This window comes from Streptomyces sp. NBC_01233, from assembly GCF_035989305.1.
In the GTDB taxonomy this organism is placed as follows: domain Bacteria; phylum Actinomycetota; class Actinomycetes; order Streptomycetales; family Streptomycetaceae; genus Streptomyces.
Genome location: NZ_CP108514.1, coordinates 1,065,875 through 1,123,545, shown reverse-complemented (window position 1 = coordinate 1,123,545; position 57,671 = coordinate 1,065,875). Strand labels below are relative to the sequence as shown.

Here is a 57,671-nt window from a genome sequence, read left to right as displayed (position 1 = left end):
CCCCGATCAGCCACGGGTTCTCCGAATGGGGCAGCCGCAGCTACGTCGGCCAGGAGAGCTCCACGCGCGACGTCCAGCGGGCCCACGGCATGGGCAAGATCTGGATGCAGCCCGTGTCGGTCCAGGACGCCCGCCCCAACCAGGGCATCTACGACGAGGCCGGCAACACCGCGACCCTGCGCTCCACCTGGACGCACGCCATCGAGGACGGCGCCGACTGGGTGCAGCTCACCACCTGGAACGACTACTCGGAGGGCAGCCAGTTCGCACCCTCCCTGCACAACGGGCACGCCTACCTGGACCTGAGCTCGTACTACCTGACCCGGTTCAAGACGGGCAGCTGGCCGGAGATCGTCCGGGACACCCTCTACCTCACCGCGCGCACCCAGTTCGCGAACGCCGACCCGACGGGCGACCAGTCCCTGGTGATGTCGCTGCGCAAGGGGAGCGCCCCGCCCCGGGACACGGTGGAGGTCCTCAGCTTCCTCTCCGGGCCCGCGGTCGTTCGTACGACCGTCGGATCCGCCAAGGGCAGCCACGAGGCCCCGGCCGGGATCCACTCCCGGCTGCTGCCGCTGAAGCCGGGCACCAGCTCGGCGCAGATCGTCCGGGACGGCAAGGCCGCGGCGAAGGTCGACCTGCCGTACCGGGTGGACCACGCGGTGGACGTACAGGACCTCCAGTACTACGCGGCAACGAGCGGCCGCGAACCGTAGCCCGGCTCCGGGGGCCCTGCCCCCGGACCCCTCCCCGGACTTCGTCCGCGCCGGCGGGCAGAAATACAGCCTCGTCGGCGTTTGAGGCGTGGGGGTCCGGGGCGGAGCGCCAGGTGCCTGGGCGGAGCCCGGGACGCTTGCTCGGCAGCGGCCAGTCGGTGGCGGTCTTCCGGCTGGGGCGGGCGCCGGGAGATGATCCGGGCGACAGCCGCGCCGCACACCCGGAGGTCGCATGCCCGAGCCGACACGCCCCGCCCCTTTCCCCGCCGAGCCGCCCGCAGGGTTCCCCGGCGGGCCCGAGCTGTTCCGCCTGGACCCCCGCGTCGCCCACCTGAACCACGGCTCCTTCGGAGCCGTCCCGCTTCCCGTCCAGGAGGCCCAGGCCGCGCTCCGCGCGGAAGCGCACGCCGATCCCGACGCCTTCTTCATCGCCGTCCCGGACCGCCTCGCCGCGGCCCGCGCCCGGATCGCCGTGCACCTCGGCGCCGACCCAGACGGGCTCGCGTTCATCGCCAACGCCACCGAAGGCGCTAACCTCGCCCTCGACGCCGTCCCGCTCGCGGGCGGCGACGAGATCCTGGTGACCGACCACGGCTACGGCACCGTCGTCGCGGCCGCCGCCCGCCGCGCCCCGGTCACCACCGTCGCCCTGGATCCCCACCTGCCCGACGAGGACGCCGTACGCGAGACCGTGCTGGCCGCACTGACGCCCCGTACCCGGGTGGCCGTGCTCGACCACGTCAGCTCGCCCACCGCGCGGATCATCGCCTCGCCGCGGCTCCTCGCCGACCTGCGGGAACGCGGTGTCACCACCGTCGTCGACGGCGCCCACGCCCCCGGCATGCTCGCCGACCCCCTCGCCGGCGGCGCCGACTTCTGGTTCGGCAACCTCCACAAGTGGGGCTACGCCCCCTCCGGCAGCGCGATCCTCGCCGTCGCCCCGCAGCACCGCCACCGGATCCGCGCGCTCGTACCGTCCTGGGAGGAGCGGCACGGCTTCCCGCGGTCCGTGGAGAACCGCGCCACCGCCGACTACACCGGCTGGCTCGCCGCCCCCGACGGACTGGACCTCATCGAACGCCTCGACGCGGCCAAGGTCCGGGCCCACAACAGCGCCCTCGCCGCCCACGGCGCGGCGCTCCTCGCCGGGATCCCCGGGCTCACGCCCCTCCCGCACACGGACGGCCTCGCCATGCGCGCCCTGCGGCTGCCGCCCGAGGTCGCCGAGACCCCGGACGGCGCACGCGCCCTGCGCGAGGAACTCGCGGCACGGCTGCGCGTCCGTGTGCTGGTCTGGCCCTGGCCGGGCGGCGGCGGCATCCGCGTGTGCGGGCAGATCTACAACCGGCCCCGGGAGTACGCCCGGCTCGCCGCCGCCCTGCCCGAGTACCTGGCCCGGGCCGTCAGCCGCGCCTGAGCAGGTACGTGTCCATGATCCAGCCCTTGCGGGCGCGGGCCTCGGTGCGCAGCTCCTCGATCCGCCCCGCGACCTCCGCCAGCTTCCCCGAGACCAGGATCTCGTCCGGGGTGCCCACGTAGGCCCCCCAGTAGATGTAGAGGTCCTGGTCCAGGTGGGCGGTGAAGGCGTGCCGCGCGTCGAGCATCACGACCACGTCGTCCACGTCCTGCGGCCAGCCTTCGGCGAGCCGGCGCCCGGTGGTGATCTGGACCGGGCGCCCGACCCGGTTCAGATTGGTCCGGTGGCGCGCCAGCAGCGCGGAGATGCTGCTGATGCCCGGCACGACCTCGTGCTCGAAGGCCACCCGGCCGGCCTCCAGCACCTCGTCGAGGATCGCGAGCGTGGAGTCGTACAGGGAGGGATCGCCCCACACCAGGAACGCCCCGGTCTCCCCCTCCGCGAGGTCCTCCGCGATGAACCGCTCGAAGATCTCGGCCCGCGCGCTGCGCCAGCCGTCCACCGTCGGTGCGTAGTCGGCGGGGGTCCGGTCCCGGTCCGGGTCGCGGCCCTCCACCAGCCGGTGGCCGGGCCGGGCGTGCGCGTCGAGCATCGCGCGCCGCAGCCCGGTCAGATCCGCCTTCTCCTCGCCCTTCTCCAGGATGAGGAATGCGTCCGCCGCGCCGATCGCCCTGACCGCCTGGAGGGTCAGATGGTCCGGGTCGCCCGCGCCTATGCCGATCACTGAGAACTTCTTCACCCGGCTATTCTGCCCGTCATGCGCGTCGCCCTGTTCGTCACCTGCGTCAACGACGCGCTGTACCCGCGGACCGGCATCGCCGTCGTCCGTCTGCTGGAGCGGCTCGGCGTAGAGGTGGACTTCCCGGCGGGCCAGAGCTGCTGCGGGCAGCCGCAGTACAACACCGGCTACCGGCACGAGACGGAACCACTCGTCCGGCGTACCGCGGAGGCCTTCGCCGGCTACGCGTACGTGGTCACTCCCTCCGGGTCCTGCGCCGCGATGATCCGCGAGCACTACCCGCGCATCGGCCGGAAGGCGGCGGCCGAGGGGCGCGGCACCGCGCTGGCGGAGGCGGCGCGCTCCCTGGCGCCGCGCGTGTACGAGCTGACCGAGTTCCTCGTCGACGTGCTCGGGGTGACCGACGTGGGCGCGTACTTCCCGCACAGCGTCACCTACCACCCCTCTTGTCACGGTCTGCGCGGCCTCGGCCTCGGGGACCGGCCCCGGCGGCTGCTGGCCGCAGTCAAGGGCCTGGAGCTGGTCGAGCTGCCGGGCGCCGAGGAGTGCTGCGGATTCGGCGGCACCTTCGCCGTCAAGAACCCGGACGTGTCCACCGCGATGGGCACCGACAAGATCACGGCTGCCGCGGCCACCGGCGCGCAGGTGCTGTGCGGGGCGGACAACTCCTGCCTGGCCCACCTCGACGGCCTGCTGCGCCGCGCGGACGCCCCGCTGCGGGCCGTGCACCTCGCGGAGATCCTGGCCGCCACCGAGGAGGAGCCGCTGTCGTGACCGGCGTCCATCTGGGCATGCCCGCCTTCCCCGCCTTTCCCGGGGCGGCCCGTGAGGCCGTACGGGACGAGGTGCTGCGCGCCAACCTCCGGCACGCCACGCACACCATCCGCGACAAGCGGGCCCGGGCCGTCGCCGAACTGGCGGACTGGGACCGGCTGCGCGCCGCGGGCAAGGCCGTCAAGGACCACACGCTGCGCCATCTCGACCACTACCTGCTCAAGTTGGAAGAGGCGGTGACGGCCGCCGGCGGCACCGTCCACTGGGCCGTCGACGCGGACGAGGCCAACCGGATCGTCACGGACCTCGTGCGGGCCACCGGGGAGCGGGAGGTCGTCAAGGTCAAGTCGATGGCCACCCAGGAGATCGGGCTCAACGAGGCCTTGGAGGCCGCCGGGATCGCCGCGTACGAGACCGACCTCGCCGAGCTCATCGTGCAGCTCGGCCACGACCGCCCCTCCCACATCCTGGTCCCGGCCATCCACCGCAACCGGGCCGAGATCCGCGACATCTTCCGCACGGAGATGGGGAAGTGGGGCCGCCCGGCGCCCGAACCGCTCGGCGACGACCCGCGGGAACTCGCCGAGGCGGCGCGCCTGCACCTGCGCGAGAATCTCCTGCGCGCCAAGGTGGCCGTGTCCGGCGCCAACTTCATGGTCGCCGAGACGGGCACGATGGTCGTCCTCGAGTCCGAGGGCAACGGGCGGATGTGCCTCACCCTGCCCGAGACCCTGATCTCGGTCGTGGGCGTGGAAAAGGTCGTACCGACCTTCCGGGACCTGGAGATCTTCCTCCAGACGCTGCCGCGTTCCTCGACGGCCGAGCGGATGAACCCGTACACGACCATGTGGACCGGGCTGGGCCCTTCGAGAGGGGCGGACGGCGACGGGCCCTCCGCCTTCCACCTCGTCCTCCTCGACAACGGCCGCACCGACACCCTCGCCGACGAGACCGGCCGGCAGGCCCTGCGCTGCATCCGCTGCTCCGCCTGCCTCAACGTCTGCCCGGTCTACGAGCGCGCCGGCGGGCACGCCTACGGCTCCGTCTACCCCGGCCCCATCGGCGCCATCCTCAGCCCCCAACTCCGCGGCACCGGCAGCGAGATCGACGCCTCGCTGCCCTACGCCTCCACCCTGTGCGGGGCCTGCTACGAGGTCTGCCCGGTCGCCATCGACATCCCCGAGGTCCTCGTCCACCTGCGCGAACGGGTGGCCCAGGGCGGCCCGGTGACCCGGGACGGCGTGCGCGTACGGATCCGCCCCGCCCACGGCCACACCGCCGAACGGGCCGCCATGCGCGCCGCCCGGCTGCTCCTCGACCGTCCGGGGGCCCTGCGCGCGGGGGAGCGGCTGCTGGCCCGGGCCCGCCGGCTCGCGCCGCGCCGGCTGCCCGGTCCCGGCCGGGCCTGGACCGACACCCGCGAGCTGCCCGCCGTACCCGCCGAATCCTTCCGCGACTGGTGGACCCGAGAACGGGGGAACCCGCAGTGACCAGCAAGGACCGCATCCTGTCCCGCATCCGCCGAGCGCTGCCACAGCCGGAACCCGGGGCGGGGCTTGGGGCGGGACCTGAGGCGGGTCCCCGGCCGGCAACCGAGCCCGGCCGCCGCCCCGGCGTCGGCCCCGGCCCCGGACCGGCGGCTGCACCCGTCGCGGACATCCCCCGCGACTACCTCCGCGTGCACGGCGACCGCACCCCCGCCGAGAGCGCCGACCTGCTGGCCGCCCACCTGTCCGAGTACCGTGCGAAGGTCCACCGCACCGACGGGGCCGGCCTCCCCGGGCTCCTTGCCCGGCTCCTCGCCGCGCGCGGCGCCCGGACGGTCCTCGTCCCGCCCGCCCTGCCCGCGCACTGGCTCGAGGCCGCCGAAGCGGCCCTGGTCCAGGACCGCGCCGAGTCCACCCCGTACGAACTGGACGCCGTCGACAGCGTGGTGACCGGCTGCGCCCTGGCCGTCGCCGAGACCGGCACGATCGTCCTGGACGGAGGCCCGGACCAGGGCAGGCGCCGCATCACCCTGATCCCCGACCACCACGTCTGCGTGGTCCGCGTCCCCGACCAGCTGGTCGACTCCGTTCCGCAGGCCCTCGAGCGCCTCGACCCCACCCGCCCGCTGACCTGGATCTCCGGCCCCTCGGCGACCAGCGACATCGAACTGGACCGGGTGGAGGGCGTCCACGGCCCCCGCACCCTGGAGGTCGTCCTCCTCGGCGCACAATAAACTCATGTCCTCCCACATCGCCCTCACCGCCCTGGTCGTCAACGACTACGACGAGGCCATCGACTTCTACACCCGCGCCCTCGGGTTCGACCTCGCCGAGGACACCGCGCGCCCGGACGGCTCCCGCTGGGTCGTGGTCCGCCCGCCCGGCGCCACCGAAACCGCCCTGCTGCTGGCCCGCGCCAAGGACGACGCCCAGCGCTCCCGGGTCGGCGACCAGACCGGCGGCCGCGTCGGCTTCTTCCTCTACACCGACGACTTCACGCGCGACCACGCCCGGATGACCGCCGAGGGCGTCCGCTTCCTGGAGGAGCCGCGCCACGAGGCGTACGGCTCCGTCGCGGTCTTCGAGGACCTGTACGGAAACCGCTGGGACCTACTCCAGCCCGCCGCCGGCTAGCCGCGGCGCCTCCCGCACGGGATCGACCGCCGGGCCGCCGGCCTCCACCCGGCCGGCCAGCTCCCGGGCCCACCGCACCAGCCCCGGCACGTCGATCCCGTACGGCCCTCCGTCCAACCCTTCGATCCCTGAGGCCCCGCGCCGCAGCAGCCGCGCCCCGCCGACCGTGTTGCCGCGCGCCGCGTGCGTCAGCCCGACCGCGAGCTGCGCCAGCCCCCGCCAGAGCAGGGCACCGCCCCCGGGCCCCGACTTCCAGGCGTCCTCGAACACCTCGTGCGCGTGGAACGGCATCCCGGCGTCCAGCAGCCGCTGCGCCTCCCGCACGGTCTCCGCGGGCGAGCGCACCACCCCCTCGGGCTGCCGCTCCACCCCGGCCTCCCCGTAGGGCAGCGGCCGTCCCAGCCCATCCCTGGGCCGCGCGCCCCGCGCCCGCCCTTCACCATCCCGATCCCGTGTGTTCACCGCCCCATCCTCCCCCTCGCCGATCACCGGTGCATGGACACCCCTCGGCGTGCGGTAATGTTCTGCATGTGCCGCCGAGCACGGGGAAACCCGCAGGTCGAGGGCACAACGGGACGTGGCGCAGCTTGGTAGCGCACTTGACTGGGGGTCAAGGGGTCGCAGGTTCAAATCCTGTCGTCCCGACTGTGCGGAAACGCAGGTCGGAGGCCGTTCTCTCATCCGTGAGAGGACGGCCTTTCGTGCGTCCGGAGCCATTGTGGTCGCAATGTGGTCGGACGCACGCGCTGCGGCCGGTCGGCCGTGGCGGGCGGCCGCGGTGAGCATCGCGTGGGTGACGCCCACCCCGAGCACCGTGCGCTCGGCGCCCACCTGGGCGCGAACGGCGGGCATGGCCCGTCCGGTGCCGCAGCCCAGATCGATCGGGGCAGCGTGACGACAACCGGCTTCACCAAGGCCGGCTCGGGCGGATCCCACCTCAACGGCAGCTTCCCCAGCGGCTCCGTCGGCAACCCGGTCACCGACGCAACCACCACTCCCACGCACTGGAGGGTTCGGGGGACGGGCCCAGCCGGGCGGAGGCCAGGGGCGGGTACGGCTGGATCTTCTCGATCACCGTGAGTCTCCGTTCTCGTCGCAATGATCGGAAAGAGGGGGTGGGGTCACGCGAAGACCTCGGCCCCCGGGTAGGGGGCGGCGTCGTGCCGGGGCGGGACGAGGTAGGTTCCGCCCGCGCGTACGGTCAGCAGTCGGCCGGCGGGACCGTCCGGGCCGGGCTGCCCGCCGAAGTTGATCCCGCCCAGCCAGGAGCGCTGGGTGAGGATGCGCAGCACCCGGTCGGGGTTGTCCTGGAAGCTGATGAAGTTCAGCCCGACCCGGAAGCCGGGTGCGTCCGGGATCGGCTCGAAGAACTCGTGGCCCTGACGGAACACCCTGAGCGAACCGCCGAGTTCAGGGTCGGCGGTGCCGGCCAGGTTTGCTCTGCGCACATGGGCGGCCAGCAGCACGGGGTCGTCGGTGGGCCCGGGCTGGTGGAAGTCCTCGTTGCCGGCCTGGGTCACCTCGGTGGTGCCGGGGACAGGGCAGCCGGCCGCCGGAACGGGCCGTCCCTCGGGATCGGTGCCGGTGAGCGGGGCTCCGGTGAGCTTGTCGCGGCCGACGAGCAACTCCTGTTGGGCGCGCGGCAGGAGGTGCCAGCTGCCGAGGTCGACTGCGAGGCGGAGGAAGACGAGGTAGGTGCCGCCGACGGTCCAGGTGTCCTGGCCCGCCTCGGCGGCCCCGATGGTGATGACCCCTTCGCGTTCGTTGCTCTCCAGATTGGACACGCCGTCGTGGAAGCCGATCCAGCTCCGCAGGTCGTCGCGCTGGAAGCCGGTGTGGACGCCGGCGATCTCCAGCGCTGGCTTCCGCGTGCCGCCGTCCCGGCCGGCGTCGAACAGCTTCCACAGCTCCACCACGGCGCGGGAGACCGCGAGCTGGGTCTCCGCGGTGAGCTGGAGGCAGAACTCCTCCGTGGAGTCGTTGCAGAAGACGTCCGAGGCGTACGGGAGGCCCCCGCCGACGAGCAGCGGCCCGCCCCCCTTCTCGCGGTCGGGCGAGCGGAAACGGAAGCCCGGGCCGAGTGAGGTGGGGCATTTCAGGCGGCCACCGGGGATCTCGAAGGCCTTGGGGCCGAACCCGAGGAGGAACTTCAGCTCTCCGGTGGGTACGGGGTGGCCGGGAAGTTCGGCGACGCGCCCCTCGGCGAGGCCGCGCAGCAGCGCGGTCACCTCGCGCAGCGCCCCGTCGACGGCCGGGGCGTCCGCCCCGGGGTTGGCACGCAGGAACACGAGCGCGAGATGGCCGGGCGGGCGGCAGCCCTTGGCGTGGTAGATGCCGTCCTGGAGCGTGGTCATCGCCGACCCCGCGGGCCGATCGCGGGCCCTGGCCCCCCGGTCGCGGTGTCGAAGTCCTGCTTCAGGGCTCCCACGGAAAGGCACACGCTCGCTTCCCGGCAGAGGATCGGCCCCGGCGGGTCGGGCAGTACCACGAAGTCCTGCGCCGGTACGGCCGTCGGTGCGCCGAGCGTGACCACCGGGCCGACCTCCACCCGCCGTACGACCTGGTAGCCGCCGGTCACGGACTCCTCCGAATCGCCCTCGACCACGGTGATCTCGTCGAGGAAGTGCGGATCGTCGTCCGCCGGGCCGAATTCCAGGCGCTGCTGCAGTCCCGGCCGGCCCCGCCCGGTGCGGATCCACTCGGCCGGGACGGGGCCGCCCTCGAACTGGAAGACGTCGGACGTGAATCCGTGGATGTAGACCCCGAGCGGGTCGGCGAAGGAGACCGTTCGCCCTTCGAAGGCCGCGCCGGCGGCGGCCAGGGCGGCGGCGGGGTCGGCGTTGCGGCAGGCCAGCTGTTCTTGCTCGGGCTCCTGGCGGAAGATCTGGTCGCGTCCGGCGGCCTTCAGCTCACCCGTCGCGGTGCGGCGCGCGTAGGGCTTGGCGCCGAACATCACGATGTAGATCAGGTCGTCGAGCCCGTTGATGGGGTGGGTCATGAACAGGGCGTTGACAGTGTTGAGGGAACCGTCCGGGTCCCTCCGGACGCCGGCCTTGGCCAGGTCGGCGTGATTCCCGTGGCCGGTCAGCTGGCGGGCGAACGCCACTCGCCGCTGGGCGGGGGTGAGCAGTTTCGGGTTGGCGACCGCGGGCCCGTACAGCTCCTGCCAGCGAGGGGGCTCGGTGCCGAGGGTCTCCGTGAGCGTCTCGCGCAGGAGGTCCGGGTCGTCCTCGGCGAGTACCTGGTAGTACTCGGACAGTTCGGTGGTCACCTGAACCCGTTTGGGCCGCATCCGGCCCTGGCTGTCCGGGGCGGTGACGACTGCGTACTCGCAGTACTCGTTGTGCAGGCCGCGTCGTCCGCGGACACCCCAGTCGGAGAGTTTGCGGGCGGTGGCCTGGTCGAAGCAGAACTCGGGCTCGGCCGGGTTGCCGAACCAGGACACGGCGTGCCGGGGGGCGGCGGGATCGGCGGATCGTAGGGTGAAGTACCTGCTCGCCCCTTGTTCCTCCTCGATGCGGTGGAACTCCGCATCGATCACCGCGTTCCAGCGGTCGAGGAGGCCAGGGTTCAGATCGTCGGCGAATCCGGGTGCGGAGAACGATGAAGGCATGACGGCACCTCCCGGCGGGTCGCACGACCCGCAGGTGAATGGGGCACGAACGTGATCGTCACGCAGAGTATCGGATCCGATACTCCAAGTCGTCGAGCCCACGCCAAGGGGCGAGCGGGGCGGGCCGGTGGGGTGGCGCCGGTCCCCGCATACCGGTCCTGGTCCGCTCCACGCGCGGGGCAACGACGAGCTGACCAGCACGGACTGAGCTCGGCACGGAGCCCTCCGGCGGCGGGCGGACGTTGCTTCGGGACGGGTGGCGCCGGCGCGGCCGGCATGACGGTACGAGAGTTCGAACGGCCCTACGGGACCAGCGGGTCGATTTCGGTGCGCGCCCGCAAGGTGCCCTGACGGCCGGTGGATCGGTGGGGGAGTCGAGTTGGAGCCACTGCGGGAGGACGATCCCGAGACGATCGGTCCGTACCGGCTGTTCGCCCTGTTGGGCCGGGGCGGCTGGGGGAACGTCTACTTCGCCCGCAGCGAGTTCGGTCGCGGGGTGGCGCTCAAGACGATCAGGCCAGAGCACCTTGCGGGGAACCCGGAGCGCTTCCGCCGCCGCTTCGCCCGCGAGGTCGAGGCGGCCCGCGCGGTCGACAGCACGTACACCGCCCAGGTGGTGGACGCCGACACGCATGCCGCCGAACCCTGGCTCGCCGCCCGCTACATCCGCGGGGTCGACCTGGCGGAGGCGCTCGACCACTGCGGGGCCCCGCTGCCCCAGCGGACGTGGCGGGTCCTGGCGGCAGGTCTGGCCGACGCCCTGCGGAGCATCCACGCCGCGGACCTGGTGCACCGCGACCTCAAGCTCGCGAACATCCTGCTGGCCGGAGACGGACCATACGTCATCGACTTCGGGATCGCCCGGAACCTCTCCCCGGCCGGCGGCGCCACGCTGACCGGCTCCGGGGCGGCCCCGCGCACCGTCACCTTCTCCTCGCCCGAACAGCTCCGGGACGAGCGGGTGGGGCCGGCCAGCGACGTCTTCGCCCTCGGTGTGGTGCTGGCCTACGCGGCGCTGAACCGGCACCCGTTCGGGCCCGGCTCCGAAGCCCAGATCCAGGCGAACATCCTGCACGGGCACCGCCGGCTGGGCGGGCTGCCGTCCGCCGTGGAGGAGATCGTCCTCCCCTGCCTGGAACCGGGGCCGCAGGACAGGCCGACGCCGGTGGAGCTCGCCGGGCTGCTGCCGTCGAGCGTGTCACCGAAGGAGCACGAGTGGCTGCCGCCGGGGCTGCGCAGTGCGCTCGCCGGGCTGTCGGACCTCGCCGTGGACCTTGCGGCACCGATGCGCTACCCACGCCTCCAGCACGAACCGCCGGTCCTCCCCGGCCCCGGACGCCCCCTTGCCGCCACCCCCACCTCGTCAGCCGTCCGCGCGGTCCGTGAGCGCGATTTCCCACCCGCGCCGCCCAGGGCGTCGTTCCACGAGGCGACCACCCGCCCCCCGACCGGCGCCGGCCCGACCGCGCGACAGGTCTCCCCACCGGCCGCGCCCAAGGCGGCGCCGCCGGTGAATCCGCCGGTGGCACCCGCCCGGAAGGCCGCGGCCGGCAAGGCGTACGCGGGTGAGCCCGGCGGCCCGGTACCGGGCCGCCGCCGAGGCCGGGAACTCAGAGGCCATGCGTCAAGTGGCCTCCGCCTGCCGCTCTGCCCGCGACTGGCGGCAAGCGCTGTCCTGGTTCCGGCGAGCGGCCGAGGCCGGCAACGCGACCGGAGCCAGGGAGGCGGCTCAACTGATCGAGCAGCACTTCCCAGAACTGCGGGACCAGGCCGCAACCCTCTACCGGAGGGCGGCCGAGGGTGGGGACCTCCACTCGGCGATGCGGCTGGGCGGCCTGCTGGAGCAGGAGCCGGGCGGGCTGGCGGAGGCCCTCGCGTGGTACGAGAGGGCTGCTGGGCGCAACCATGAGAAGGCTCCCGAAGGGGTGGCCCGCGTCCGCGCCGCGCTGGCCCGCGCCGCGGCCTCCGATGCGAAGGCCGCGGATGCCGCGAAGGACGCGGAGGCGGCGCTGATGCGCGACCATGCGGCAGCCGCCCGCGATGGCCAGGTGAAGTCAATGCTGGCGCTGGCGAGTTGGCACCTGGGGGCGAAGCGCGTGCAGGAAGCCCTCACCTGGTACCGGCACGCCGCCAAGGCCGGCCATGTTCACGCCATGGTGATTTCCGCCCAGCTGCTGGCCCTGGACCCCAAGAAGCAGGCCGAGTCCCTCGACTGGTACCGCAAGGCCGCAGCCGCGGGCAACACCGACGCCATGCACTGCGTGGGGCGTTCGCTGAAGCAGCAGGGCAACCTTCCGGACGCGCTGGCCCACTTCCGCGTGGCCGCCGCCAAGGGCCACCAGGCCGCCATGATCGACGCGGCGGAGATCCTGGAGCAGACGGCACGGGCACCCGAAGCGCTGAAGTGGTACCAACGCGCCGCTGAGAAGGGGCACCCCAAGGCCACCCTCGAAGCGGAACGCCTCCGCTCGGCGCTGGCCGGCACCGGGCCGGCCGGTTCCACCACGGCGAAGCCTGCGCCGGCCAAGCCCAAGCCGAAGAAGGCCGCAGCGGAGCCCGCGCCGGCCAAGCCCGCGCCGGCCAAGCCCGCGCCGGCCAAGCCCGCGCCGGCCAAGCCCGCACCTAAGAAGACCGCAGCCGAGCCCGCCTCGAAGAGCGCCGCAGGGCGGACGCCGCCCAAGCCTCCCGCGCCGAACGAGGGGGCGCAGCCGGACCCCGCCTCGCTACGGGCCGCGGCCGTGAAGCACGAGCGGAGCGACCGGCCGGAGGCTGCCCTGCAGTGCCTTCTTCGGGCCGAACAACTCGGTGACCGCACCGCCAAGAGGGACATCGTCCGGCTGTACCTCGCGTTGCGCGACCGGAGCAACAGCTCGGTCGAGCGCAAACAGCACGTCAGGCAGGTGGTACGGTACCGCGACCTCGCCGAGGGCAGCGACGTCGAGACCATGCTGGCCCTGGTGGGACTGGACACGGCCAACTCGTTCGCATGGCGGCAGCGGGCCGCAGAGGCAGGCAACACCCGGGCCATGCGGCAGATCGCCCGGGCCCAACTGAAGGCGGGTAGCGACGAGCACGTCCAGGCTGCCCTGTCCTGGCTGCTGGAGGCCGGCAAGGCCGGGGACACCGCGGCCATCCTGGAGGGCGCCCGGGCCCACGAGAAGTGCGGCGCGTACGGGAACGCCATCGACTGGTACCGCTGGGCCGAGGACAACGGCGTGGCGGGCGCGGCCAAGGAGGTAGCCCGCGTGACGGCGGAACATCCGGGGGCGGTCGTCTGGCACCGGTGGTCGGAACGCCTGCGCCGCTTGCGAGGGTGAGTCGTGCCTGGGAGCGCCCGTGCATCGCCGACTCATGCAGTCGCCGCCGGGTGGCAGGGAGATGTTCCAGAAATCGGCGTAGCGGCCGCCGAGGCGCAGCAGTGCGTCGTGGCTGCCTTCCTCCACGATCCGGCCGCCGTCCAGGAAGGCGACGCGATCGGCGCGTCGGACGGTCCGCACCCGATGCGCGACCATCACCACCGTCCGGCCGGCCATCAGGCGTTCGATGCCCTCATGGACGGCTGCCTCGTTCACCGGGTCCAGTGCGGAGCTCACCTCGTCCAGGAGCACGATGGGCGCGTTCTTCAGCAGCGCCCGCGCGATCGAGACGCGCCGGCGTTCACCACCCGACAGCCTTGCGCCGCCCTCGCCGACAGGCGTCGACCATCCGTCGGGCAGTCGCTCGATCACCTCGTCCAACCGCGCCGCCGTCGCTGCCGCCCGCACCTCGGCCTCGTCGGCGTCGGGGCGGCCGAGACGCGCTGGCGGTGGATTCGGCCACCCACCCGGCAGGACGGTTCGCAGAGAAGTCGGACGACGCCTCGCGCGAGGCGTCGTAGGTCCCCCTCCTGCCGTGGAAGGGCCTTAGGGCCGTAGTGCGGCGAAGGCTGCGGTGAGGGCCGCGGCGAGGGTGAGAACCGTGGCGAAGGCAGTTGCAGCCCGGATCGCGGAGGCGGGGTAGGTGGCGCCGTCCAGGCGGGCGAGCTTGCCCGCTGCGGCGGCGACCAGCAGCGCGACCATGACGACAAGCGCCGTGGTGAGGAGGACAACGGCAAGATCGGGCACGACAAGCTCCCTTGTGACGTTGGGTCGTTGACGGTGTCGAGAGTGGTGGAAGGCATGTGCGCCGGGGTTCGCCGGACGAAGATGAACAGCAGCGAACACATCAAGTCCAGGGGAGAGATGTGCACGACGAGGAGACGGCGCGCGGGGCGGCGCTCGCTGAGCTGCGTACGGGGCTGGCAGACGGCCTGGCCCGTCGCGGGTTGACGGTGACGCAGCTCGCCGCACAGGCGAGGCTGGGCCGTACGACCGTGCATGAGGCGCTTCAGCCCGACGCGGACATTCCCTCGGCGAGGACGGTGGCGGCTCTGGCCCGCGTGCTGCGCTTGCCGGAGCACGAGCTCCTGGACCTGCGGCGGACCGCTGCCGGAGAGACCACATCCACCACCCCGGCGGATCGGCGGCCGGGTCGGCCCATCAGCGAATGCAACCCGTACGACCTGGAGGTCCACTCCGCCGGACTGATCACCCGCCGAGACGATCCCCGTGGACCATCGGAGCCGGTACTGCCCGGCTACGTGCCACGCGCCCACGACGACGTCCTCACCGATGCCGTGCGCGACGCCGGTGACGGCCACAGCAGGCTGGTTGTTCTGGTCGGCTCCTCCTCCACGGGCAAGACCCGGGCGTGTTGGGAAGCCATCCAGCCGCTCGCCGAACAAGGTTGGCGGCTGTGGCACCCCTTCGACCCCACCCGGGCCGAGGCAGCCCTCGGCGATCTCGAGCGGGTCGGGCCCCACACGGTGGTCTGGCTGAACGAGGCGCAGCACTACGTCGGCGACCTCCGCCACGGCGAGACCATCGCCGCAGCCCTGCGGACGCTGCTCACCGCCCCCACTCGCGGTCCGGTCCTGGTACTGGGCACTCTCTGGCCCGACTACGAGCGCACCTACAGCGCGCTCCCGCAGCCTGGGCAACCCGATGCGCACGCCCAGGTGCGTGAGCTGCTGGCCGGGCGGACCATTCCGGTGCCGGAGTCCTTCGACCAGGCCGCGCTGGAAGCCGCCCGCGTGCTGGCGGAGGGCGGAGACGCGGTCCTGGCCGCTGCCCTGACCCGTGCCGCCGATGGGCGTCTCACCCAGGATCTCGCCGGGGCGCCCGAGTTACTGCGCCGCTACCGCACTGCCACGCCGCCCGCCCGTGCCCTCCTGCACGCGGCCATGGACGCACGACGCCTCGGCGCCGGCCTTCACTTGGCGCTCGCCTTCCTCGCCGATGCCGCCACCGACTACCTCACCGACCACGAGTACGACACCCTCACCCCCGACTGGGCCGAACGAGCCCTCGCCGAACTCGCCCAACCTGTCCACGGCCGGCTCGCGCCCCTGCGCCGCACCCAGCCACGCCGTACGAGCCGAGCCCCCGGCAGTCCCACCGCGCTGGCCGACGCACCAGCACCGGGCGTCGTCTACCGGCTCGCGGACTACCTCGAGCAGCATGGCCGCGACGAACGCCGTCCGCTGTGTCCGCCCGCCTCCTTCTGGCACGCAGCACACGATCACCTCGCCGGCCCTGACGACCTCGAGCGTCTCGCGGCCGCCGCCCGCGACAGGCTTCGTCTCCGGTGGGCCCACCATCTGTACCAGCGCGCCAGCACTCCCTTCGCCCGCACACAGCTCGCACTCATCCGGGACGAGATCGGAGACCGCGAGGGCGCCGAGCAACTGGCCGCACAGGCAGCCGAAACCGGCGACGGCTATTCCCTCATCGAGCTGGCCTTCATGTTGGAAAGAGCCGGCGACCTGGAAGGTTCCGAACGACTCCTCACCCAGGTGGCAGACACCGGGGAACCGGGCACCGCCACCATGGTCGCCCTCACCGTCCTCGGCCGCCGGCGTGAGAAGGCTGGAGATCTCGACGGTGCCGAACAACTCCTCACACAGGCCGCCCGGACCGGGCACCCCGGTGCGTTCACCTCCCTCGCCCGTATCCGTGAGAGAGCCGGTGACTTCCAAGGCGCCGAACGACTCCTCACACAGGCCGCCCAGTCCGGGCACCCCTCCCTCACACTCACGGCCCTCGCCCGTATCCGTGAGAGAGCCGGAGACCTCGAAGGTGTGGAACAACTCCTCGTCCAGGCTGTTCAAACCGGCCACACCAGTGCCCTCACGACCGTCGCTGAGATCCGTGAGAGGGCTGGAGATCTCGGGGGTGCCGAACAACTCCTCACCCAAGCCGCCCAATCCGGCGACGCCTACGCCTTCGTACAGCTCGCTCGCATCCGTGAGAAGGCCGGCGACGTCGAAGGCGCCGAACAACTCCTCGCTGACGCCGTCCGAAGCGGCGATCCTCACGCTCTCATGGCTGTCGCCGAAATCCGCGAGCGGGCGGGAGACGTGGAGGAGGCCGAACAACTCATCACGCAGGTGGCTCACACCGGCCACTCCGGCGCTGTCATCCAGCTCGCCGGTATCCGTGAGAAGGCCGGCGACCTTGAAAGCGCAGCACGATTCCTGAGCCAAGCATCCGAAGCCGGTCACCCCTTCGCCTTCGACCAGCTCATCGACATGCTGGAGCGGTCAGGAGATCTCGCAAGCGCCGAACGGCTCCTCGCGCGCGCCGCGGACTCCGCCAGACTGCGGCCCGTCACCCCCCAGCCGGCCGTGTACCGCTTCTGGCCGTACGGGCTGGAGCCCGACGGCACGCCCACTCCGCCCTGGTGAGCGGCACGCCGCAGTCTCGGACCGCATGGCGGCCCGGAGCCGCGTTCCGGACGACTCGGCGCACATCCCCCCGGCCCGGCCCGTGCTCAAGGGCCACCCGTACCGCGACCCCGTGGCGCGGATGTACGGCGGCCGGCGGGCACCGCGTGGAGTGGGAGGCCGGTGGGTCCACATCGTGCCGAGGGCGGACGGCAAGAGTCGCGGAGAAGGGGCCGTTTCGGTGAGATCCGAAACGGCCCCTTGGCCACTCCCGGGAGCAAGGCACGCGGGGGAGGGGGTCAGACGATGCCCTCGGCGATCTCGGCCTGTTCGCGGGCGTTGCCGTATGCCGACGGGGTTCCGTACGAGCGGCGGGCGGCGTACCACCAGGCGCTGGCCAGGACCAGGACCACGGCCAGGGCGATGACCGCGTAGTTCATCGAGTCGATGGTGACCGGCGACTTCTGGGGCAGGCAGAACAGGACGGTGACCACGGCCACCCAGACGACTGCGGTCCAGCCGATCGGCTTGCTCCAGCGGCCCAGGTGCCACGGGCCGGGCTGGAAGCGGTTGCCGGCGCGCAGGCGCAGGTAGATCGGGATGGCGTAGGCCGGGGTGATGCCGATGACGTTGATGGCGGTCACGGCCCCGTAGGCGGTGGCGGAGTAGAGGGAGGGGAGCGCCAGGACGCCCGCGACGACGACCGAGAGCCAGACGGCAGGGACCGGGGTCTGCGTACGGCTGCTGACCTTGCGCCACAGGGCGGAGCCGGGAAGGGCGTTGTCGCGGCTGAAGGCGAAGACCATCCGGCTCGCGGCGGCGACCTCGGCGTTGCCGCAGAAGAGCTGCGCGACGATGACCACGAGGAGCAGGGCGGTGGCGCCGCCGGAGCCCAGGGCGTCGAGGAAGATCTGGGCGGGCGGGACGCCGGTGGCGCTGCCCTGGACGGCCGCGTAGTCCTGGATGGCGAAGGTGAGGCCCGCGAGCAGCGCGAACCCGGCGATCCAGGAGACCCAGATGGCCCGGACGATGCCCTTGGCGGCGGAGACGGAGGCGTTGGAGGTCTCCTCCGAGAGGTGCGCGGAGGCGTCGTACCCGGAGAACGTGTACTGGGCGAGCAGCAGGCCGACCGCGGCCACGTAGAACGGGTTGGCCCAGCCGGTGTCGTTGACGAACTCGGTGAAGACGAACGAGGCCGACTGGTGGTGGTCGGGGACGAAGGCCAGGGCGCCGACGATCACGGCCACGCCGGCGAGGTGCCACCAGACGCTGATGGAGTTGAGCACGCTGACGAGGCGGACGCCGAAGAGGTTGAGCACGGCGTGCAGCAGCAGGATGCAGAGGAAGATCAGGAACGTCGAGCCCGCGGTGGGCACGAAACCGAACTGGAGGTTGAGGAAGGCGCCGGTGAACAGGGCGGCGCCGTAGTCGATCCCTGCGATGGCGCCGAGCAGGCCGAGCAGGTTGAGCCAGCCCGTGTACCAGCCCCAGCGGCGTCCGCCGAGCCGGTCGGCCATGTAGTAGAGCGCCCCCGAGGTGGGATAGGCGCTGGTCACCTCGGCCAGGGCGAGGCCCACGCAGAGTACGAAGAGGCCGACGCCGACCCAGCCCCACATCATCACGGCCGGACCGCCGGTGCCCAGGCCGAAGCCGTACAGGGTCATGCAGCCGGACAGGACGGATATGACCGAGAAGCTGATGGCGAAGTTGCCGAAGCCGCCCATCCGGCGGGCGAGGACGGGCTGGTAGCCGAGTTCCCTCAGTCGTTCCTCCTCGTCCTGCCGGGGCGGGGCCTTGTGGTCCTGGCGGACGGTCGGCGCGGTTCGGGACATGGGGAGGTACCTCCGGGGGTTCGTGGAGCGCGGGGACGGGGAGCGGGGGTGGGGCGGTGAGGCGGTGGGGCCGCGGGGAGCGGAGGTCAGTCCCGGCCGGCGAGGCTGCGGGACCGGGCCTGCAGGAAGACCTCCACGGCCAGTTCCTGGTCGGCGGGGTCGCGGGTCCGGTAGGCCCAGGGCAGGGTGGTCCAGTACCGGTCGATCGTGTCGAAGACCTGGGCCGCCTCGCCGAACCGGTTGGCTCCCCACAGGGCGTGGGCGAGGTGGTTCAGGTCGAGCGGCGAGGCGCGGCGCAGGTCGGCGTACCGGAACCAGGTGTCCAGGGCGTGGCCGGCGTCACGGACGGAGTCCTCGGCGACCCAGTGCAGGTCGAGTGCCCTCTCCTGGCCGCGCTCGCGGCGGTAGCGCTCGATGCTCAGGTACAGCGGCAGGAGGTGGACGGCGGACCCGGCCGCGGCCGAACCGGCGGCCCAGTGCACGAAGTTGGCCGCCTCGGTGAGCGGCCCGGGGGTACCCGCGCACACGAACTGGAGCATCCGGTGGTACGCCTCGCGGTTGTGCGGATCGCGCTTGTCGGCCTGCGCGAGGATGCCCCAGGGGCCGGGGGGCAGCATCACGGCGGGTGCCCGGAGCCGGTGCTCGTCCATCGAGCGGTGTTCGTCGAGGGAGGCGAGGGCGAGCAGGCAGACCCACGGCACGGGGTCGGCGGGGCTGGCCTCGGCGGTGTCACGGCAGGCCTCCCACGCCTCCCGCCACAGCTCGCGCGTGCGCGGGTGCCGTGCGCGGTGGGCACGGACGGCCCGTTCGACGAGGACACGGGTGTGCATGACGGACGCGGCGACGCTGCGCGGTTCCTCGGCGCGCCAGGCCTGGACCACGTCCGAGCCGGCGGCGACCGCGGCGAGCACCTGGGTGCGCTGGGTCCACAGCCCCCAGCCGTCCGTCCGGTCCAGTAACTGCGCCATCGACACCCAGCGGCCGGTGCGCAGGTCCTGCACGGCGACGCGCAGCTCGTTGTCGTGACCGGCGGGATGGTAGACGGGCCGGAAGTCGCTGCCCGCCATCACCTCGTCCCGGTCGACGGGTGGCCGGGACGGGCGCGTCTTGCGGTGGTCGTGGTCATCGGCCCTCGCATCGCATGGCCTTCGCGCCTGGTGAACGGCGATCACTATAGATCGAGTGTGAGCGTTCGGGTCATGGAACATTTCAAATGCAACTATCAAGCCACATACAAGATATGAATTCACGTCAGCTGTATCGGCGTGCGATCGCCGGCTGCGCGGACGGATCTTGACGGGCGACGTCCGCTGGTGAAGGCTTCCGAGCGACGATCACACGCATGCCGATACCAGGGACGGAGTGGTGATGACGGGCCCGGTGCTCGCTGTGGACCAGGGCACGTCGGGAACCAAGGCCCTCGTCGTCTGTCCCGTACGCGGGGTCATCGGCTCCGCCTCCGCCCCCGTGCGGCCCCGGTACCTGCCGGGCGGCCGCGTGGAGGTCGACCCCCGTGACCTGCTGGACTCGGTCGTCGACGCGGGGCGCGCCGCACTGGCGGCGGCCGGCGAGCCGGTGGTGGCGGTGGGCCTGGCCAACCAGGGCGAGACCGTGCTCGCCTGGGACCCGGCGAGCGGTGAGCCGCTGACCGACGCGATCGTCTGGCAGGACCGCCGCGCAGAGCAGCTCTGTACGGAACTGGCCCCGCACGCCGCGTCGTTACAGGAGCTGACGGGCCTGCCGCTCGACCCGTACTTCGCCGCGCCCAAGATGGCCTGGATACGCCGTAGCCTGACCCGGCAGGGAGTCGTGACGACCAGCGACGTGTGGCTGGTGCACCGGCTCACCGGCGCCTTCGTCACCGATGCGGCGACCGCGGGCCGCACCCAGCTCCTCGACCTCGACACCGTCGACTGGTCCCCGGCGGCACTCGACGCCTTCGGCCTCACCGGCGAACGGCTGCCGGAAGTCGTCGACGCGGACACCCGCGTGGGCACCACCACCGCCTTCGGGCCCCCGCTGCCGCTGACGGGCCTGCTCGTCGACCAGCAGGCCGCACTGTTCGCACAGCGCGTCACCGAGCCGGGCACCGCCAAGTGCACCTACGGCACGGGGGCGTTCCTCCTCGCACAGACCGGCCCGCGCCCCCGCCGCAGCACCTCCGGACTGGTCGGCTGTGTCGCCTGGCGGCTCGGCGGGGCGACCAGCTACTGCCTGGACGGGCAGGTCTACACGGCCGCCTCCGCCGTGCGGTGGCTCACCGACGTCGGCGTGATCTCCGGCGCCGAGGACATCGACACCGTGGGCGGCAGCGCCCCGGACGCCGGCGGCGTCACGTTCGTCCCCGCGCTCGCCGGGCTCGCCGCCCCGTGGTGGCGGGGCGACCTGCGGGGTTCGGTCACCGGCCTCGGCCTCGACACCACCGCCGGGCACCTCGTGCACGCGCTGTGCGACGGCATAGCCGCGCAGGTGGCGGAGCTCGCGGACGCGGTCGCCGCCGACCTGGGCGCGCCGCTGGCCACCCTGCGCGTGGACGGCGGACTCACCCGGTCCGCGCTGCTCATGCAGGCACAGGCCGATCTGCTCCAGATCCCCGTCGAGGTCTCGGCACTGCCGGACGCCACCGCACTCGGCGTCGGCGCGGTCGCCCGGCTCGGGCTCGACCCCTCGCTCACCGCCCACGAGGCCGTCCCGGAGTGGAAGCCGTCCGCCGTGTACGAGCCGAGGGCCGGCTCCGCGCACGCGGCGGAGCGCCGCGCACGGTTCCGGACGGCGGTCTCGGCCCTGCTCGACGGCCCGGCATGACGGTCACCACCAGCGGCCCGCTGCCCGGCGCAGACGCGTACGACGAGCACGGCGAGCGAGACGCGTACGACGTGACGGTCGTCGGCGCCGGCGTCGTCGGCTCGGCCATCGCCCGCGAACTGGCCCGGCTCCCCCTGCGGATCGCCCTCCTCGACGCGTCCGACGACGTCGGCAACGGCACTTCCAAGGCCAACACCGCCATCCTGCACACCGGTTTCGACGCCGTGCCCGGCTCCCTGGAGTCCCGGCTCGTCCGGGAGGGGCAGCGGCTGCTCGCCTCCTACGCCGCCGACACCGGCATCCCGGTGGAACCGCTCGGGGCGCTCCTCGTTGCCTGGAACGAGGAGCAGCTCGCGGCGCTGCCGGGGCTCGCCGAGAAGGCCGTACGCAACGGCTACCGCGCGGCCAGGATCCTCCCCGCCGAGGAGGTGCGGGCCCGCGAGCCGGAGCTCGGGCCCGGCGCCCTGGGGGCGCTCCACGTGCCGGACGAGTCGATCATCTGCCCGTGGACGACCACCCTCGCCTACGCGACGCAGGCGGTCCGCGCCGGCGTCGACCTGCACCTCAACTGCCCGGTGCGCTCGCTCACTCCGGGCGAACCGCACACACTGGCCACCGGCCGGGGCCCGCTGCGCACCCGGTACCTGGTCAACGCGGCGGGCCTGTACGCCGACGAGATCGACCGGCTGCTCGGCCACGCGGACTTCACCGTGACGCCCCGGCGCGGCCAGCTGATCGTCTTCGACGAACTCGCCCGCGGCCTCGTACGCCACATCCTCCTGCCGGTGCCGGACACGCGCGGCAAGGGGGTGCTGGTGACGCCGACCGTGTACGGGAACGTGATGCTCGGGCCGACCGCGGAGGACCTGGACGACAAGACGGCCACCGGGTCCACCGCCGAAGGGCTCGCGCTGCTGCGGGAGAAGGGCCGGCGGATCCTGCCGGCGCTCCTGGAGGAGGAGGTCACCGCCGTGTACGCCGGGCTGCGGGCGGCCACCGGGCAGGAGGACTACGCGATCCGGGCGCATCCCGCACAGCGGTACGTGAGCGTGGGCGGGATCCGCTCCACGGGGCTGACCGCCTCCCTGGCGATCGCCGCACATGTGGTGGAGCTGCTCGCGGACGGCGGTCTGCCGGTGTCCGGCGCACGGGAGTTGGAACCGGTGCGGATGCCGAACCTCGGCGAGGCGTTCCCCCGGCCGTACCGGGACGCGGCCATGATCGCGGCGGACCCGGAGTACGGCCGGATCGTCTGCCACTGCGAGCGCGTGACCCGCGGTGAGATACGCGACGCGCTCGCCGGGACCGTCCCGCCCGGTTCGCCCGACGGCCTGCGGCGGCGTACGCGCGCCCGGGGCGGCCGCTGCTAGGGCTTCCACTGCGGGGCCGCGGTCCGGGCCCTGTTCGAGGAGGCCCGCCGGTGAACCGTGCGGACGTGCCGGTCGACGTCCTGATCGTCGGCGCCGGCCCTGCCGGACTGGCCCTCGCCGCCCGGCTGGCGGCCGCCGGCGCCGGGCGGGTCGAGGTACTGGAACGAGAGGAGGAGGCGGGTGGAATGCCGCGTCACCTCCACCACGGCGGCTTCGGCCGGCCGCCGCGCCCCTGGCTCCACGGTCCCGAGTCCGCACGGCGATCGGCGCGGGCGGCGCTCGCCGCCGGGGCCGCGGTCCGCACCGGGGTCACCGCCACCGGCTGGGCCGGCCCGCTGACCCTGGAGACCACCGGCCCGGCGGGCCTCGAGCGGATCACGGCCCGGGCCGTGGTCCTCGCCACGGGCGCCCGGGAGCGCCCCCGCAGCGCCCGGCTGGTGCCGGGCTCCCGCCCGCAGGGCGTGCTGACCACCGGCGAGCTGTTCCAGTCGGTCCACCGGTACGGCCTGCCCGTCGGGCGGCGGGCCGTGGTCGTGGGCGACGAGGCGGTGGCCCGGCACGCGGTGGGCACGCTGCGGCGGGCGGGTGCGGAGGTGGTGGCGATGGTCACCGAGCGCCCGCGGGCCGCCGCCGTGCCGGGGGTCCCGCTCCTCACGGCTACCACGGTGGGCGAACTGATCGGCCGTGGCCGGCTGACCGGCGTGGCCGTCCGCCACCGGGACGGCCGGTCGGGGGTACTGGCCTGCGACACGGTGGTCTTCACCGGCGACTGGATCCCCGATCACGAACTGGCCCGCCGCGGTGGCGTCCCGCTGGACCCCGGCACCCGGGGCCCCGGCGTGGACGCGTCGTTCCGTACCCCGACGCCGGGCGTCTTCGCGGTCGGCAACGCCCTCCACGGCATCGAACGCGCGGCCACCGCGGCCGGGGAGGGCGCCGCCGCGGCGGCCCCGGTCCTGGCCCACCTGGCCGGCGCCACCTGGCCGGAGGCCGGCCCGCGGCTGGAGGTCCGGGCCCCGCTCCTGTGGGTGACGCCGAACCGGGTCACGGGCACCGCCGGGCGGCCGCTGCTCCTGCGGTCCGGGGAGCGGTTGACCGGCCCGGTGGTGACGGTCCACCAGGACGGCCGGCCGCTGTGGCGGCGGCGGTTCGCGGGCCCGGTCTCCCCGTCCCGGTCGCTGCGGCTGCCCCCGGGGTGGACGGCCCGCGTCGACCGGACCGGCGGCCCGGTCGTGGTGGCCGTCGGCTGACGCGGGCCCGCTGCCGCCCCCGCGTCAGGAGGACTGGTTCGTGAGGATCCCCGGGTCCGACAGGCCGGCCGCGCCCGTCTCGACCTTGCCCGCGAAGCGGCGCCCGAAGTCCGGGGTCTCGGAGGCGGTGACCGTCACGTCGTACCAGCGCCGCGTGTTCTTCAGCGAGACGGTGTAAGTGACGGTGGCGCCCTTGGCGACGGTGAGGCGCTTGGGCCCGCCGGCGTAGGCGTTGGTGACCGTCAGGGTGGCGGTCGACGCCCCGGCATTGGTGACGGTGAGGTCCAGGTTCCCGGTGGCGGCGTTGTGGCGGGCGGTGACCTCGGGGCCGGGGGTGGTGCCGGGGTTGCGGAAGCCGCGCAGGAAGCCGTTGGGGCCGTGCACGGTCAGGTCGGTGACCCCGGCCGAGTAGCGGGTGTTCCAGGTGTCCGCGATCGACTTGCCGGCCTCGGTGGTGTAGGTCCAGGGGGCGTCGGTGCGGTTGCCGGAGGTGACGTAGAACTGCGCGCCCAGGTCCGGGCCGCCGCTGAACGTCAGCCGGAACTTGCCCTCCGCCACGAGCGCCGCGCCGTCCACGTACGGCGCGTACTTCAGCGGACGGGTCTGACGCAGGCCCTTCTCCTGGCGCGGCATGACGCCCTCGGCCGGCGGGGTGGCCCGGAAGTCGGGGTGGCGCTCGCGGTCCTGCGGGAACCAGGCGCCGGTGTCGGGCAGCGGGGCCGTGCCGGTGTCCTTGCGGGCGAAGTCGAAGGCGGACGTGAGGTCGCCGCAGACGGCGCGGCGCCAGGGCGAGATGTTGGGCTCGGTCACCCCGAACCGCTGCTCCATGAAGCGGATGACGGAGGTGTGGTCGAAGGTCTCGGAGCAGGAGTAACCGCCGGTGCTCCACGGGGAGACCACGAGCATCGGCACGCGCGGGCCCAGGCCGTACGGTCCGGCGACGTAGCCGGGCTTGCCGGGGAAGACGTCCAGGGCGGTGGGGGTGGTCGACAGGCCCTGCGCGGCACTGGCGGGGGCGTACGGGGGGACGACGTGGTCGAAGAAGCCGTCGTTCTCGTCGTAGGTGATGAACAGCGCGGTACGGGCCCACACGTCGGGGTTGGAGGTGAGGGCGTCCAGCACCTGCGAGATGTACCAGGCGCCGTAGTTGGAGGGCCAGTTGGAGTGCTCGCTGAAGGCCTCGGGGGCGGCGATCCAGGAGATCTGGGGCAGGGCGGCGGCGGCGACGTCGGCGCGGAGCCGGTCGAAGTAGCCCTCCCCGGCCTTGGCGTTCGTGCCCGTCCGGGCCTTCTCGAACAGGGGGCTGCCGGGCTGGGCGCCCCGGTAGGCGTTGAAGTAGAGGAGGGAGTTGTCGCCGTAGTTGCCGCGGTAGGCGTCGTCGATCCAGCCCCAGGAGCCGGCCGCGTTCAGGCCGTCGCCGATGTCCTGGTAGACCTTCCAGGAGATACCGGCCGTCTCCAGCCGCTCCGGGTAGGTGGTCCAGTCGTAGCCCGCCTCGGCGTTGTTGAGGACCGGGCCGCCGCCCTTGCCGTCGTTGCCGGTGTGGCCGGACCAGAGGTAGTAGCGGTTGGGGTCCGTGGAGCCGATGAACGAGCAGTGGTACGCGTCGCAGATGGTGAAGGCGTCCGCCAGGGCGTAGTGGAAGGGGATGTCCTCGCGCGTCAGGTGGGCCATGGTCGTGGCCGTCTTGGCGGGCACCCAGTTGTCGTACCTGCCCTGGTTGAAGGCGCTCTGGCCGCCCGCCCAGTCGTGATTGAGGCCCTGGAGGAACTCCATGCCGAGGTCGTCGGACGGCGGGCGGAAGGGCAGCGTCACCTTCGTGCCGTCGGACTGGTGGAAGACGGACTTGCCGCTGGGCAGGGTCACCGGGCGCGGGTCGCCGAAGCCGCGGATGCCGCGCAGTGCGCCGAAGTAGTGGTCGAAGGAACGGTTCTCCTGCATGAGCACCACGATGTGCTCGACGTCGGCGATGGTGCCGGTGGTCCCCTGCGCGGGGATGGCGGCGGCGCGGGCGATGCTTTCGTTCAGCATCGTCAGCGCGGTGGCGCCGCCGGCGAGCTGCAGGAAGCGGCGGCGGTTGAGTTCTGCCATGGCGGGAACGACCTCTGCGGTTGGGGGTGGTTGAGCGCCCTCAGCAGAGCGCGCCCGGCGTACCGGATGGGGAGCCTGGCGTGACGGTGGCGCATACGCCAGGCGAACGGCAGCCGGATTCCGGCGGAGTTCGGCCGGAACCCGCCCTCGGGGGTGGGCGGGCCGACGGTCCGTAGCTGCCGGCGGTGGGTGGGCGCCGACGGTCCGTGCCTGCCGGCCGCCCCGGCCGCCCCGCGGGACCCCGCTCCCGGCGCGAGGCGGGGTGTCGCCCGGCGCGCCCGCTCCCCTACAGTGCGTGATGACCGCACCCGGTGCCGCCGAACAGGAGCACGCCCGTGGCCCCCCACGCCCGCCCCGGCCCCCTTTCGAGTCCGTCCTCCGCCGGCCGCCGGGTCCCCGAGCTGGATCCCGGCGCCGTCGGGCAGTGGCGCGACGGGGGAGGGGAACTCGTCGAGCTCTTCGCCCAGGCGCACCAGCGGCTCGGCGGTGTCGCCGCGTTCCGTCTCGGGCCGCGCCCGACCGTGCTGGTCACCGGCGCCCAGGCCGTCCAGCACGTGCTCGCGCTCCATCCGGACCGGTACGTCAAACGCTCGCACCGCGCCCGGCTGCTGATCGGCGACGGCCTCCTGTCCGCGACCGGCGAGGCGTGGCAGCGGCAACGGCGGCTGTTGCAACCGCAGTTCACCGGTCCGGGAATGCGCCGCTACGAGCAGCGGATCACCGAGGCCGCCCGGACCACCGCGGCGCGCTGGGCCGCGTACGCCCGCAGCGGGCAGGTCCTCGACGTCGGCGAGGAGATGCGCCGCTTCGCCCTGGACACCATCTGGCGCTCCCTGACCGGACACCCCCTCGACACCGCCACGGAACGTGAACTCGCCGCCGTGCCCGCCGTGGTGGCCGCACTGCCCCAGCTGCCCGTCGAGGGAGCCGCCGCCCGGGAGGCCGTCTCCGCCGAGCTGGCGCAGATCGACGCGGTGGCGAGCCGCGCCATCGCAGCCGCCCGCGAGGGCGAGGCCGGACCCGACGGCCCGGGGCTGCTGCACGTCCTGCTGGACGCGGCCGGGACGCGCCCCGAATACACCGACCGGCTGATCCGCGACGAGCTGGTCACCCTGCTGGTCGCCGGTCACGAGACCACGGCCACCACCCTGACCTGGCTCTACCTCCTGCTGGACCGCAACCCGCAGGCGCGGGAGCAGGCTCTCGCCGCCGGCGCCCAGGGGTCCCCCGAGCGGCGCCAGGCCCTCCAGGCCCTCGTCAACGAAACGCTGCGCTTCTACCCCTCCGCGTGGATACTTCCGCGCTGCGCCGCACAGGACGACGTCCTCGCCGGATACGAGGTCGAGGCCGGCACCGACGTCATCGTCTGCCCCTACCTCACGCACCGGGACCCCGGACTGTGGGGAGATCCCGCCCGGTTCGACCCGGGGCGCTTCACCACCCCCGGCCGGCGCCCCGCCCACCCGGGGAGCTACCTCCCCTTCGGCATCGGGCCCCGGGCCTGCCTGGGCCTGCAGTTCGCCCTCCGCGAGTCGACCGTCCTCCTGGAGCACCTGCTGCCCGCGCACGTCCCGCGCTTCCGGTCCCTCCCCGCCAAGGCCGCGTACAGCATCACCGTCCGCCCCGACGGCCCGACCCCGGCGGTGCTGGCGGGCGGTCAGGCGAAAAACACTTGGACTGCGCGGGTGCCGTCGCGGGAGACTGCCAATCCTGTCCTGTAGGTCCGGCAAAGCAGGGTTGGGATGGAATTGCCTGAATCGCACAAAGGTTCGCCGGGCAGGGGCCCGGTGCTCCTCGCCCTTCGTTATTACGAACGGGAGCTGGCCCGCCTCAAGTGGCTGACGGTTCCCGCGATGCTGCTCCCGGCGCTGGGCAACATCGGCATCGACTACATCGCGCCGCTGGTCGTCGCCAAGCTCGTCGCACGCATCGCCGAGGGCGGCGGGACCGGTACGGGCGCCGGCGCCGGCTTCGACATCGGCCCGATGCTGCCTTACGTCTTCGCCTTCGCCGCCGTCCTGCTGCTCGCGGAAGGGCTGTGGCGCCTCGGACTGCACTGCCTCAACCGACTCGACGCCCGCGGCATCGAGCAGCTGTACGTGACCGGGATGGACGAGCTGTTCGCCAAGGACGCCGCGTTCTTCCACGACAACTTCGCCGGGTCCCTGACCAAGCGGGTGCTGAGCTTCGCCTCGCACTTCGAGGAGTTCGTCGACACGCTGACGTTCTCGCTCGTGGGCAGGTTCGTACCGCTGATCTTCGGATCGGTGGTGCTGTGGCACTACGAACCACTGCTCGTGGTCGCCCTGTTGGTGCCGATCGTCCTGACGGCGCTGTGCGTGGCCCCCCTGATCCGACGCCGCCAGGGGCTCGTCGTCCAGCGGGAGGCGGCGATCGCCCGGGTCTCGGGGCACGTCGCCGACAGCCTGATGAACATCGACACGGTCCGGGCGTTCGCCGCCGAGGACCGCGAGGCCGCCGAACACCGCTCGCGGGTCGCGGAGTCGCGGCGGCTCACGCTGCGTTCCTGGGACTACGGCAACCTGCGCATCGACACCATCGTCGCGCCGATGTCCGTCCTGACCAACGCGCTGGGCCTGCTGCTGGCCATCGCGCTCGCCGGCAGCGGCCGCGGTGTGGAGGCGGTCGTGGTCGCCTTCGCCTACTACTCCAGCGCCACCCGCATCATGTTCGAGTTCAACGAGAGCAAAAATGGGACGAACGGGACCCGCTGCGGCGCGAGATCAATGGCTACGACCGCCTTCCGCTTCCGTCTCCTGCCTTCCCTCAACCTCGATCGAACCGGAGCGTGAGAGCCTGCTGACCTGTTCTTTTGAGGCAAAGCGCAGGATGACTGTGGTCGGGATCAGATATTCCGCTGCCTGAAGTTTGGAGAAGGTCAGCCCCATCTCGCGGGCACCTCTGGATCTTGCTGCTGAGTCTCACGTAGATCAGGCTGTGGTCGGGTTTAGTCAGACGAATGCTGACTCTATGCTGACCCAGCTGACGGACAGTCGGATTTCTCAGGGGTGGGGCGGCCCAGCCCCCGGGCGGGGAATGCGCGATGCCTAAGGGTCGCGGTTCTGCCCCACTCGGCGGCCGCGCGGGCGGCTCGGCGGTCTCTCCTCTGAGGTCATGGTTGTCCGTTACCGTGCCAGGGACATTCAGAAACCGTCGTTGTGGGTAGTCGACAAGACTCTGGATGCGTTTGTCGGGGCGTCAGGCCGGGCTGGCGGTCCTCGCGGGGACTCCCGAAGCTGGAGCGGCCGGCGGCGAGGTCGGCCAGGAGTACTAAGAGGATATCGCGCAGGCCCGCGAGAACTGGATGAACGGGACGAGATACGGCGAGGTAAAGGGCTACGACGGCGCTCCGATTCTGGCCCCGGAACTCCCCGTGACCCGCCTGAAGCCCAGGGGGAGGGTGCACTGAACTGCGGTTATGGCCTGAGGAGGGGCCGTGTGCGGGGGGTCGTACAGTCGTTCCGTTTCTGGGGGTCTGAGGGCAGTCACCTCAGCCTCTGGAAGCGCCTCCCGACCTTGAGGTGGAGTCTCATATGAAGCAGGCTGTGGTCAGCTTTAGTCGGACGAATGCTGACCCTTTGCTGACTTTACTGACGAGTAGTTAGATCGCTGGGGGGTCGATGCGTGCGCTGCTGCCCAGCAGAAGTCGGTCCCGGCCCAGGTGCTCCACCCGAGACCCTCGGGCCGTCACGGGCGCGGCTACGGGAGGCCTTCTGCGGAGCCGCGGTCTTGTGCCGATCCGACGCGCAGGCCGGTTTGTGGCGTTGTCGGGAGGCGACAAAATCTGGTCATCAGAGCGTGGAACTGCTGCTGAGGGTAGGGACGCCGGACGGCAGAGCGGCGACGTGCCAGTGCAGATGCGCATTGCCCTGCTGGCTGCCGAGCGAGTAGAGGTACGTACGCTCCGGCTCACAGACGGCCTCGACGGCAAGGGCGATCTCCCGGACGAAGAAGCGGACTCCGTCGGCCTCGTCGTTGATGGTGGGCTCCGGCTGGGCGCCCCGGGGTTCTGCCTGACGGCCGAGCACACCACTGGGGTGGAGCGGGTATTTGACTGGCACCCGTTCGAGGCGAGTGCGCTGCTGGTCGCCGCAGCCCGTCATCCTGGGGGCGGCCAGCTCCAACGTCTACCGGCTGTCGCTGGCCCGCGCGTTGGAGCTGAACCGACTGGCGCGGGCACTCGGGGGCAGCGTCAGCCTGGCGGAGGCGGAGGAGGCGAGCCTGGCGGTCTGCGGATTCTCCGAGATCGCCCGCGAGCACGCCCGTGCGGAGGAGCTCGCGCGGGCGGCCGGGGCCGGCACGGGCGCGGGGGTGGGGACGCTCGCGGGAGTTGCCGAGCCGTATGCACCCCACTCCTTCGCGGCGGGGTACGACCGTTGGGAGCAGGGGACGGCCGCGCAGGGCATCGAGTACGTGACCACTCGCCGAATTGTCGAAGAACTCGGTGTTGCCCCGTGTGACGTGCGGATGGTGCGCGCCCATCTCCTGACCGCCGGGCCCGCCCGGAGTGTGCCATCGCTCTGGCGGCTGTTCCCCGGCCGGGCACCGGGAAAGGGCTGACGGGGGAGGTGCGGCCGGCGCCCCGGGCGGTGTCCGGAGGCGGGGCCCGGGGGATCGGCGGGGTGCGGTGGCCCCCGCCGGGGGAGGCCCTCGCTATCTGGAGGCCACTCTTGTGCACTTGGCTGTGGGCTGCCACTCTCTGGCTGTGATCGTTACGAGCGCGTCATCAACCGAGGTGGACTCCGTCATGTCCGCCTGGTGGGTGCGCGGCCTTCACCCCGCCGAACTGCCGTGCAGGGAGCGGCCGGAGTGGGCGGAGTTCGCCGAGACGGCCCTTGCCGGGATGTCGGCGCAGCCGTCCGCGCCGGGTGGTGACCTGCCGGGGACGAGTGGGTTCGCGGCCGTTCTCGCGCCGTTCGCCGAGCTGGCCGGAACGCGGCTGACTTCGGCGGTCGGCTGCATACCGGTGGAACTCGCAGCCGTCGTCCGCGAGTTCGTGGGCCGGCTCGCCACGACGTTGGGGCGGCTGGCGGCCCGGACGTTGGTCCTGGAACTCCATGTCGCCAGAGTGGTCGGGCGGCTCTCGGGCGACACAGGGTCAGAGCGCTTTCGTTCCTTCCTCGGCACGGTCTCGACTCGGGCGGGAATGACCGGGCTGTTCAACGAATACCCCGTACTCGCCAGGATATTGGCCCAGAGCTGTGTCAACTCCGCCGCCGCGCTGGCGGAGCTGCTCGACCGGTTCGGCGCCGACCGCGCGGAGCTGGTGGCGACCCTGCTGCACGGCGCCGACCCCGGGCCGCTCGTCGCGGTCGACCGGACGGCCGGCGACGGGCACCGTCGCGGGCGCAGCGTCGCGGTGCTGCGCTTCGCCGACGGCACGCGGGTGGTGTACAAGCCGCGGCCGATCGGCGCGCACCGGCACTTCAACGAGCTGGTCAGCTGGTTCAACGCCCGGCCCGGGACGCCCGGGCTGCGGACGTTGGCCCTGCTGGACCGGTCCGACTACGGCTGGGTGGAGTACGTCTCCCCCGAGCCTTGCACAACGGGCACGCAGGTGGAGCGCTTCTACCACCGCCAGGGCGCGCTGCTCGCCCTGGTCCACCTGCTGGACGCCACCGACCTGCACTATGAGAACCTGATCGCGTGCGCGGACCAGCCCGTCCTGGTCGACGTCGAGACCCTCTTCCACCCGCCCGGCCCGGCGGCGCCGGTGGCCGCGGGGGAGGAATCGGAGGAGGACCCGGCGGCGCTCGTACTGACCGGATCGGTGCTCCGGACCGGCCTGTTACCGCATCTGCTGGTCGGGGACGAGACGGCGCTGGACGCCTCCGGCCTGGGCGGAGACCCGGGCGCCCGGTCGCCGGTGGAGGTGGTGGACTGGGCGGCGGCGGGCACCGACGAGATGCGGCTCGTCCGGCGGGTCGGTGCGCTGGGCGGCGCCGCGAACCGCCCACGGCTGGACGGCGTGGACGCCGACCCCGAGGCGTACACTGAGGCGCTGCTCGCCGGGCTCCGCGCCGGGCGGCGCGCGATCCTGGAAGGCCGGGACGAACTGCTGGGGGAGCAGGGCCGGTTGCAACGGTTCGCCGACGACGTGGTGCGGGTGGTGGCGCGGGGCACCCAGCTGTACGCGATGGTGCTGACCGAGTCGACCCACCCCGATGTCCTGCGGGACGCGGCGGAACGGGACGCCATCCTGCGGCTGTTGGGGACGGACGCCCTCGGCGACCTGGGCTGGCCGCTGGTCCTGGAGGACGAGATCGCCGAGCTGTGGGAGGGCGACATCCCGCTGTTCACCACCAGGCCCGCAGCGGTGGACCTGTGGAGCGGCACGGGCCGACGGCTGCCCGGCGCCCTTGAACGCCCCGGTCTGGACCGGGTGGCCGACCGGCTCCGCGCGATGGACCGGGGCGGGGCCGACACCGACAGCCCTGGCAGCCTCGGCGGTCAGGAGTGGATCGTCCGGGCGGCGATGGCGAGCCGGTCCACTGCCCCCGCCCACGGGACCGGTACGCCGATCGCAGAGTCGGTTGCGCAGTTGGCCGCCGGACCAGGGGCGCGGATCGTTGCCCCCCGTGACCGGCTGCTCGCCGCCGCCCGGGGCATCGCGGACCAGCTGCTGGGCCGGGCCCACCACGGCCCGGCCCGGACGAACTGGCTCGCGCTCGAACTGCTCGGCGACCGGTACTGGCGGGTCGGCCCCGCAGGCGCCGACCTGGCGGGCGGCTACCCGGGGCCGGCTCTCTTCCTGGCCGAACTCGCCACGCTGACGGGGGAGTCCCGCTACGCGGAGGCGGCCCGCCAGGTGCTGCGGCCGGTGCCGCGCCTGCTGGACCGGCTCGCGGCGCGGCCCGAGGAGCTCGGCGTGGTCGGGTCGGGGGGTTTCGCGGGTCTGGGCGGCATCGTCTACGCGCTCGCCCGGGTGGCCACCGAGCTGGACGATGCCGAGATCCGTGACTGGATCGCCCCCGCGACGGCCCTCACGGTCGCCGCCGCCGAGGCGGAGGACACGCAGGGGGTCCGCGACGGCACCGCCGGCGGCCTGGCCGCGCTGCTCGCCGTGCACCGGATCACGGGCGCGGCCGAGGCCCGGCGGGCTGCCGAGGTGTGCGCGGCCCGGCTGGTCGGGCGGCCGTTGCCCCCGACGCCCGGCTTCGCGGCGGGCGCGGCCGGGGTGGGCTGGGCGCTGCTCGGCTTCGCGGCGGCCGGGGGCGGAGCCCGGTACGAGCGGGCCGGCACGGCTGCACTGCGGTCGGCGGTGACGGGGACGGCGGCGTCGGCGGCGGCGCGGGCCGAGGGGGTGTCCGGGCTGTCGTGGTGCGAGGGCCTGCCGGGTGTCGCGCTGGCGCTGGCCGAAAGCCCGGCCGCGATGGCGGACCCCGCGTTGGCCGGGGCCGTCGGGGACGCCGTCCGGCTGGTCGCCTCGGCGGGCCCGCTGCCCGGTCACAGCCTCTGCCACGGTGAACTCGGCATCCTCGAACTGCTCGGCGCCGCGCCCGGCCCCGAGGTCAGCCGGGCGCTGGCCCGCCGGACCGGTGCTCTGCTGGAGGCTCTCGACCGGCACGGTCCCCGCTGCGGCACGCCTGCCGCCCTGCCCACCCCGGGCCTGTTGACCGGCCTCGCCGGGATCGGCCACGGCCTGCTGCGGCTCGGCTTCGCAGACCTCACAGCTTCGGCGCTGCTCCTGCGGCCGCCGACCTCTGAACGTCCGTCGGTTCCGACGGCGCAACCCTCCGGAAAGGAAGACCTCCTGTCATCATGAATGCCAACGATCTGGTGCAGTCGTGGAAGCAGCTGGGCACGCGGTCTGGCACCGCAGTTGATCACCCGGCCGGTGAGATCAGGTTGCGCGCGGGCGGCGGTCTCGGGCGCCGTTCCGGCCTGCTGGGCGCGCACCAGAGTGTCGGGCTCTCGCACGACCCGTGGCCGACCGTGTCCATTACCGTGGTGCCCGACGAGGAGCGCCGGTAATCAGGAGCGACAGGCCTGGTGGTGGCCGACTTGGCAGGTCCGCCGGTGACCGGCCGACGACGAGCCGGTGAATTGTGGTCGGCCCGGTGAAGCCGTTGTGGCAGAACCATATGGGTGGGGAGGTAGGGGAGCCGGCGCGCCCGTTGCGCGGTGCCGGGTCCTCTGTTGGACATGCTGCTGGATGGTGCCGTCGCGATGCCCGTGCGGTTGCGCCGAGGTGGCCGGATTCGCAGGCTGTCGATTCGTCGGGATGATCCAGTAACCTGCAGATATGCGTACCACTTCGCCGGTCACCATCGGCCGGGACGCCGAACTCGCACTGTTCTACAGAACTCTGACGGAACTTCAGCGAGCGGGCGGCCACACGGTTTTCCTGTTGGGCGAGGCCGGGATGGGGAAATCCCGACTGGTCGGCGACTGTGCCGACCAGGCCGCCGGTATGGGTCTGCCGGTCCTGCGCGGTCGTGGCAGTTCGGCCGGTGCGGGCACCCCGTTCCGTCCGCTCGCCGAGGCGCTGCACTCGCGGTTCCGGACCAGCGGCGTCCCGGCGGACCTGGAACTCGTGCCGTACCGGCTGGCGTTGGCTCGGCTGATTCCCGAATGGCGGAATCCTGCGTACCCGGACTCCCCCGAGAGTGTGGTCGAACTCGCCGAGGCACTGCTGCGGCTGCTGACCGTGCTCGGCCGGGAGGCGGGCTGCGTCCTGCTTCTGGAGGACCTGCACGACGCGGACTCCGAGACCGTCGCCGTGGTCGAGTACCTGATGGACAATCTGGCCGGGCAGCCCGTGCTGCTGGTGGCCACCCTGCGGCCGGACCCCGGGCCCGCGCTCGATCTGGCCCGTGCGGCCGAGCGGCGGCGGGCCGCCTCGGTCGTCGCCCTCCGGCCGCTCGACGAGCCGGAGGCCCGGGCGATCGCGGCCGGCTGCCTCGGTGTGCCGGATCAGCGCGTGCCTGCCGCGGTGGTCGACCGGCTTGTCCGGTGGGCCGACGGAAACCCTTACCTGATCGAGGAGTTACTCGCCGAGATGGTCCGCTCCGGGGCGCTCTGCGAGCAGGGGACCTGGGTGGTGGTCGGTGACCTGACCGGGACGGTCCCCGCGACGGTCGTCCAGGGCTATGGGCACCGCCTCGACCTGCTCGACCCGCAGACCCGTGAACTTCTGCTGTTCGCAGCGGCCTTGGGCGCCCGGTTCACGCTCTCCACCCTGCAGCTCGTCACCGGGCACGGTGACCGGGCGCTGCTCGACCAGCTGCACGTCGCGGCCCGGGCCAACTTCGTGCTCCCGGACGCCTCGGCGGCCGACGAGTACGTCTTCCGGCACGCCCTCACCGCCCAGGCACTGCTGGCCGGGATCTCCCCGGCCGAGCGGGCCGCCATCGCGCGGCGGGCCGCGGCCGGGCTGCAGGCGGCCGACCCGGCGCTCTCCGACGATCGGTGCCGGCTGGTCGCGGGGCTGCTCGTCGCGGGCGGCGACCCCGCCGCTGCGGCGCTGCTCTACGCAGAGGCCGGCCGTCGGGCGCTGGCCGGCGGAGCCTCTGGCACCGCCGTCCTGCTGCTGGAGCGCGGTTACGAACTCGCCACCGGGCCGGCCCGGACGGAAATCACCGAGTCGCTGCTCTACGCCCTCGCCGAATTCGGCCAGCTCGACCGGGCCTTCGCCCTGGTCGCCACCCTGCCGCAGCTCGGCACGGCGGCCCTCGGCAGAGAGCGCGGCGGCGCCCTGCACACCCGGCTGGCCTGGGTGGCCGTGATCGCCGAGCGCAGTGCGGACACCATCCGTCAGGTGGCCGCCGCCAAGGCGCTGCTCGGCGACTCCGGCCGGCCGGAACAGACCGCCGAACTCGCCGTGGTCGAGGCACACCTCGCACTGCTCCCCGGCCAGGGTGGGCGGCCGGCGGACACCGAACGGCTCGCCCGCGAGGCGGCCGAGGTGGCGGAGCGCCAGAAACTCCCGGTGGTGGCCTGTCAGGCCTGGCAGTTGCTGGCACTACTGGCGCGCGAACGCGGCTTCGACGCGGCGGACGCCTGCCTGGAGCGGATGCTGGCGGTGGCCGAGCAGCACGCCCTGCCGGTCTGGCGGGTGGAGGCGCTGATGCGGCTGGGTGGGAACGCCTTCATGCGGACCGGCGACGCCCGCAGGCTCGAACAGGCCAGGGACGCCGCAAGGGAGTTGGGCGCGATCGTGCTGACCCAGCGGGTGGAGGGCCTGCTGGCGATGAACTCCGTCCTGCGGGGAGATCCCGGGACGGCTCGCGAGATCATCGACCGCTGCCTCGACGCCAGCGCGCGGATGCGCAACCTCGGGACGCACCGGTACCTGCTGCTCACCTCGGCGACGCTCGCCGCGCACCGGGGCCGCCGCCGGGAGATGGAGCGCGACCTGCTGACCTTCGCCCGGGCCGACGGTTCGGAGTCCTTCCTGACGCCCGTCCTGCTCGGCCTGTGCCGGGCCTTCTGCGCGCTGCTGGAGGAGGACCGGACGCTGGCGACGGCCGAGTTGGCCGCCGCGGTGGCCTGGGAGGACGAGCATCCGAGCATGTACTACCTGAGCGGCCGGTACGGTCTCGGCCCGCTGCTGGCCGTGCTGGCGGGCACGGCGGGCCGGGCCGAGTACGCCGTTGTGGCGGCCACCCCGGCGGCCGAACTGGCCTGGAACCGGCAATTCCTGCTGCTCGCCGATGCGGTGCTGCTGGGCCGCGAGGGGCGGACGGAGGAGGCGATGGACGTCGTCCGCACGGCGCGGCAGAGCGCCGAGCTGTTCCCGACCGGCCATCACCTGGGCCTGCGGCTGCTCGCGGAGGCGGCGCTGGCGGACGGCTGGGGCGACCCGGTGGGGTGGCTGCGGATAGCCGAGGAGCACTTCCACGACCTCGACGTGCCGCCGGTGGTGGGGGCCTGCCGGGCGATGATCCGGCAGGCCGGTGCGAGGGTGGCGCAGCGGCGCGGCGGGCGGGACCGGATACCCGCGGAGCTGCGGGCGCATGGCGTCACCCCGCGCGAGTACGAGGTCTTCGAACTGCTGGTCGAACGGCCGGGCAACCAGGACATCGCCCGGCGGCTCTCCATCTCGCCGCGCACGGTGGAGAAACACCTGGCGAGCCTGATCCACAAGACCGGGCGGTCCGACCGGGCGGCCCTGTGCAGGTTGGCTGTCGACCTCCGGATGGACTGACCGATGGGTACCCGATCAGGATGGGGGCGTGGGGAACTGCGGTAGCAGGGAGGACACACGCCGTGCCTTCCGCTTCGCGCACGCAGTTGACAAGCAGAGCCTCGCGCCCCCTTGGGTGCCCCATCCTGATCGGTTAGCTGGGGAGGAAGTCCGGGATGCGCGTGCCGAGGCCGAGGTGGTCGGCGGTGCGGCGGACGAGGTCGGCGACGGCGAGGTCGAGGATGCCCAGGCCGAAGGGGGAGAAAATGGTCAGGGCGGTCTCGTCGCGCCGGTAGCCGTCGTCGGCCAGGACCTCGCCGAGCGAGGCCGTGATGAAGTCGCGGTTCCCGACCTGCTGTTCGGTCAGGTGCAGCGAGGTCGCCTCCCGGCAGACGTGGTCGGCGTCGTCGACGATGTTGACGCCGGCCAGGATGGTCTCCGGCGTGAGGTCGCGCAGCGACAGGTGGAGCAGCAGGGTGCCCGGGCGGCAGGACTCGACGGCGAGGTGGGGTGTCGAGGCGGTGGTGGCGAGCGCGATCAGGCGGTGGGCGGCGAGCGCGTCCTCGACCCGGTCGGCCACAGTCACCTTGACGCCGGGCCGGCGGGCCGTGCAGCGGGCGGCGAACGACTCGGCCCGGCTCCGGTCCAGGTCGAAGACGGTCACGGTGTCCAGCTCCGGGAGGAGGGCGCTCAGGAACACCAGCACCTCGAAGTTGATCACGCCGCAGCCGATCAGCGAGACACCGGTCTGCGGCCCCGCGGGCGCGAGCGTGCCGGCGGCGAGGGCGGCACTGGCCGCCGTGCGGCGGGCCGAGATGACCGAGGCCTCCAGCAGCGCCTCCGGCTGCCCGGTCCGCATCGAGTTCAGGATGAGCGCCGCGGAGGCCCGCTCCAGCCCGGCGGCCACGTTGCCGGGGAAGGAGGAGATCCACTTGATCCCGGCCACGGGGGAGTCGTCCCCGAGGTACGCGGGCAGCCCGATGATCCGGTTGCGGGCGTTGTCGGGGAAGCGCAGGAAGACCGAGTGCGGGAGTTCGGTCAGCCCGCGCTCGTGCAGCCGGTACGCCTGGCGCACCGCTTCCACCACCTCCGACTCGGCGCCGTCGAGGGCCTGCCGGACCTGACCGGCTCCCAGAATCAGCACGATGCCACCCCCATGGTCGACTTCCTTTCCTTCCAGAGGTGGGAGACGTCGCCGAAGCGTGCCGTCACCCAGTCGTCGTCGTAGATCGTGTCGAGGTAGCGCTCGCCCCGGTCGGGGAAGACCAGCGCGCAGGTGGAGCCGGGCGGGATGCGGTCGCGCATGCTCAGCGCCGCGGCCACCACCCCGCCGGAGGAGCCGCCGGCCAGGATCGACTCGCGGGCGGCGAGCCGGCGGCAGCTGACCACGCAGTCGAGGTCGGCGACGTGCACCACCGCGTCGGCCAGCCCCTCGCCGTACAGCTTCGGCCGGACGGCCGCGCCGTGGCCGGGGATCAGCCGGGGGCCCGGGGCGTTGCCGAAGAGGACACTGCCCTCGGCGTCCACCGCGACGATCGTCACCGGCAGGCGGTTGGCCCGCGCGTACTCCGCACAGCCCCGCAGGGTGCCGCAGGAGCTGGTCGCGCAGAACAGGTAGTCCACCCCGCCGGGCACCTCCTCGAAGATCTCCCGCATGGTGGCGTGGTGGGCGCGCGGGTTGAGGAGGTTGGAGTACTGGTCCGGCCAGTAGGCGTGGTCGATCCGCTCGACCAGCTCCCGGACCCGGCGGATCCGCATCGGCAGGTACTCGCCGGTGGCCGGGTCGGTTTCGGTGACCACCTCGACCTCGGCGCCCAGTGCCCGCATGATCGCGATGTTCTGTCTGTTGGTCCTCGGGTCCACCACGCAGATGAAGCGGAGCCCGAAGTACCCGCACACCTGGGCCAGCCCGATACCCAGATTGCCTGAGCTGGACTCGACCACCACGGACCGCCCGGGGACGAGCCGGCCGTCGCGGATCCGGTCCTGGAGCATTTCCAGCGCGGACCGGTCCTTGATGCTGCCGCCGGGGTTGTGGGCCTCCAGCTTGGCGTACATCCGGAACGGGCTCGACGGGTCGAGCCTGGTCAGCTCCACGAGCGGCGTGCCGCCGATGGTGCCGAGCACCCCGGACGGCCCGCCGTCAGATTCGCGCATAGTCGGTTCCCAGAGAGTTCGCGCCCACGTGCTGGGCAGGGACGGGGCAGGCGTGTTCATCGTCGCTAACCGCGCGCTGTCTGCTCCATGCGCTGCCGCAGGCTGAGCGGGCGCATGTCCGTCCACACGGTGCCGATGTGCGCCAGGCACTCCTCGCGGCTGCCCCTGGTGCCCTCGGCGCGCCAACCGAGCGGCAGCTCCCGGTCGGCGAGCCAGATCGAGTACTGCTCCTCGTCGTTGAGCACGACCAGGTAGGGGCGGGTGTCGGCGTCTTCCTCGGCCATGAACGGCCCTCCTTGGCGTGTCGCCCTGCCGGCACGAGTGCCCGGTGCGGGGTGTGTCGTTGATTCGGTACGGGGCGAGCGTGCCCGCCGCAGCGCGCCCGGACCAGAGACAGACGCGCAGCAGGACCGGCAACCGACCGCTGCCGGTCCGTCCCTGGCGTCCCGGGGCCCGTGCCAGGCAGGCTGCGCGACGGACGCGGTGTGCGTCATGGGGATCCGTGGAGGTAGCCGGTGGACAGCGACGACAGCTTCGGGGATGCCGACCGTGGGACGGGTGCGGCTCGGATGGCGTCGTTTTCACAGCAGCGGCTCTGGTTCCTCGACCAGCTACGGCCCGGCTCGCCGGACTACCTGCTGCCGCTGGCGCTGCGGATCCGCGGTGCCCTGGAGACCGCCGCGCTGACCGGCGCCCTGGCCGCCGTCGTGCAGCGGCACGAGGTGCTGCGCACCCGATGCCTGTCGCTCGGCGGGGAGATCGTGCAGCAGGTCCGCGAGGTCGCCGAGCTGGCCTGGGAGCAGCACGATCTGACGGGTTTCGCCCCCGAGGAGCGCGAGCGCCGGGCCGGTGAGCTGGTCGAGCGCGAGCTGCGCCGCCCCATCGACCTCGCGACCGAGCTGCCGATCCGCCCGCTGCTGGCCCGGCTCGCGGACGAGGACCACCTGCTGCTGATCGTCGTCCACCACATCGCCTTCGACGGGCTCTCCTGGAACCTGCTCGGCGCCGAACTCTCGGCGGGCTACCGCGAGCGGACCGGCGCCGCGCCCGCCGCGCTCGCGCCGCTGCCGATCCAGTACGCCGACTTCGCCCAGTGGCAGCACGAGCGGCTCTCCGGCCCACGACTGGCCGAGCGCCTCGACTACTGGCGCACCCGGCTGGCCGGCATGGCCCCGCTGGAGCTGCCCACCGACCGCCCCCGGCTGCCGGTCTGGGAGGGCGACGGCGATGTCGTACGGTTCGAGCTGCCCGCAGAACTCGTGGCCCAGGTCGACAAGTTCGCCCGGGGGCACCGGGTGACCAGGTTCATGGTGCTGCTGGCGGTCTTCCAGGCGCTGCTGGCGCGCTACAGCGGGCAGACCGACATCCCCGTCGGCACCCCCGTCTCGGGCCGCTCGCGGACGGAGGCGGAAGGCTTGATCGGTCTGTTCGTCAACTCCGTGGTGCTGCGTGGCGATCTGACCGGCCGGCCCTCGTTCGAGACCCTGCTGGGCCGGGTTCGGCAGAGCACGCTGTCCGCGCTGACCCACGCCGACGCGCCGTTCGAGCTGATCGTGAACGAGCTGGCCCCCGAGCGGGATCTCTCCCGCAATCCGCTCTTCCAGGTGTCATTCTCGCTCAACAACGCGGCGGCCGCGCCGATCGTGCTGCCGGGGCTGGTCGTCGAGCTGGTCAGGACGCCACTGGTCGGTTCGGCGTTCGACCTCGCCCTCGACGTCGACCAGATGCCGGACGGACGGCTGAACGCCCGGCTCCAGTACGCCACCGTGCTGTTCGACCGGACGACGGTGCAGCGCCTCGCGGACAGCCTCCGGCTGCTGCTGGACGCCGTGCTGGCCGCACCGGAGACGCCGCTCGACCGGATCGAGCTGATCTCGGCCGAGGACCGGTACTCCACGGTGGAGAAGTGCAACGAAACCGCCGAGCCGATGCCTGCGGGCTGCCTGCACGAGCTGCTCGCCGAGCAGGCCGCCCGCACACCGGAGGCCGTCGCGGTGCGGTGGCCGTCCGGTGAGCTGAATTACCGTGAACTGGATGGCCGGGCCAACCTGTTGGCGCACCAGCTACGCGAGGCCGGGGTCGGCCCGGAGACGCTGGTCGGCGTCTGCCTGCGGCGCGGCCCCGACCTGGTGGTGGCCCTGCTCGCGGTGCTCAAGGCGGGCGGCGCGTACCTGCCGCTCGCCCCGGAGCATCCCGCGCTGCGCCGCGAGGAGCTGCTCGGCTCGGCTGGTGCCAGTGTGCTGATCACCAGCGCGGATCTCGAACAGGCCGGCTGGGCGGGCGTGGTCGTCCCGGTCGGGACGGGCACCCGGGCCGCGCCGCCCGAGCAGTGGGCGGCGCCGGACAACCTGGCCTATCTGATCCACACCTCGGGCTCCACCGGGCAGCCCAAGGGCGTCACGGTGACGCACCGTAACCTGGTCAACTACGTGAGCTGGGCGGCCCGGACCTATCTGTCGAAGGGCGCGGGTACCCCGCTCTACTCCTCGGTCGCCTTCGACCTGCCCGTCACCTCGCTCTTCCCGGCGCTGCTCACCGGCGCCACCGTCACCCTCACCGCCGAGGACGGCACCCCTGGCATCGACGCGCTGGTCGCCACCCTGACCGGAGACAGCTTCGACCTGGTGAAACTGACGCCAACTCATCTTGGTATCCTGGGACGGGAATTGTCAGCCGAGGCGCTGCGCACCGCTGCGCCCCACCTGGTGCTCGGCGGCGAGCTGCTGACCGGTGCCATGCTCGCGCCGTGGCAGCGGCACGCGCCCGACACGGTGGTCTTCAACGAGTACGGCCCGACCGAGACGACCGTCGGCTGCTCGGTGCTGGTGCGTCGCGCCGCCGACCTCGAACCGGGTGCGCTCCCGATCGGCACACCGATCGCCAACACCCGGATGTACGTGCTCGACGACAACCTGCGGCCGGTACTGCCGGGCGTGGTCGGCGAGTTGTACATCGGTGGTGCGCAGGTGGCGCGCGGCTACCACCGGCGCGGCGATCTCACCGCCGACCGTTTCGTGCCCGACCCGTTCAGTGCGGTGCCCGGCGACCGTCTCTACCGCAGCGGCGACCTGGTGCGCCACCGCCCGGACGGCGAGCTGGAGTTCGCCGGCCGGGTGGACACCCAGCTCAAGATCCACGGCTTCCGGATCGAACCGGCCGAGGTCGAGGCCGCGCTGACCACCCACCCGGCGGTCCGCGAGGCCTCCGTCGTCGCGCACGGCACCGGCGCCGAGGCCCGGCTGGTCGGCTATCTGGTGCCCGCCGACGGCGCCGCGCCCGAGGTGGACGAGCTCCGCGCCCACCTGGGCCGCCTGCTGCCCGAGCATCTGGTGCCCGCCCTGTACGTCTCGCTGCCCGAGATCCCACTGACCCCGAGCGGCAAGGTCGACCGTCGGGCGCTGCCCGACCCGGCGGCCCACCGGATCGCCGCCGCGACCGAGGACGGCACCGGGCCGCGCACCCCGATGGAGCACACCGTCGCCGAGCTCTGGGCCGAGCTGCTGGGCATCACCGACTTCGGCGTGCACGACGATTTCTTCGCGCTGGGCGGCAACTCGATGATGGCCACCCGGGTGGCCTTCCGGCTCCGCGAGCTGCTGGCCGTCGAGCTGCCGCTTGCCGAGGTGTTCACCGCCCGCACCGTGGCCCGGCTCGCCGATGTGCTGGCCATCGCCGAGCGTGTCGACCGGGCTCCGATCACCCCGGTCTCCCATGACGACCCGCTGCCGCTCTCCTTCCCCCAGCAGCGGCTCTGGTTCCTGGACCGGCTGGCGCCCGGAGCCACCGACTACCTCGTCCCGTTCGCGCTGCGGCTGCGCGGCTGGCTCGACCACGAGGCGCTGCTCGGCGCGCTTGACGCGGTCACGGCACGGCACGCCGTGCTGCGCACCCGGTACGTCGAGCACGACGGCGAGCCCTTCCAGATCATCGACCAGGACGCGCGCATCCCGGTGACGGTGCTGGAGGCACCGGAGGACGGGGAGGCGATGCGGCTGGTCCACGAGGATCTCGCGCGGCCGTTCGACCTGGCGGCGGAGATCCCGGCCCGAGCGACGCTGATCCGGATCGCCGAGCAGGACCACATCCTTCTACTGACGCTACATCACATCACTTCGGACGGCTGGTCGATCGACGTGCTGGCCGACGAGCTGGCCCGGCACTACTCCGGCTGGCCGGTCGAGCCGCTGCCCGTGCAGTACGCGGACTACGCGGTATGGCAGCGAGCCCTGACCGGCACGCCCGCCTTCGCCGGGATGCTCGACCACTGGCGCGAGCGCCTGGCCGGCCTCCCTGAGCTGGAGCTGCCCACCGACCGGCGGCGACCCCGGGTGCGCGACTGGCGGGGCGATCGGATCGCGGTGGATGTCCCCGCCGACCTCGGCGAGGCCGTCGACGAGTTGGCCGCGCACCGGGGCGTCACCGCGAACGTGGTGTTGCTGGCCGCCTTCTACGCCCTGCTCGGCCGCTACACGGGCCAGCGGGACCTGGCGGTCGGCACGGCCGTCTCCGGCCGGACCAGGACCGAGACCGGGCCGTTGATCGGCTTCTTCGCCAACACCCTGGTGCTGCGCGGCGATCTGTCCGGTCGGCCCACCTTCATCGAGCTGCTTGGCCGGGTGAGCAGGACGGTGCTGGCCGCCTACGGCCACGGCGACATGCCGTTCGAGCGGATCGTCGAGGAGCTGGCGCCCGAGCGCGACCCGTCCCGCAACCCGCTGTTCCAGGTGATGTTCGAGCTGCGCCCGCCCGCGACAGGTGCGTTCGCGCTGCCCGGCCTGGAGGTCGAACAGTTCGGCATCGGCTGGCCGATCGCCAAGTTCGACCTGATGCTCTCCATCCAGCAGCACTCGGACGGGCACCTGCGCTGCGGCTTCGAGTACGCCACCGCGCTGTTCGACCGCGCCACCATCGAGCGGCTGGGCGGCCACTACCGGCGGCTGCTGGCCGCTGTCATCGCCGATCCGTCGGCGCGGCTGGACGAGTTGGAGATCCTGGACGAGGCCGAGCAGCGCGCCCTGGTCGCCGGCCCGGCCGTCGCCGTCACCGCCCCCGAGCACTGCCTGCCCGAGCTGATCGCCGAGCAGGCCGCCCGGACGCCGGACGCGACCGCCGTGGTGTTCGGCACCGAGACCCTGAGCTACGCCGAACTCGACGCCAGGGCAGCCAGGTTGGCCCGGCACCTGTACGAGCTCGGCGTCCGCCCCGAGACCCCGGTGGCCGTCGCCCTGCGCCGGGACACCGACCTGGTCACCGCCCTACTGGCGGTGCACCAGGCGGGCGCGGCGTACGTGCCGATCGACCCCGACCACCCCCGGCACCGCCGCGACCACGTGCTGCGCGACAGCGGTGCGGCGGTGCTGATCAGCCAGGCCTGGATCCGCGACGAACTGCCGGACAGCGCCGTCGCCCTGGTGCTGCTGGACGAGGACCGCGAGGCGATCGCCGGGCGGAGCACCGAGCCGCTGCCCGCCGTCGACCCGGCCTCCGCCGCGTACATCGTCTACACCTCGGGCTCCACCGGCCGGCCCAAGGGTGTGGTGGTCAGTCACGAGGCGATCCGCAACCGGGTGCTGTGGACCGTCCGCGAGCACGGCCTCGGCCCGGCCGACCGGGTGCTGCAGAAGACCACCGTCGGCTTCGACGCCGCGATGTGGGAGTTCCTGGCCCCGCTGGTCTCCGGCGGGACCGTCGTAGTGGCCGCTGACGGCGTGCCGCGCGACCCGGCGGCGATGGTCCGAGCGGTGGCCGAGCACCGGGTGACGGTGCTCCAGCTCGTCCCGTCCGTCCTGCGGGTACTCGTCCAGGAACCCGGGCTCGCCGACTGCACCGCGCTCCGGCTGGTGTTCAGCGCGGGCGAACCGCTGCCCGCCGAACTGTGCGACCGGCTACTCGGGCTGCTGCCCGTCACCCTGACCAACACCTACGGCCCCACCGAGTGCGCGATCGACGTGACCTCCTGGCAGTACACCGGGGAGGAACCCGGCGAGATCGTCGCGATCGGCCGGCCGATCGACCGCACCAGGGCCCTGGTCCTCGACACCGACGGCCGGCTCGCCCCGGTCGGCGTCCCCGGTGAACTCTGCGTCGCCGGCGTCGGGCTGGCCAGGGGCTACGCCGGGCGCGGTGACCTGACCGCCGAGCGGTTCGTCCCCAACCCCCACCCGGAGGCTCCGGGAGAGCGGCTCTACCGCACCGGTGACCGGGTCCGCCGGCGCGCGGACGGCTGCCTGGAGTACCTCGGCCGGCTCGACCGCCAGGTCAAGCTGCGCGGGGTCCGGATCGAACCCAGCGAGATCGAGGCCGTCCTCTGTGAGCACCCCGGGGTCGCCGCGGCGGCCGTCGGGGTCTACTGCGAGCGGCAGCTCGTCGCCCATGTGGTGCCCGTGCCCGGCGCCGACCCCGGGCCGGCCCGGCTGCGGGCCCACCTGGCCGAGCGGCTGCCCGAGTACATGATCCCGTCGGTGCTGCGCACCCTCCCCGCGCTGCCGCTGACCGCCAGCGGCAAGGTCGACCGGGAGGCGCTGCCAGGGCTGGAGGGACGGACCGAGGAGCACGTGCCGCCGCGCGGCCCGGTGGAGACCACGGTGGCCGCCGTCTTCGCCGACGTGCTGACGCTGGACCGGATCGGCGCGCTGGACGACTTCTTCGACCTCGGCGGGCACTCGCTGCTGGCCACCCGGCTGGTGTTCCGGCTGCGCGCGGCCTTCGGGGCCGACGTGCCGGTCGCCGAGGTGTTCACCCGGCGGACGGTCGCCGGGCTGGCGGAGCTGCTGGCCGTCCCGGAGGCGCTGGCGGCCGACACCGCCGGCCCGATCACCCCGGTGCCCCGCACCGAGGCGGTGCCGCCCTCCTCGGCGCAGCGCCGGATGTGGTTCCTGGACCAGCTCGAACCCGGCAGCGCTGAGTACCTGGTGCCGATGGCCCTGCGCCTGCGCGGGCCGCTGGACACCGAGGCGCTCGCCCTTGCGCTGGACGAACTGGTGGCCCGCCACGAAGTGCTGCGGACGCGGTACATCGCGCCCGAAGGCTCGCCCGTCCAGGTCATCGACCCGCCCGCCCCGCTCGACACCACCCCGGTTGACCTCTCCCGACTGCCGTACCCGGTGGCGGTCGAGCAGGCCGAGGCGCTGCTCCGGGAGGAGACCGGGCGGCCGTTCCGGCTCGACCGGGAGGCGCCGCTGCGGGTGCTGCTGGTGCGGGTCGGCGCGGAGGAGCACCTGCTCGCACTGACGGCCCATCACATCGCAGTCGACGGCTGGTCGGCCGACGTGCTCACCCGGGATCTCGGGCTGCTCTACCGCGCCTACCGCGCCGGTACGGAGGTGCCGCCGCGCCCGCCCGTGCAGTACGCCGACTTCGCGGCCTGGCAGGCGCGTTGGGCGGAGAGTCCCAGCCCGGAGCGGCACCTGGCGCACTGGCGCGAGCGGCTGGCCGGGCTCACCCCGGTGGAGCTGCCGACCGACCGTCCGCGCCCGGCCGTCCGCGACGCGCGCGGCGAGCTGCTGGCGATGGCGGTGCCCACCGATCTCACCGAGGCCGTCGACGCGCTGGCCCGCCGGCACTCGGTGACCCCGTTCGTCGTCCTGCTGGCCGCCTTCCACCTGCTGCTCGCCCGGTACACCGGCCAGAGCGACGTCTCGGTCGGCACGCCGGTTGCCGGGCGCACCCGCCCCGAAGTCGAGGAGCTGGTCGGGAACTTCATCAACACCGTCGTGCTCCGAGCCGATCTCGGCGGCGACCCGAGCTTCGCCGAGCTGATCGACCAGGTCCGCCAGGACGTGGTCGCGGCCTACAGCCACCAGGACCTGCCCTTCGAGCGGCTGGTCGACGACCTGCAGCCGGAGCGGGATCTTTCCCGCAACCCGCTGTTCCAGGTGATGTTCGACCTCCAGCACGCGCAGCGCACCCCGCTCAGCCTCGACGGCATCGTGGTGGAGCGGGTCGCAGCGCCCTGGCAGACCGCCAAGTTCGACCTCACTCTCTCCCTGGGGCGGAGGGCCGACGGCAGCCTGCACGGCCTCTTCGAGTACGCGGCGGCGCTGTTCGACCGAGCCACCGTAGAGCGGATGGCCGGGCACTACCTGAGCCTGCTGCGCGGAGTCACCGAGTACCCCGAGGCGCCGCTGAGCCGCCCGTCGATGCTCACCGGCCCCGAACGGCGGCGGCTGGTCCACGATTGGAACGGCCACGCCCGTGCCACCGCCGAGACCGTCTGCGTACCGGAGCTGTTCGAGCGGCGCGCCGTCGAGCAGCCGGACGCCGAGGCGGTCGCCTTCGGAGCCGAGACCCTCGGCTACGCCGAACTGAACGAGCGCGCCAACCGGCTCGCCCACCACCTCCGGTCGCTCGGCGTCGGCGGCGAGAGCCTGGTCGCGGTCTGCATGGAGCGCGGCCCGGATGTGGTGGTGGCCCTGCTCGCGGTACTCAAGGCCGGCGGCGCGTACCTGCCGGTCGACCCCGAACACCCTGCGGAGCGGCTGGAGTTCATGCTCTGCGACGCCGGGGTCGCCGTGATCGTCACCACCGATCGGTTCGCCGGCCGGCTGGCGGGTGTCGGCTGCCCGCTGGTGCGTACCGACGGTGACGCGGGCCTGATCGCCGCCCACCCGGCCACCGACCTCGCGCACCGGGCCGAGCCCGGCGACCTCGCCTACATGATCTACACCTCCGGCTCCACCGGGCAGCCCAAGGGCGTGCTGATCGAGCACGGCTCCTACGCCCACCACTGCCGGGTGATCGCCGAGGCCTACGACATCCGGGCCGACGACCGGGTGGTGCTGCTCTCCGCGCTCACCTTCGACGTGGCCATGGACCAGATCGCCGCGACCCTGCTCGCGGGCGCCACCGTGGTGGTGGCCGACCCGCTCTTCTGGAGCCCCGCCGAGCTGCCCGACCGGGTCGCCGAGCACCGGATCACCATCATGGAGATCACCCCGGCGTACTACCGGGAGGTGCTGGCCGGGCTCACCCCGGACGACCCCCGGATGCGGGGCCTGCGGCTGATGAACGTCGGCAGCGACGTCGTCACCGTCGACGACGCGCGCGGCTGGGCGGCCACCGGCCTGCCGGGCCGGTTCCTCTGCAATTACGGCCCGACCGAGGCCACCGTCACCTGCGTGCTGCACCCCGTCCCGGCCGATCCGCCGGGCCGCGGCGAGGCGGCGATGCCGATCGGCCGGCCCGTCCCCGGCACCTGGGCGTACATCCTGGACGCGCACGGCGAGCCCGTCCCCGTCGGCGTACCCGGCGAGCTGCACCTCGGTGGGCTGCGGTTGGCCCGCGGATACCACCGCCGCGCCGCACTCACGGCGGAGAAGTTCATCCCGGACGCGTTCGGCGCCGAGCCCGGCGCCCGGCTCTACCGCACCGGTGACCTGGTCAGGTACCTGTCCGACGGCACGATCGAGTTCCTCGGCCGGATCGACCAGCAGGTGAAGCTGCGCGGCTTCCGGATCGAACTCGGCGAGATCGAGGCCGTGTTGGCCCAGCACCCCGCCCTGCGGGCGGTCGTCGTGGTCGCCAGGGACCTCCGGCTGGGGGACCGCCGGCTGGTCGCCTACCTCGTCCCGGAGGGCGACACCACACCCGAGATCACCGAACTGCGGCGGTACGCGGGCGAGCGGCTGCCCGAGTACATGATCCCGTCGGTTTGGGCGACACTGGCCGAACTTCCCCTCACCTCAAGCAAGAAGGTCGACCGCAAGGCCCTGCCGGCCCCCGCGCCGGACCGCCCCGAGTTCGAGCACCCGTACGTGGCCCCCCGCGACCCCACCGAGGAGATCGTCGCCGGGGTCTGGACGGAGATGCTTGGCATCGACAGGATCGGCGTCCACGACGACGTCTTCGTGCTCGGCGCCCACTCCCTGCTCGCCACCCGGGTACTGGCCCGGCTGAGCGCGGTGTTCGGGGTGACCATCCCCCTGCGGCGACTCTTCGAGGCGACCACGGTGGCCACCCTCACCGAAGTGGTGACGGACGCCGTCGAGGCCCAGATCGCCGAACTCTCCGACGAGGAGGTGGAGGCCCTGCTCTCCCAGCAGGGCTAGGATTCGCCATTGGGCAACCGAGCAACCACAGTCAGGGCGCGAGGAGCTGCGCGTCGGACGGCACAGGCCCCCAGCCTCCCGCTTCGCGCAGCCCGCCGCTTCGACGAGTTCCATGAGCGCGGCCATCTGCCGACGGGATGGTACGCGGGGAGACGCCCGGCCTCTTGGCCGCCGTTTCGTCGGTCAGACCGGCGGCAAGGAGCATTAGCGGTTGCTTCTCGGTCGCGTCCAGTCCGGTCCGGGTGTCGCGCCCGGCGTCGGTGCCGAGGGGGGACGTCCGCCTCTCAGGCCTGCTCGAACAGGGCGACCAAGGTGGCGATGACGGCCGGCTCGCGGGTGCACAGAGCGCCCAGGCGGGTGTTGGCGGGGTCGATCGGTACCACGGCGACCTGTCGGCAGAAGATCAGCAAACTCGGCGGCAGGACGGGCGCGGTGCGTACCTCTGCGCCCCGTTCGGTCATCCACTGCGCGTAGGCGAAGGTGGCGGCGTCGTTGCGCACACTGTCCTGGTAGAGCGTGAGAGAATGGATGCCACGCCCCATCGCGTCAGCCTCGAGAGGTTGGGGACGCCTGCAGGCCGGCCTGGCGCTGGGCCTCGCGCGGCATCACCGACAGGCACTCACCGGTCAACTCCGCGACCAAAATGGCGGTGACGGCTTGGGTCGGCCAAGGCGCCGGAGCCTGGGGAATGGCCTGGCCAGGGGTTGGACGGTGGAAGTCATGTGGCTCCCGGCAGCGGCAACCCCGACTTCAGCTCGCTACGCCGTCTCGGAAGCAACAGTCGCGGCCATGTGTGCCGCCGGCGTCGACCGCGTTCGCACCGTCGGGACGGTGAAGCGTCGCCGCCGGGTTCAGCGGGCGGTGGCCGACTGGGGTTCGAGGGGGGTGGCCTCGGTGAGGCCCGGGGCGGCGCGGACGGCAGGGCTGACGGTGGAAACGACGGCGAGCAGGGCCATCCAGCCGGCCAGCAGCCACACCGTGGTGTCGGCGCCGTAGCGGCTCAGCAGCAGACCGCCGATCAGCGAGCCGAGCGGGACGGCGCCGAACGCGACCATGCCCGCCGCACCGAGCACCCGGCCCCGCATCCGGTCGGGGGTCACGGCGAGCTGGTAGGCGGAGATCACCACGTTCCAGACCGGGCCGACGAAGCACATCAGCGCGTACACCGCGCCGATCAGGTACGGGTTCCGCACGACCAGCAGTAGCGGAACGAGCAGCGCCCAGGCCCAGTTGGCCCCGATCACCACCACCTTCATCAACAGCCGGCGCTCCAGCGCGGGGGCGACCAGAGAGCCGACCACACCGCCGACCGCAGCGACGCCGAACATCACGCCGATCGCGGCGGACGACCCGCCGTGCCGCCGGGCGCTCACGAGGACGGTCAGGAACAGGGCCTGGAAGAGCAGGTTGCTGCCCGCGATCAGGAAGGTGGTGGTCCGCAGGAAGGGCTGCCGCCAGAGCCAGCGCACGCCCTCGCCGATCTCGACGCCCAGCTGCCCCAGCTGCCCCAACCGCCCTGGCCGTCCGGGCTGCGCCGGGCGCTCGACCTGGAAGTCCTTCCGGATCATCAGCAGTGCGCCCAGCGACACCAGGTAGCTGAACGCGTCGAAGAGGAACGGGACGGCCCGGCCGAGCCCGAACAGGACTCCACCGAGCGGCTGGCCGAGCATGGCGGCGCCCCGTGCCCGGGCCTCGTTGCGCGAGAGCGCCAGCGCGAGTTGGGAGGGATGCACCACATTGGGTACCGCCGCCGAGGCGGCGATCCGGAAGCAGACGGTGAGGGTGCCCTCGACGAAGCCCGCCACCAGCACGTGGGCCAGATACAGGTGTCCGGCGAGCAGGGCGGCCGCGACGCTGCCGACGGTGAGGCCGCGCAACACGTCGCACCAGATCATCGCCCGCTTGCGGTTCCACCGGTCGACCAGTGCTCCGGCCGGCAGCTGGAACAGCAACTGCGGGAGCAGCGCGACGAAGCCGGTGAAGCCCGCGTCGGCGGGCGAGCCGGTCAGGGCCAGCACCAGCAGCGCGTAGGCGACGGTGGAGGCGTTCGAGCCGAGGCTCGACACCGCGGAACCTTGCCAGAGCAGCAGGAAGTCCCGATTGCGCAGCAACGGCGGCACCTTGTCGGTCATGCGTCGATGCTGCTCGGACCGGTCGGTGGGCCACAGAGAAGGACGGGCACTCACACACGCAGTCTTACCTGCCTGAAAGAGCGCCGCGCTGACCCTGCTAGCGCCTGCCGCCCGGTGTGCAGCCTGGGTTCGGTCAGTGCGCCCGGGTCCGGGGTCAATCTACGGCAGGTATCAGGAAGGCGAAGGATGAGCACGAGCTCGATCTCCCGCGCGGAGTTGTTGAAGCGGCGCCTGCGGGGCCTGGCGAAGGCTGCGCAGGACGACGGGATCACTCCGGTGGCCCGGGGCGAGGCGCTGCCGCTGTCGTTCGCGCAGCGCCGGCTCTGGCTGCTGGATCAGATCCAGCCCGGCAGCACCGAGTTCCTGATGCCCCTGCGGCTACGGCTGCGCGGCGAGTTGGACGGGGCAGCGCTGCGGCGCGCGCTGGACGAGGTCGTCGCCAGGCACGAGGTGCTGCGCACCCGGTACGCGACCGGGGACGGCGAGCCCGTCCAGGTGATCGACGGGCCGGGCCCGTCGGCTTTCACCTTTCTCGACCTGCGCGGCACCGGCCGGGAGGCGGCCGAGCACCGGCTGGCCGAGCTGGAGAACGAGGCCGGTGCGCGCCCGTTCGACCTGGCGGCCGAGCAGCCGCTCCGGGCGCTGCTGGTGCGGCTGGCCGACGACGATCATGTGCTCCTGCTGACGATCCATCACATTGCCTTCGACGGCTGGTCTGAGGCGATCTTGCTCACCGAACTCGACCAGCTCTACCAGGCGTTCGCGGCCGGTCTGCCTTCCCCGCTGGCCCGGCCGCCGGTGCAGTACGCGGACTTCGCCGTCTGGCAGCGCCAGCGCCTCTCCGGCGCCCGCCTCGCCGAGCAGCTCGACCACTGGCGCCGCGCGCTGGCCGGTCTGGAGCCGCTGGAGCTGCCCACCGACCGCCCGCGCGGGCCCGTCCGCTCGACCGACGGTGCCAGTGTCGCCTTCACCGTGCCGGCCGAGTCGGCCGAGCTCCTGGTCCAGCTGGGCCGGCGGCACGGGGCGACCCCGTTCATGGTCTTCCTGGCCGCCTACCAGCTGCTGCTCGGCCGCTACAGCGGGCAGCACGACGTGGTGGTCGGCAGTCCGCTGGCCGGCCGGGACGAGTCGGCCACGCACGAGATGATCGGCCTGTTCGTCAACATGGTGGTGCTGCGCACCGACCTCTCCGGCGAGCCGTCCTTCGTGGATCTGCTGGCCCGGGTACGGGAGACCGCGCTCGACGCCTACGAGCACCAGGAGACCCCGTTCGAGCAGCTGGTCGACGAGTTGGCGCCCGTGCGCGACGCGTCCCGCACCCCGATCTTCCAAGCGGTCTTCCAGCTGGAGACCAGGGATCCCGCCGCCCGGGCCGGCCTGGCCGCCGAGCCCGAGTCGGTCGCCTGGAGCGTGGCCAAGTACGACCTGGGGCTGTCCCTGGGCACCCGCCCGGACGGTTCGCTGTCGGGCCGGCTCGACTACGCCACCGCGCTGTTCGACACGGAGACCGCGCAGCGGCTGGTCGGCCACTATCTACGCCTCCTGGCGAGCATCGCCGCCGACCCGGACGCCCGGGTGAGCGGGCTGGAGCTGCTGACCAGCGCCGAGCGCGAGCGGCTGACGGCCCGGCACGACGCCGCCCGGGACTACCCGACCGCGCCGTCGCTGGCCGAGGCGTTCCAGGCCTGGGCTGAGCGCACCCCGGACGCCACCGCGGCGAGCTACGACGGCGCGGCGCTGACCTACGCCGATCTCAACGCCAGAGCCAACCGGCTGGCGCACCGGCTGCGTTCGATCGGCGTGGCACCGGATTCACTGGTCGGTGTCCGGCTCGACCGCGGCCTCGACCTGGTGGTGGCCCTGCTCGGGGTGCTCAAGTCCGGCGCCGGGTACCTCCCGCTCGACCCGGGCCAGCCGGCCGACCGGCTGGCCTACATCCTCGACGACGCCGCAGTGACCGTGGTGGTCTCCCGGGACGAGGTGCCGGGAGACGGTGTCACCACCGTGGCACCGGAGGCGGATCCGGCCGACTGGCCGGACACCGACCCGGCGCCCGTGGCCGGCCCGGACCACACCGCCTACGTCATCTACACCTCGGGCTCCACCGGCCGCCCCAAGGGCGTGCCCGTGACCCACCGCAACGTGCTGCGCCTGCTGGCCTCCTGCGCGGCCGACTTCGACTTCGGCCCCGACGACGTGTGGACGCTGTTCCACTCCTACGCCTTCGACTTCTCGGTCTGGGAGCTGTGGGGCGCCCTGCTGCACGGCGGCCGGGTCGTGGTCGTGCCGTTCGCCACCTCGCGCTCCCCGCAGGATTTCCTCGCCCTGCTCGTCGCCGAGCGGGTCACCGTGCTCAACCAGACCCCGTCGGCCTTCCGGGGCCTGATCGAGGCCGTCAACGCCGCCGATCTGGCACCGGACGCGCTCTCGCTGCGGAAGGTGGTGTTCGGCGGCGAGGCCCTGGACGTGGCCGAGCTGGCGCCCTGGTTCGACCGCTTCGGCGACACCACCCCGGCGCTGGTCAACATGTACGGGATCACCGAGACCACCGTGCATGTGACGTACCATCAGGTCAGTGCAGCCGAGACCACGGGCGCCCGCCGCAGCCCGATCGGCCGGCCGCTCGGCGACCTGCGCGTGTACGTGCTGGACGAGGAGCTCAACCCGGTGCCGATCGGCGTGCCCGGCCAACTCCACGTCTCCGGAGCGGGGCTGGCCCGCGGCTACCTGGGCCGGGCGGCGCTGACCGCCGACCGGTTCGGCCCGGACCCGTACGCGACGGTGCCGGGCGCGCGGATGTACCGCACCGGCGACCTGGCGCGCTACGGCGTGGACGGTGGCCTGGAGTTCCTCGGCCGGGCCGACGACCAGGTCAAGATCCGCGGTTACCGGATCGAGCCCGGCGAGATCGAGGCGGCCGTCACCGGCCACCCCGGGGTGGAGAAGAGTGTGGTGCTCGCCCATCGCCGTCCGGGGGACCGCGAGTCGCGGCTGGTCGCCTACTACACCACCACAGCAGGCCGGCTGGCCGGTGTGGCGGAGCTGCGCGACCACCTCAGCCGGGTGCTGCCCGCCTACATGGTGCCCGCGGTCTTCGTCCCGCTGGACGTGCTCCCGGTGACCGCCAACGGGAAGACCGACCGCCGGGCGCTGCCCGATCCGGACGTCCACCGGGCGCTCGCGGAGGAGGAGCACATCGCCCCGAGAACACCCATCGAGCAGGTGATGGCGGAGAGCTGGGCCGAGGTGCTCGGCCTGCCCCGGGTGGGTGTGCGGGACAACTTCTTCGCCCTCGGTGGGGATTCGATCCGGGCGATCCGGGTTGTGGGCGCGCTGCGCCCGCGCGGGATCGAACTGACCGTGCAGGACCTGCTGGTGCACCAGACCCTCGAGACCCTGGCCCGGTACGCCGAGTCGGCCGGGCCGGCCACCGAGGTCAGCCCCGAGGAGCGGCGGGTCGCCCCGTTCGCGCTGCTCTCGCCGGAGGATCGGGCGAAGCTGCCCACCGGTCTGGCCGACGCCTACCCGATGTCCATGGTGCAGGCCGCCATGGTCTACCAGATGGTCTCGGACCGGGACACGAGCCCTTACCACAACATCACCCTCTTCCCCTTCACCGACGACGCCCCGTTCTCGCTCCCCGCGATGCGTGCGGCGGCGGCGCTGCTGGCCCGGCGGCACGAGATCCTGCGCACCTCCTTCGATCTCTCCGGCTATCAGGAGCCGCTCCAACTCGTGCACACCACTGGCGCGGTGGAGGTCGGCTTCGACGACCTGCGCCCGCTCGGCCAGGCCGGGGCGGCGGAGGCCGTCGAGCGGTTCACCGAGGAGACCCGGAGGGCCCCGTTCGACATCACCCGGGCCCCGATGCTCCGCTTCCACGTGCACCTGACCGCCGACGACCGTTGGACCTTCTCGTTCATCGAGTGCCACGCCATCCTCGACGGCTGGAGCCACCACTCGCTGATCACCGAGGTGATGGCGGACTACCGGGCGATCCGGGACGGGCGTGAACCCGCCCCCGCCCCCACCGACACCGTCCGCTTTGCCGACCACATCGCGTTGGAGCTGGACTCGCTGGCCTCCGAGGCGGACCGCGCGTTCTGGCAGGACCGGACCGGCCGGTTCGACCGGGTCGAGCTGCCGGAGAGCTGGGCCGCCGCACCGGGCTCGGGCGAGCTGCCGTACCTGATCACCGTCCCGTTCCGGGACTTGGAGCCAGGGCTGCGCCGACTGGCCGCCGCCGCCGGGGCCCCACTCAAGAGCGTTCTGTTCGCCGCCCACCTGAAGGCGCTCAGCGTGGTCAGCGGCTCGCACCGGTTCCACACGGGTCTGGTCTGCAACGGGCGACTGGAGACCAGGGGCGGCGAGTCGGTGCGCGGCATGCACCTGAACACCCTGCCGCTCGGCGTCGAACTGACCGGCGCGACCTGGGCTGAACTGGTCGGCCAGGTCTTCGCCGAGGAGGTCGCGGCCTGGCCGCACCGCCGGTTCCCGCTGCCGGAGATGCAGCGCGAGTGGGGCGCCGGCACACCGCTGGTCGAAGTCGCCTTCACCTACCTCGACTTCCATATCCTGGACCGCAGCAGGATCGAGTCGGCGAACGTGGTCGACGTCAGCCCCAACGAGTTCGGGCTTGACGTCTGGACCTTCCCCGGCGTGCTGTACATCTCCGGCCAGCCCGCCCGGATCAGCCGCGCCAACGGGCAGCGGCTGGCCGGGACGTACCGCCGGATCCTGGCGGCGATGGCGGCCGACCCGGCCGGCGACGCCCGCGGCACCGCCCTCGACGAGACCGAGGCGCAGCGGCTGCTCTCCTTCGCCGCTGGGCCCGACGCGGGCTACCCGTACGAATGCCTGCACGAGCTGTTCGAGCGTCAGGTCGGCCGCACGCCGGACGCCGTCGCCCTGCGCTGCGCCGACGGCAGCACCGTCAGCTACACCGAACTGAACTCCCGAGCCAACCGGTTGGCCCGCCACCTGCGCTCACTCGGCGTCGACCGGGAGAGCCGGGTCGGCGTCCTGCTACGCCGGGGGCCCGAGCTGGTGGTCGCGCTGCTCGGCGTGCTCAAGGCGGGCGCCGCCTACCTGCCGCTCGACCCCGGCCACCCCGCGCCCCGGCTGGCCGCCCTGCTGGCCGAGACCCGGGCCGCCCTGGTGCTCTCCCAGAGCGAGTTGGCCGAACTGCTGGCCGACGGCCCGGCCCGGGTGCTGCTGCTGGACGGCGAGGTGCCGCTCGGCGACCGCTCGCCGGAGAACCTCGGCCGGACGGCGGACCCGGACGGCCTCGCCTACATCGTCTACACCTCCGGCTCCACCGGCACGCCGAAGGGCGTGATGATCGAGCACCGCAACCTGGTCAACTATGTCTCCTGGTGCCTGGGCGGCTACACCCCGCTCGGCGGCACCGGCGCGCCACTGTACTCCTCGATGGCCTTCGACCTGCCCGTCACCTCACTCTTCCCCGCGCTGCTCTCCGGGCAGCCGGTGACCATCACCAAGGACGACGGCACACCCGGGATCGACGCGCTGGTCGCCGAGTTGGAGCGAGGCGGCTTCGGTCTGCTCAAGCTGACCCCGTCGCACCTGGCCCTGCTCAACCAGTCCCTGTCGCCCGAGGCGGTCCGTCACGCGGCCGGCCGCCTGATCGCCGGCGGCGAGGAGCTGACCAGGGACATGGTTTCCAGCTGGGCGGAGCACGCACCGGACACCGTGGTCGACAACGAGTACGGACCGACCGAGACCACCGTCGGCTGCTCGCACCTGGAGGCTACCGCCGCCGAACTCGAAGCGGGTGTGCTGCCGATCGGGCGGCCCTTCGCAAACACCACGATGCGGGTGCTGGACCGGAATCTCGAACTCGTCCCGGTCGGGGTGGTGGGCGAGCTCTACATCGGCGGGGCGCAGCTGGCCCGGGGTTACGTCGAACGCCCAGAGCTGACCGCCGAGCGCTTCGTGCCGGATCCCTACGCGTCGGAGGCGGGACAACGCCTGTACCGGACGGGTGACTTGGCCAAGTACCGCGAGGACGGCGTGCTGGAGTTCGCCGGCCGGGTGGACCACCAGGTGAAGATCCGGGGGTACCGGATCGAGCTGGGCGAGATCGAGGCCGCGCTGCGCGGCCACGCCGACCTCCGCGACGTCGCCGTCCGGGTGCACACCACGCTGGGAGGCGAGAAGGAGCTGGTCGCCTACCTGGTGCCGGCCGAGGGCGCCG

General features: G+C 72.9%; 33 protein-coding genes, 1 tRNA gene and 3 pseudogenes (2 of these 37 running past the window's edge). 22 read left to right on the top strand and 15 right to left on the bottom strand.

Features of this window, described 5'->3' with window-relative positions; translation table 11 throughout:
• Together OG332_RS05515 and OG332_RS05510 are read left to right on the top strand one after the other, a co-directional pair.
• Window positions 1-716 carry the end of a glycoside hydrolase family 71 protein gene (locus OG332_RS05515; RefSeq protein WP_327412366.1) on the top strand. It extends 958 nt beyond the left edge of the window, so the window shows 716 of its 1,674 coding nt (coding positions 959-1,674); the start codon falls outside the window, past its left edge; the stop codon is at window positions 714-716.
• A 232-nt stretch (window positions 717-948) separates the two neighbouring features.
• On the top strand, window positions 949-2,133 hold the full coding sequence (locus tag OG332_RS05510; protein ID WP_327412365.1) for an aminotransferase class V-fold PLP-dependent enzyme: 1,185 nt from the start codon (window positions 949-951) through the stop codon (window positions 2,131-2,133).
• Here the strand turns inward: OG332_RS05510 and cobF are convergent.
• The gene (cobF, locus tag OG332_RS05505) at window positions 2,120-2,872 is read right to left on the bottom strand and encodes a precorrin-6A synthase (deacetylating) (RefSeq protein WP_327412364.1); all 753 of its coding nucleotides are present in this window, start codon (window positions 2,870-2,872) and stop codon (window positions 2,120-2,122) included. The two genes, OG332_RS05510 and cobF, sit on opposite strands and share 14 nt — an antisense overlap.
• An 18-nt stretch (window positions 2,873-2,890) precedes the next feature.
• Between cobF and OG332_RS05500 the strand changes: the two genes are divergently transcribed.
• From OG332_RS05500 to OG332_RS05485, 4 genes are all read left to right on the top strand, one after another.
• The gene (locus OG332_RS05500; RefSeq protein WP_327412363.1) at window positions 2,891-3,646 is read left to right on the top strand and encodes a (Fe-S)-binding protein; all 756 of its coding nucleotides are present in this window, start codon (window positions 2,891-2,893) and stop codon (window positions 3,644-3,646) included.
• Window positions 3,647-3,663: 17 nt separating this feature from the next.
• A complete protein-coding gene (locus OG332_RS05495; RefSeq protein WP_442816335.1) occupies window positions 3,664-5,136 on the top strand; it encodes a lactate utilization protein B in 1,473 nt (490 codons plus the stop codon).
• A gap of 167 nt (window positions 5,137-5,303) precedes the next feature.
• A complete protein-coding gene (locus OG332_RS05490; protein WP_327419123.1) occupies window positions 5,304-5,867 on the top strand; it encodes a LutC/YkgG family protein in 564 nt (187 codons plus the stop codon).
• Between the two features lie 4 nt (window positions 5,868-5,871).
• Entirely contained in the window at window positions 5,872-6,267 is a 396-nt protein-coding gene (locus OG332_RS05485; protein ID WP_327412361.1) for a VOC family protein, read from the top strand.
• On the opposite strand, the gene OG332_RS05480 is transcribed toward OG332_RS05485, so the two are convergent.
• Window positions 6,244-6,729, bottom strand: a complete 486-nt coding sequence (locus tag OG332_RS05480) for a DUF309 domain-containing protein (protein ID WP_327412360.1) — start codon at window positions 6,727-6,729, stop codon at window positions 6,244-6,246. The two genes, OG332_RS05485 and OG332_RS05480, sit on opposite strands and share 24 nt — an antisense overlap.
• Window positions 6,730-6,838: 109 nt before the next feature.
• Here OG332_RS05480 and OG332_RS05475 point away from each other — a divergent pair.
• Window positions 6,839-6,912 (top strand) — tRNA-Pro (locus OG332_RS05475).
• A gap of 476 nt (window positions 6,913-7,388) precedes the next feature.
• Here the strand turns inward: OG332_RS05475 and OG332_RS05470 are convergent.
• Entirely contained in the window at window positions 7,389-8,621 is a 1,233-nt protein-coding gene (locus OG332_RS05470) for a Dyp-type peroxidase (protein WP_327412359.1), read from the bottom strand.
• Complete coding sequence (locus OG332_RS05465) at window positions 8,618-9,880, bottom strand: hypothetical protein (protein WP_327412358.1); 1,263 nt, start codon at window positions 9,878-9,880, stop codon at window positions 8,618-8,620. The genes OG332_RS05470 and OG332_RS05465 overlap by 4 nt, the downstream gene beginning before the upstream one ends.
• Window positions 9,881-10,259: 379 nt before the next feature.
• Here OG332_RS05465 and OG332_RS05460 point away from each other — a divergent pair, with 379 nt between their 5' ends.
• Together OG332_RS05460 and OG332_RS05455 are read left to right on the top strand one after the other, a co-directional pair.
• Window positions 10,260-11,789, top strand: a complete 1,530-nt coding sequence (locus tag OG332_RS05460; RefSeq protein ID WP_327412357.1) for a serine/threonine-protein kinase — start codon at window positions 10,260-10,262, stop codon at window positions 11,787-11,789.
• Window positions 11,701-13,197 carry a tetratricopeptide repeat protein gene (locus OG332_RS05455; RefSeq protein WP_327412356.1) on the top strand — a complete coding sequence of 499 codons (1,497 nt, stop codon included), beginning with the start codon at window positions 11,701-11,703 and terminating at the stop codon, window positions 13,195-13,197. Before OG332_RS05460 ends, OG332_RS05455 begins: the two co-directional genes overlap by 89 nt.
• A gap of 48 nt (window positions 13,198-13,245) precedes the next feature.
• On the opposite strand, the pseudogene OG332_RS05450 reads toward OG332_RS05455, so the two are convergent.
• Window positions 13,246-13,677: pseudogene (locus OG332_RS05450) on the bottom strand (ATP-binding cassette domain-containing protein); the annotation flags it as partial.
• 105 nt (window positions 13,678-13,782) lie between these two features.
• Window positions 13,783-13,983, bottom strand: coding sequence for a hypothetical protein (locus OG332_RS05445; protein ID WP_327412355.1), 201 nt, complete (start codon window positions 13,981-13,983; stop codon window positions 13,783-13,785).
• Window positions 13,984-14,102: 119 nt separating this feature from the next.
• Here OG332_RS05445 and OG332_RS05440 point away from each other — a divergent pair, with 119 nt between their 5' ends.
• A complete protein-coding gene (locus OG332_RS05440) occupies window positions 14,103-16,643 on the top strand; it encodes a tetratricopeptide repeat protein (protein WP_327412354.1) in 2,541 nt (846 codons plus the stop codon).
• Window positions 16,644-16,921: 278 nt separating this feature from the next.
• Here OG332_RS05440 and OG332_RS05435 read toward each other — a convergent pair whose 3' ends face one another.
• Together OG332_RS05435 and OG332_RS05430 are read right to left on the bottom strand one after the other, a co-directional pair.
• A complete protein-coding gene (locus OG332_RS05435; RefSeq protein ID WP_327412353.1) occupies window positions 16,922-18,454 on the bottom strand; it encodes an amino acid permease in 1,533 nt (510 codons plus the stop codon).
• An 86-nt stretch (window positions 18,455-18,540) separates the two neighbouring features.
• Window positions 18,541-19,521 (bottom strand): hypothetical protein, encoded by a 981-nt coding sequence (locus OG332_RS05430; RefSeq protein ID WP_327412352.1) that lies wholly within the window; start codon window positions 19,519-19,521, stop codon window positions 18,541-18,543.
• A 301-nt stretch (window positions 19,522-19,822) separates the two neighbouring features.
• Here OG332_RS05430 and OG332_RS05425 point away from each other — a divergent pair, with 301 nt between their 5' ends.
• From OG332_RS05425 to OG332_RS05415, 3 genes are read left to right on the top strand one after another with little or no spacing between them, the layout of a single operon-like run.
• Entirely contained in the window at window positions 19,823-21,259 is a 1,437-nt protein-coding gene (locus OG332_RS05425) for an FGGY family carbohydrate kinase (RefSeq protein ID WP_327412351.1), read from the top strand.
• Window positions 21,256-22,629, top strand: a complete 1,374-nt coding sequence (locus OG332_RS05420; RefSeq protein ID WP_327412350.1) for an NAD(P)/FAD-dependent oxidoreductase — start codon at window positions 21,256-21,258, stop codon at window positions 22,627-22,629. Before OG332_RS05425 ends, OG332_RS05420 begins: the two co-directional genes overlap by 4 nt.
• A 50-nt stretch (window positions 22,630-22,679) precedes the next feature.
• Window positions 22,680-23,879 carry an NAD(P)/FAD-dependent oxidoreductase gene (locus OG332_RS05415; protein ID WP_327412349.1) on the top strand — a complete coding sequence of 400 codons (1,200 nt, stop codon included), beginning with the start codon at window positions 22,680-22,682 and terminating at the stop codon, window positions 23,877-23,879.
• Between the two features lie 24 nt (window positions 23,880-23,903).
• On the opposite strand, the gene OG332_RS05410 is transcribed toward OG332_RS05415, so the two are convergent.
• The gene (locus OG332_RS05410; protein ID WP_327412348.1) at window positions 23,904-25,970 is read right to left on the bottom strand and encodes a phosphocholine-specific phospholipase C; all 2,067 of its coding nucleotides are present in this window, start codon (window positions 25,968-25,970) and stop codon (window positions 23,904-23,906) included.
• Between the two features lie 335 nt (window positions 25,971-26,305).
• Here OG332_RS05410 and OG332_RS05405 point away from each other — a divergent pair, with 335 nt between their 5' ends.
• From OG332_RS05405 to OG332_RS47785, 3 genes and pseudogenes are all read left to right on the top strand, one after another.
• Window positions 26,306-27,691 carry a cytochrome P450 gene (locus OG332_RS05405; protein ID WP_327412347.1) on the top strand — a complete coding sequence of 462 codons (1,386 nt, stop codon included), beginning with the start codon at window positions 26,306-26,308 and terminating at the stop codon, window positions 27,689-27,691.
• A gap of 21 nt (window positions 27,692-27,712) precedes the next feature.
• Window positions 27,713-28,675: pseudogene (locus OG332_RS05400) on the top strand (ABC transporter transmembrane domain-containing protein); the annotation flags it as partial.
• 590 nt (window positions 28,676-29,265) lie between these two features.
• Window positions 29,266-29,400: pseudogene (locus tag OG332_RS47785) on the top strand (pirin family protein); the annotation flags it as partial.
• A 382-nt stretch (window positions 29,401-29,782) separates the two neighbouring features.
• Here OG332_RS47785 and OG332_RS05395 read toward each other — a convergent pair.
• Window positions 29,783-30,052: a hypothetical protein gene (locus OG332_RS05395; RefSeq protein ID WP_327412345.1), complete on the bottom strand. Its 270-nt coding sequence runs from the start codon at window positions 30,050-30,052 to the stop codon at window positions 29,783-29,785.
• Here OG332_RS05395 and OG332_RS05390 point away from each other — a divergent pair.
• From OG332_RS05390 to OG332_RS05375, 4 genes are all read left to right on the top strand, one after another.
• The gene (locus OG332_RS05390; protein ID WP_327412344.1) at window positions 30,042-30,551 is read left to right on the top strand and encodes a hypothetical protein; all 510 of its coding nucleotides are present in this window, start codon (window positions 30,042-30,044) and stop codon (window positions 30,549-30,551) included. The two genes, OG332_RS05395 and OG332_RS05390, sit on opposite strands and share 11 nt — an antisense overlap.
• 187 nt (window positions 30,552-30,738) lie before the next feature.
• Complete coding sequence (locus OG332_RS05385) at window positions 30,739-33,756, top strand: type 2 lanthipeptide synthetase LanM family protein (RefSeq protein ID WP_327412343.1); 3,018 nt, start codon at window positions 30,739-30,741, stop codon at window positions 33,754-33,756.
• A complete protein-coding gene (locus OG332_RS05380) occupies window positions 33,753-33,965 on the top strand; it encodes a hypothetical protein (RefSeq protein ID WP_327412342.1) in 213 nt (70 codons plus the stop codon). The genes OG332_RS05385 and OG332_RS05380 overlap by 4 nt, the downstream gene beginning before the upstream one ends.
• A gap of 271 nt (window positions 33,966-34,236) precedes the next feature.
• Window positions 34,237-37,140 carry a helix-turn-helix transcriptional regulator gene (locus tag OG332_RS05375; RefSeq protein WP_327412341.1) on the top strand — a complete coding sequence of 968 codons (2,904 nt, stop codon included), beginning with the start codon at window positions 34,237-34,239 and terminating at the stop codon, window positions 37,138-37,140.
• Between the two features lie 133 nt (window positions 37,141-37,273).
• Here OG332_RS05375 and sbnB read toward each other — a convergent pair whose 3' ends face one another.
• From sbnB to OG332_RS05360, 3 genes are all read right to left on the bottom strand, one after another.
• Window positions 37,274-38,263, bottom strand: coding sequence for a 2,3-diaminopropionate biosynthesis protein SbnB (gene sbnB / locus OG332_RS05370; RefSeq protein WP_327412340.1), 990 nt, complete (start codon window positions 38,261-38,263; stop codon window positions 37,274-37,276).
• Complete coding sequence (sbnA, locus tag OG332_RS05365) at window positions 38,257-39,276, bottom strand: 2,3-diaminopropionate biosynthesis protein SbnA (protein ID WP_327412339.1); 1,020 nt, start codon at window positions 39,274-39,276, stop codon at window positions 38,257-38,259. Before sbnA ends, sbnB begins: the two co-directional genes overlap by 7 nt.
• A 65-nt stretch (window positions 39,277-39,341) precedes the next feature.
• Window positions 39,342-39,560, bottom strand: coding sequence for an MbtH family protein (locus tag OG332_RS05360; protein ID WP_327412338.1), 219 nt, complete (start codon window positions 39,558-39,560; stop codon window positions 39,342-39,344).
• A 285-nt stretch (window positions 39,561-39,845) separates the two neighbouring features.
• On the opposite strand from OG332_RS05360, the gene OG332_RS05355 reads away from it, so the two are divergent.
• Complete coding sequence (locus tag OG332_RS05355) at window positions 39,846-49,322, top strand: non-ribosomal peptide synthetase (protein ID WP_327412337.1); 9,477 nt, start codon at window positions 39,846-39,848, stop codon at window positions 49,320-49,322.
• Between the two features lie 284 nt (window positions 49,323-49,606).
• Here the strand turns inward: OG332_RS05355 and OG332_RS05350 are convergent, their stop codons facing one another.
• Together OG332_RS05350 and OG332_RS05345 are read right to left on the bottom strand one after the other, a co-directional pair.
• Entirely contained in the window at window positions 49,607-49,864 is a 258-nt protein-coding gene (locus OG332_RS05350) for a hypothetical protein (protein ID WP_327412336.1), read from the bottom strand.
• Between the two features lie 309 nt (window positions 49,865-50,173).
• Entirely contained in the window at window positions 50,174-51,454 is a 1,281-nt protein-coding gene (locus OG332_RS05345; protein WP_327412335.1) for an MFS transporter, read from the bottom strand.
• 186 nt (window positions 51,455-51,640) lie between these two features.
• On the opposite strand from OG332_RS05345, the gene OG332_RS05340 reads away from it, so the two are divergent.
• Window positions 51,641-57,671, top strand: partial view of a non-ribosomal peptide synthetase gene (locus OG332_RS05340; protein ID WP_327412334.1) — the 5' portion only. The gene runs 1,298 nt beyond the window's last position; the window shows 6,031 of its 7,329 coding nt (coding positions 1-6,031); it begins with the start codon at window positions 51,641-51,643; its stop codon lies off the right edge, out of view.

Excerpts from the sequence above, each read along its gene's own strand:
- OG332_RS05510 (WP_327412365.1), top strand. The coding sequence starts at position 949 with ATGCCCGAGCCGACACGCCCCGCCCCTTTCCCCGCCGAGCCGCCCGCA.
- OG332_RS05500 (WP_327412363.1), top strand. The coding sequence starts at position 2,891 with ATGCGCGTCGCCCTGTTCGTCACCTGCGTCAACGACGCGCTGTACCCG.
- OG332_RS05495 (WP_442816335.1), top strand. The coding sequence starts at position 3,664 with ATGCCCGCCTTCCCCGCCTTTCCCGGGGCGGCCCGTGAGGCCGTACGG.
- OG332_RS05485 (WP_327412361.1), top strand. The coding sequence starts at position 5,872 with ATGTCCTCCCACATCGCCCTCACCGCCCTGGTCGTCAACGACTACGAC.
- OG332_RS05470 (WP_327412359.1), bottom strand. The coding sequence starts at position 8,621 with ATGACCACGCTCCAGGACGGCATCTACCACGCCAAGGGCTGCCGCCCG.
- OG332_RS05465 (WP_327412358.1), bottom strand. The coding sequence starts at position 9,880 with ATGCCTTCATCGTTCTCCGCACCCGGATTCGCCGACGATCTGAACCCT.
- OG332_RS05455 (WP_327412356.1), top strand. The coding sequence starts at position 11,701 with ATGCGGCTGGGCGGCCTGCTGGAGCAGGAGCCGGGCGGGCTGGCGGAG.
- OG332_RS05435 (WP_327412353.1), bottom strand. The coding sequence starts at position 18,454 with ATGTCCCGAACCGCGCCGACCGTCCGCCAGGACCACAAGGCCCCGCCC.
- OG332_RS05430 (WP_327412352.1), bottom strand. The coding sequence starts at position 19,521 with ATGGCGGGCAGCGACTTCCGGCCCGTCTACCATCCCGCCGGTCACGAC.
- OG332_RS05425 (WP_327412351.1), top strand. The coding sequence starts at position 19,823 with ATGACGGGCCCGGTGCTCGCTGTGGACCAGGGCACGTCGGGAACCAAG.
- OG332_RS05420 (WP_327412350.1), top strand. The coding sequence starts at position 21,256 with ATGACGGTCACCACCAGCGGCCCGCTGCCCGGCGCAGACGCGTACGAC.
- OG332_RS05410 (WP_327412348.1), bottom strand. The coding sequence starts at position 25,970 with ATGGCAGAACTCAACCGCCGCCGCTTCCTGCAGCTCGCCGGCGGCGCC.
- OG332_RS05385 (WP_327412343.1), top strand. The coding sequence starts at position 30,739 with ATGTCCGCCTGGTGGGTGCGCGGCCTTCACCCCGCCGAACTGCCGTGC.
- OG332_RS05380 (WP_327412342.1), top strand. The coding sequence starts at position 33,753 with ATGAATGCCAACGATCTGGTGCAGTCGTGGAAGCAGCTGGGCACGCGG.
- OG332_RS05375 (WP_327412341.1), top strand. The coding sequence starts at position 34,237 with ATGCGTACCACTTCGCCGGTCACCATCGGCCGGGACGCCGAACTCGCA.
- sbnA (WP_327412339.1), bottom strand. The coding sequence starts at position 39,276 with ATGCGCGAATCTGACGGCGGGCCGTCCGGGGTGCTCGGCACCATCGGC.
- OG332_RS05360 (WP_327412338.1), bottom strand. The coding sequence starts at position 39,560 with ATGGCCGAGGAAGACGCCGACACCCGCCCCTACCTGGTCGTGCTCAAC.
- OG332_RS05355 (WP_327412337.1), top strand. The coding sequence starts at position 39,846 with ATGGCGTCGTTTTCACAGCAGCGGCTCTGGTTCCTCGACCAGCTACGG.
- OG332_RS05350 (WP_327412336.1), bottom strand. The coding sequence starts at position 49,864 with ATGGGGCGTGGCATCCATTCTCTCACGCTCTACCAGGACAGTGTGCGC.
- OG332_RS05345 (WP_327412335.1), bottom strand. The coding sequence starts at position 51,454 with ATGACCGACAAGGTGCCGCCGTTGCTGCGCAATCGGGACTTCCTGCTG.